This window comes from Flavobacterium sp. (assembly GCF_044341265.1).
Taxonomy (GTDB): Bacteria; Bacteroidota; Bacteroidia; order Flavobacteriales; family Flavobacteriaceae; genus Flavobacterium.
In genome coordinates this window covers 57672-115039 of the sequence record NZ_JBIISA010000005.1, presented here as the reverse complement: position 1 = coordinate 115039, position 57368 = coordinate 57672, and the positions used below count along the sequence as shown (strand labels likewise).

Annotated in this window: 62 protein-coding genes (2 of these 62 cut by a window edge); 38 read left to right on the top strand and 24 right to left on the bottom strand. The window is 30.0% G+C overall.

Annotation, left to right across the window (positions count from 1 at the left end):
- The 4 genes from ACIQ06_RS03825 to ACIQ06_RS03810 all read right to left on the bottom strand — a co-directional run.
- On the bottom strand, positions 1-148 hold the 5' portion of the coding sequence (locus ACIQ06_RS03825) for a fibronectin type III domain-containing protein (protein WP_396143957.1). 7757 nt of this gene lie to the left of the window's left edge; 148 of the gene's 7905 nt are visible here — the first part of the coding sequence; the start codon lies at positions 146-148; the stop codon falls past the left edge of the window.
- A gap of 75 nt (positions 149-223) precedes the next feature.
- A complete protein-coding gene (locus tag ACIQ06_RS03820; RefSeq protein WP_396143956.1) occupies positions 224-1117 on the bottom strand; it encodes a hypothetical protein in 894 nt (297 codons plus the stop codon).
- Between the two features lie 5 nt (positions 1118-1122).
- Complete coding sequence (gene kdsA, locus ACIQ06_RS03815) at positions 1123-1941, bottom strand: 3-deoxy-8-phosphooctulonate synthase (protein ID WP_396143955.1); 819 nt, start codon at positions 1939-1941, stop codon at positions 1123-1125.
- A 100-nt stretch (positions 1942-2041) separates the two neighbouring features.
- Positions 2042-2500, bottom strand: coding sequence for a 2-dehydro-3-deoxyphosphooctonate aldolase (locus tag ACIQ06_RS03810; protein ID WP_396143954.1), 459 nt, complete (start codon positions 2498-2500; stop codon positions 2042-2044).
- A 94-nt stretch (positions 2501-2594) separates the two neighbouring features.
- Between ACIQ06_RS03810 and ACIQ06_RS03805 the strand changes: the two genes are divergently transcribed.
- Positions 2595-3155, top strand: a complete 561-nt coding sequence (locus tag ACIQ06_RS03805; RefSeq protein ID WP_396143953.1) for a YeeE/YedE family protein — start codon at positions 2595-2597, stop codon at positions 3153-3155.
- Between the two features lie 6 nt (positions 3156-3161).
- Positions 3162-3575 carry a DUF6691 family protein gene (locus tag ACIQ06_RS03800; protein ID WP_396143952.1) on the top strand — a complete coding sequence of 138 codons (414 nt, stop codon included), beginning with the start codon at positions 3162-3164 and terminating at the stop codon, positions 3573-3575.
- On the opposite strand, the gene ACIQ06_RS03795 is transcribed toward ACIQ06_RS03800, so the two are convergent.
- From ACIQ06_RS03795 to ACIQ06_RS03785, 3 genes are all read right to left on the bottom strand, one after another.
- Positions 3572-3847 (bottom strand): ATP-dependent Clp protease adaptor ClpS, encoded by a 276-nt coding sequence (locus tag ACIQ06_RS03795; RefSeq protein ID WP_298302138.1) that lies wholly within the window; start codon positions 3845-3847, stop codon positions 3572-3574. The two genes, ACIQ06_RS03800 and ACIQ06_RS03795, sit on opposite strands and share 4 nt — an antisense overlap.
- 39 nt (positions 3848-3886) lie before the next feature.
- The gene (prmA, locus tag ACIQ06_RS03790) at positions 3887-4726 is read right to left on the bottom strand and encodes a 50S ribosomal protein L11 methyltransferase (RefSeq protein WP_396143951.1); all 840 of its coding nucleotides are present in this window, start codon (positions 4724-4726) and stop codon (positions 3887-3889) included.
- An 85-nt stretch (positions 4727-4811) separates the two neighbouring features.
- Positions 4812-5207 carry a hypothetical protein gene (locus ACIQ06_RS03785; protein ID WP_396143950.1) on the bottom strand — a complete coding sequence of 132 codons (396 nt, stop codon included), beginning with the start codon at positions 5205-5207 and terminating at the stop codon, positions 4812-4814.
- 167 nt (positions 5208-5374) lie between these two features.
- On the opposite strand from ACIQ06_RS03785, the gene ACIQ06_RS03780 reads away from it, so the two are divergent.
- From ACIQ06_RS03780 to ACIQ06_RS03750, 7 genes are all read left to right on the top strand, one after another.
- Positions 5375-7519, top strand: a complete 2145-nt coding sequence (locus tag ACIQ06_RS03780) for a carboxypeptidase-like regulatory domain-containing protein (RefSeq protein ID WP_396143949.1) — start codon at positions 5375-5377, stop codon at positions 7517-7519.
- A 142-nt stretch (positions 7520-7661) separates the two neighbouring features.
- Positions 7662-8288, top strand: a complete 627-nt coding sequence (locus ACIQ06_RS03775; protein WP_396143948.1) for a hypothetical protein — start codon at positions 7662-7664, stop codon at positions 8286-8288.
- A gap of 24 nt (positions 8289-8312) precedes the next feature.
- Positions 8313-9656 carry a 2TM domain-containing protein gene (locus ACIQ06_RS03770; protein ID WP_345092414.1) on the top strand — a complete coding sequence of 448 codons (1344 nt, stop codon included), beginning with the start codon at positions 8313-8315 and terminating at the stop codon, positions 9654-9656.
- The gene (locus ACIQ06_RS03765) at positions 9647-9961 is read left to right on the top strand and encodes a 2TM domain-containing protein (protein ID WP_396143947.1); all 315 of its coding nucleotides are present in this window, start codon (positions 9647-9649) and stop codon (positions 9959-9961) included. The genes ACIQ06_RS03770 and ACIQ06_RS03765 overlap by 10 nt, the downstream gene beginning before the upstream one ends.
- A 2-nt stretch (positions 9962-9963) precedes the next feature.
- Positions 9964-10278: a 2TM domain-containing protein gene (locus ACIQ06_RS03760; protein WP_298302121.1), complete on the top strand. Its 315-nt coding sequence runs from the start codon at positions 9964-9966 to the stop codon at positions 10276-10278.
- On the top strand, positions 10278-10934 hold the full coding sequence (locus ACIQ06_RS03755) for a hypothetical protein (protein WP_396143946.1): 657 nt from the start codon (positions 10278-10280) through the stop codon (positions 10932-10934). The genes ACIQ06_RS03760 and ACIQ06_RS03755 overlap by 1 nt, the downstream gene beginning before the upstream one ends.
- A 4-nt stretch (positions 10935-10938) precedes the next feature.
- Positions 10939-11694: a LytR/AlgR family response regulator transcription factor gene (locus tag ACIQ06_RS03750; RefSeq protein ID WP_396143945.1), complete on the top strand. Its 756-nt coding sequence runs from the start codon at positions 10939-10941 to the stop codon at positions 11692-11694.
- Between the two features lie 49 nt (positions 11695-11743).
- Here the strand turns inward: ACIQ06_RS03750 and ACIQ06_RS03745 are convergent, their stop codons facing one another.
- The 6 genes from ACIQ06_RS03745 to ACIQ06_RS03720 all read right to left on the bottom strand — a co-directional run bounded on the left by ACIQ06_RS03745 (position 11744) and on the right by ACIQ06_RS03720 (position 16488).
- Positions 11744-11926 (bottom strand): CsbD family protein, encoded by a 183-nt coding sequence (locus ACIQ06_RS03745; protein ID WP_298302715.1) that lies wholly within the window; start codon positions 11924-11926, stop codon positions 11744-11746.
- A gap of 93 nt (positions 11927-12019) precedes the next feature.
- Entirely contained in the window at positions 12020-12790 is a 771-nt protein-coding gene (locus ACIQ06_RS03740) for a CDP-alcohol phosphatidyltransferase family protein (protein ID WP_396143944.1), read from the bottom strand.
- Between the two features lie 42 nt (positions 12791-12832).
- Positions 12833-13321 carry a hypothetical protein gene (locus tag ACIQ06_RS03735; RefSeq protein ID WP_396143943.1) on the bottom strand — a complete coding sequence of 163 codons (489 nt, stop codon included), beginning with the start codon at positions 13319-13321 and terminating at the stop codon, positions 12833-12835.
- Positions 13321-14340, bottom strand: a complete 1020-nt coding sequence (locus ACIQ06_RS03730) for a COX15/CtaA family protein (RefSeq protein WP_396143942.1) — start codon at positions 14338-14340, stop codon at positions 13321-13323. The genes ACIQ06_RS03735 and ACIQ06_RS03730 overlap by 1 nt, the downstream gene beginning before the upstream one ends.
- Before the next feature lie 68 nt (positions 14341-14408).
- Positions 14409-15836: a CCA tRNA nucleotidyltransferase gene (locus ACIQ06_RS03725; RefSeq protein ID WP_396143941.1), complete on the bottom strand. Its 1428-nt coding sequence runs from the start codon at positions 15834-15836 to the stop codon at positions 14409-14411.
- 55 nt (positions 15837-15891) lie between these two features.
- Complete coding sequence (locus tag ACIQ06_RS03720) at positions 15892-16488, bottom strand: L-threonylcarbamoyladenylate synthase (protein WP_396143940.1); 597 nt, start codon at positions 16486-16488, stop codon at positions 15892-15894.
- Positions 16489-16659: 171 nt separating this feature from the next.
- Between ACIQ06_RS03720 and ACIQ06_RS03715 the strand changes: the two genes are divergently transcribed.
- Genes ACIQ06_RS03715 through ACIQ06_RS03690 form a run of 6 tightly spaced genes read left to right on the top strand, consistent with a single transcriptional unit; the run spans position 16660 to position 22295 of the window.
- Entirely contained in the window at positions 16660-17448 is a 789-nt protein-coding gene (locus ACIQ06_RS03715) for an NAD-dependent epimerase/dehydratase family protein (protein WP_396143939.1), read from the top strand.
- Positions 17441-18241, top strand: a complete 801-nt coding sequence (locus tag ACIQ06_RS03710) for a glycosyltransferase family 2 protein (protein WP_396143938.1) — start codon at positions 17441-17443, stop codon at positions 18239-18241. Before ACIQ06_RS03715 ends, ACIQ06_RS03710 begins: the two co-directional genes overlap by 8 nt.
- A 2-nt stretch (positions 18242-18243) precedes the next feature.
- A complete protein-coding gene (locus ACIQ06_RS03705) occupies positions 18244-19407 on the top strand; it encodes a DegT/DnrJ/EryC1/StrS family aminotransferase (RefSeq protein ID WP_396143937.1) in 1164 nt (387 codons plus the stop codon).
- 12 nt (positions 19408-19419) lie between these two features.
- A complete protein-coding gene (gmd, locus tag ACIQ06_RS03700) occupies positions 19420-20511 on the top strand; it encodes a GDP-mannose 4,6-dehydratase (RefSeq protein WP_396143936.1) in 1092 nt (363 codons plus the stop codon).
- 6 nt (positions 20512-20517) lie between these two features.
- Positions 20518-21447, top strand: a complete 930-nt coding sequence (locus ACIQ06_RS03695) for a GDP-L-fucose synthase family protein (protein WP_396143935.1) — start codon at positions 20518-20520, stop codon at positions 21445-21447.
- Between the two features lie 5 nt (positions 21448-21452).
- A complete protein-coding gene (locus ACIQ06_RS03690) occupies positions 21453-22295 on the top strand; it encodes a glycosyltransferase family 2 protein (protein WP_396143934.1) in 843 nt (280 codons plus the stop codon).
- On the opposite strand, the gene ACIQ06_RS03685 is transcribed toward ACIQ06_RS03690, so the two are convergent.
- From ACIQ06_RS03685 to ACIQ06_RS03670, 4 genes are read right to left on the bottom strand one after another with little or no spacing between them, the layout of a single operon-like run.
- On the bottom strand, positions 22292-23488 hold the full coding sequence (locus ACIQ06_RS03685) for a glycosyltransferase family 4 protein (protein ID WP_396143933.1): 1197 nt from the start codon (positions 23486-23488) through the stop codon (positions 22292-22294). The two genes, ACIQ06_RS03690 and ACIQ06_RS03685, sit on opposite strands and share 4 nt — an antisense overlap.
- A 10-nt stretch (positions 23489-23498) precedes the next feature.
- Complete coding sequence (locus tag ACIQ06_RS03680) at positions 23499-24449, bottom strand: lipopolysaccharide core biosynthesis protein rfaS (RefSeq protein ID WP_396143932.1); 951 nt, start codon at positions 24447-24449, stop codon at positions 23499-23501.
- Complete coding sequence (locus tag ACIQ06_RS03675) at positions 24446-25366, bottom strand: glycosyltransferase family 2 protein (RefSeq protein WP_396143931.1); 921 nt, start codon at positions 25364-25366, stop codon at positions 24446-24448. Before ACIQ06_RS03675 ends, ACIQ06_RS03680 begins: the two co-directional genes overlap by 4 nt.
- Before the next feature lie 14 nt (positions 25367-25380).
- On the bottom strand, positions 25381-26148 hold the full coding sequence (locus tag ACIQ06_RS03670) for a glycosyltransferase family 2 protein (RefSeq protein ID WP_396143930.1): 768 nt from the start codon (positions 26146-26148) through the stop codon (positions 25381-25383).
- 66 nt (positions 26149-26214) lie between these two features.
- Between ACIQ06_RS03670 and ACIQ06_RS03665 the strand changes: the two genes are divergently transcribed.
- Positions 26215-26928, top strand: coding sequence for a polysaccharide deacetylase family protein (locus tag ACIQ06_RS03665; protein WP_396143929.1), 714 nt, complete (start codon positions 26215-26217; stop codon positions 26926-26928).
- A 3-nt stretch (positions 26929-26931) separates the two neighbouring features.
- Here ACIQ06_RS03665 and ACIQ06_RS03660 read toward each other — a convergent pair whose 3' ends face one another.
- On the bottom strand, positions 26932-27669 hold the full coding sequence (locus ACIQ06_RS03660) for a glycosyltransferase family 2 protein (RefSeq protein WP_396143928.1): 738 nt from the start codon (positions 27667-27669) through the stop codon (positions 26932-26934).
- 57 nt (positions 27670-27726) lie between these two features.
- Between ACIQ06_RS03660 and ACIQ06_RS03655 the strand changes: the two genes are divergently transcribed.
- The 3 genes from ACIQ06_RS03655 (at position 27727) to ACIQ06_RS03645 (ending at position 30269) form a co-directional block, all read left to right on the top strand.
- Positions 27727-28404, top strand: coding sequence for a glycosyltransferase (locus ACIQ06_RS03655; protein ID WP_396143927.1), 678 nt, complete (start codon positions 27727-27729; stop codon positions 28402-28404).
- A 98-nt stretch (positions 28405-28502) separates the two neighbouring features.
- Complete coding sequence (locus ACIQ06_RS03650; protein WP_298302659.1) at positions 28503-29312, top strand: glycosyltransferase family 2 protein; 810 nt, start codon at positions 28503-28505, stop codon at positions 29310-29312.
- Positions 29313-29324: 12 nt separating this feature from the next.
- On the top strand, positions 29325-30269 hold the full coding sequence (locus tag ACIQ06_RS03645; protein WP_396143926.1) for an NAD-dependent epimerase/dehydratase family protein: 945 nt from the start codon (positions 29325-29327) through the stop codon (positions 30267-30269).
- Here ACIQ06_RS03645 and ACIQ06_RS03640 read toward each other — a convergent pair whose 3' ends face one another.
- Positions 30270-31328, bottom strand: coding sequence for a glycosyltransferase family 9 protein (locus ACIQ06_RS03640; RefSeq protein ID WP_396143925.1), 1059 nt, complete (start codon positions 31326-31328; stop codon positions 30270-30272).
- A gap of 98 nt (positions 31329-31426) precedes the next feature.
- On the opposite strand from ACIQ06_RS03640, the gene ACIQ06_RS03635 reads away from it, so the two are divergent.
- Positions 31427-32182, top strand: coding sequence for a lipopolysaccharide kinase InaA family protein (locus tag ACIQ06_RS03635; protein WP_396143924.1), 756 nt, complete (start codon positions 31427-31429; stop codon positions 32180-32182).
- A 47-nt stretch (positions 32183-32229) separates the two neighbouring features.
- Here ACIQ06_RS03635 and ACIQ06_RS03630 read toward each other — a convergent pair whose 3' ends face one another.
- Together ACIQ06_RS03630 and ACIQ06_RS03625 are read right to left on the bottom strand one after the other, a co-directional pair.
- Positions 32230-33045 (bottom strand): 2,3,4,5-tetrahydropyridine-2,6-dicarboxylate N-succinyltransferase, encoded by an 816-nt coding sequence (locus ACIQ06_RS03630; RefSeq protein WP_396143923.1) that lies wholly within the window; start codon positions 33043-33045, stop codon positions 32230-32232.
- 65 nt (positions 33046-33110) lie between these two features.
- Positions 33111-33998: a hypothetical protein gene (locus tag ACIQ06_RS03625; protein WP_396143922.1), complete on the bottom strand. Its 888-nt coding sequence runs from the start codon at positions 33996-33998 to the stop codon at positions 33111-33113.
- A gap of 127 nt (positions 33999-34125) precedes the next feature.
- Here ACIQ06_RS03625 and ACIQ06_RS03620 point away from each other — a divergent pair, with 127 nt between their 5' ends.
- The 8 genes from ACIQ06_RS03620 to ACIQ06_RS03585 all read left to right on the top strand — a co-directional run bounded on the left by ACIQ06_RS03620 (position 34126) and on the right by ACIQ06_RS03585 (position 40726).
- Complete coding sequence (locus ACIQ06_RS03620) at positions 34126-34704, top strand: META domain-containing protein (RefSeq protein ID WP_396143921.1); 579 nt, start codon at positions 34126-34128, stop codon at positions 34702-34704.
- A gap of 120 nt (positions 34705-34824) precedes the next feature.
- The gene (gene ruvX / locus ACIQ06_RS03615; RefSeq protein WP_396143920.1) at positions 34825-35244 is read left to right on the top strand and encodes a Holliday junction resolvase RuvX; all 420 of its coding nucleotides are present in this window, start codon (positions 34825-34827) and stop codon (positions 35242-35244) included.
- 39 nt (positions 35245-35283) lie between these two features.
- Positions 35284-36762: a malate:quinone oxidoreductase gene (locus tag ACIQ06_RS03610; protein ID WP_396143919.1), complete on the top strand. Its 1479-nt coding sequence runs from the start codon at positions 35284-35286 to the stop codon at positions 36760-36762.
- A gap of 73 nt (positions 36763-36835) precedes the next feature.
- Positions 36836-37423, top strand: a complete 588-nt coding sequence (gene def / locus ACIQ06_RS03605) for a peptide deformylase (protein WP_396143918.1) — start codon at positions 36836-36838, stop codon at positions 37421-37423.
- A 104-nt stretch (positions 37424-37527) separates the two neighbouring features.
- Positions 37528-38046, top strand: coding sequence for a DUF5606 domain-containing protein (locus ACIQ06_RS03600; protein ID WP_396143917.1), 519 nt, complete (start codon positions 37528-37530; stop codon positions 38044-38046).
- Between the two features lie 79 nt (positions 38047-38125).
- Entirely contained in the window at positions 38126-38899 is a 774-nt protein-coding gene (gene mazG / locus ACIQ06_RS03595; RefSeq protein WP_396143916.1) for a nucleoside triphosphate pyrophosphohydrolase, read from the top strand.
- 74 nt (positions 38900-38973) lie between these two features.
- Positions 38974-40422, top strand: a complete 1449-nt coding sequence (locus ACIQ06_RS03590) for an APC family permease (protein WP_396143915.1) — start codon at positions 38974-38976, stop codon at positions 40420-40422.
- A gap of 1 nt (position 40423) precedes the next feature.
- Positions 40424-40726, top strand: coding sequence for an antibiotic biosynthesis monooxygenase family protein (locus ACIQ06_RS03585; protein WP_396143914.1), 303 nt, complete (start codon positions 40424-40426; stop codon positions 40724-40726).
- A gap of 2 nt (positions 40727-40728) precedes the next feature.
- Here the strand turns inward: ACIQ06_RS03585 and ACIQ06_RS03580 are convergent, their stop codons facing one another.
- A complete protein-coding gene (locus ACIQ06_RS03580; protein WP_396143913.1) occupies positions 40729-41412 on the bottom strand; it encodes a Crp/Fnr family transcriptional regulator in 684 nt (227 codons plus the stop codon).
- 106 nt (positions 41413-41518) lie between these two features.
- On the opposite strand from ACIQ06_RS03580, the gene ACIQ06_RS03575 reads away from it, so the two are divergent.
- From ACIQ06_RS03575 to ACIQ06_RS03530, 10 genes are all read left to right on the top strand, one after another.
- Positions 41519-43894, top strand: coding sequence for a heavy metal translocating P-type ATPase (locus ACIQ06_RS03575; RefSeq protein WP_396143912.1), 2376 nt, complete (start codon positions 41519-41521; stop codon positions 43892-43894).
- A 117-nt stretch (positions 43895-44011) separates the two neighbouring features.
- Positions 44012-44206 carry a cbb3-type cytochrome oxidase assembly protein CcoS gene (ccoS, locus tag ACIQ06_RS03570; RefSeq protein ID WP_396143911.1) on the top strand — a complete coding sequence of 65 codons (195 nt, stop codon included), beginning with the start codon at positions 44012-44014 and terminating at the stop codon, positions 44204-44206.
- A gap of 2 nt (positions 44207-44208) precedes the next feature.
- The gene (gene ccoN / locus ACIQ06_RS03565) at positions 44209-46401 is read left to right on the top strand and encodes a cytochrome-c oxidase, cbb3-type subunit I (protein WP_396143910.1); all 2193 of its coding nucleotides are present in this window, start codon (positions 44209-44211) and stop codon (positions 46399-46401) included.
- Between the two features lie 193 nt (positions 46402-46594).
- Positions 46595-47551 (top strand): cbb3-type cytochrome c oxidase N-terminal domain-containing protein, encoded by a 957-nt coding sequence (locus ACIQ06_RS03560; protein WP_396143909.1) that lies wholly within the window; start codon positions 46595-46597, stop codon positions 47549-47551.
- A 90-nt stretch (positions 47552-47641) separates the two neighbouring features.
- Positions 47642-49060, top strand: a complete 1419-nt coding sequence (ccoG, locus tag ACIQ06_RS03555) for a cytochrome c oxidase accessory protein CcoG (RefSeq protein WP_396143908.1) — start codon at positions 47642-47644, stop codon at positions 49058-49060.
- 34 nt (positions 49061-49094) lie between these two features.
- Positions 49095-49541 (top strand): FixH family protein, encoded by a 447-nt coding sequence (locus ACIQ06_RS03550; protein ID WP_396143907.1) that lies wholly within the window; start codon positions 49095-49097, stop codon positions 49539-49541.
- Positions 49542-49549: 8 nt separating this feature from the next.
- A complete protein-coding gene (locus ACIQ06_RS03545) occupies positions 49550-50254 on the top strand; it encodes a sulfite exporter TauE/SafE family protein (protein WP_396143906.1) in 705 nt (234 codons plus the stop codon).
- A gap of 20 nt (positions 50255-50274) precedes the next feature.
- The gene (locus ACIQ06_RS03540; RefSeq protein ID WP_298302603.1) at positions 50275-50505 is read left to right on the top strand and encodes a YdcH family protein; all 231 of its coding nucleotides are present in this window, start codon (positions 50275-50277) and stop codon (positions 50503-50505) included.
- Between the two features lie 191 nt (positions 50506-50696).
- Entirely contained in the window at positions 50697-51839 is a 1143-nt protein-coding gene (locus ACIQ06_RS03535) for a hypothetical protein (protein WP_396143905.1), read from the top strand.
- On the top strand, positions 51799-54165 hold the full coding sequence (locus ACIQ06_RS03530; RefSeq protein WP_396143904.1) for a hypothetical protein: 2367 nt from the start codon (positions 51799-51801) through the stop codon (positions 54163-54165). The genes ACIQ06_RS03535 and ACIQ06_RS03530 overlap by 41 nt, the downstream gene beginning before the upstream one ends.
- Positions 54166-54230: 65 nt before the next feature.
- Here ACIQ06_RS03530 and hemN read toward each other — a convergent pair whose 3' ends face one another.
- Both hemN and ACIQ06_RS03520 read right to left on the bottom strand, forming a co-directional pair.
- On the bottom strand, positions 54231-55595 hold the full coding sequence (gene hemN / locus ACIQ06_RS03525; protein ID WP_396143903.1) for an oxygen-independent coproporphyrinogen III oxidase: 1365 nt from the start codon (positions 55593-55595) through the stop codon (positions 54231-54233).
- Positions 55596-55986: 391 nt separating this feature from the next.
- Positions 55987-57368, bottom strand: partial view of a DUF349 domain-containing protein gene (locus tag ACIQ06_RS03520; protein WP_396143902.1) — the 3' portion only. Its footprint extends 784 nt past the window's final position; the window shows 1382 of its 2166 coding nt (coding positions 785-2166); the start codon falls outside the window, past its right edge; the stop codon is at positions 55987-55989.

Here is a 57368-nt window from a genome sequence, read left to right as displayed (position 1 = left end):
TTCCTAATGTCCATGGTGAAGAAGCTGTTGGAAGAGGAACATCTGGTCCAGTTGTTCCTTCAAAACCTTCAACACCTGGGGTTGGAAATTGGGAATATCCAACAATTGAGAAAAATAATGTCAGAATTAATAAAATAATTTTTTTCATAAAAAATATAAATTGATTGGTTTGTTGTTTAATAGATAATTACCAAAAATATAAAAAAAATATAAAATATTTAATTTAAATTTTGAAAATTCCTCCAAATGCTATAATTCTTTGTAAAAAAAGAAAGTGTTGACTTGCTTTATCGGAATTTTCATTAGTTGTTTTAATATCATTCATGTCAATGTATCCTGCTTTTAACTCAGTTTGAACGAAAAAGTATTTAAAAAAAGTAAAATTCAATCCAACTTTTGCAGAAATTCCATAACCAGAAACGTGAAAATCATCATAACGTTGTTTTCCTAGTACTCTAGAATTTGTTTTTGGATATAACAATCCTAAGCCAATTCCTTCAGTTAAGTTTAATTGAAATTTATCGGTATTTGAAATTTTAAAAACCTTTGAAATATCATCAACTCTGCAAAATTCTGAATTGATATAATTCAGTCCGTCGGTATGCTCAAATGTTAGGAATGGTGGAGTTGGTGAAGTATCTAATCCGGTGTAATTGTCAAAAAAATTAACAGGAGAGTTATTGTATGTTCCATTGTATATTGAACCACTTTCAGTTGAAGGTAAATTAATATTTCCTGAAACATTTGCTATTTGGCGTTGTCTCATTACATATTTCATGTGATCTAATCCAACGGAAATATTATAATGGTCATTTATGAAGTAACCCATTCTAAAATTTGTTTGTGGAATGGTAATAGATCCTGGTTTTATATAATCGATGTGCCAACCTTTTGGTTTATCATCTGCTACAGCATCATGAATTGTGAAATCATAGTTTTGTCCTGTAAAATGAATATCAGATTTGGTATAGCTTTCTCTGTTTCCTCCCCAAAAAAAGTAAAATTTACCTTTGTTATGACTTGTGAATTTTTCAGATTTTGATTTTTCTTGTGCTATTGAAAATTGTGAAAAAATAGCCAACACAATAACTATTTTACCTTTTAAATTAAAAAACATTTATTTTAGAATTGATTTACAGTTTTACGAATTGCTACTAGTTTAGTCATAAGATCTTCAAAGTAATTTAAGTGAAGCATATTGGCTCCATCACTTTTTGCATTTGCTGGATCAAAATGAGTTTCAATAAAAATTCCATCTACTCCAACTGCTATTCCAGCTTTGGCAACTGTTTCAATCATATCTGGTCTTCCTCCAGTTACTCCAGCAGTTTGATTGGGTTGTTGAAGTGAATGTGTTACATCTAAAACAGTAGTTGCATATTGTTGCATGGTTGGAATACCTCTGTAATCAACAATCATATCTTGGTACCCAAACATAGTTCCTCTATCAGTTACCATTACATTTTCGTTATGACAATCCAATACTTTTTGTACGGCATGTTTCATGCTTTCTGGACTCATGAATTGTCCTTTTTTTAAGTTGACCGTTTTTCCAGTTTTTGCAGCAGCTACAACCAAGTCGGTTTGTCTTACTAAGAAAGCTGGAATTTGTAAAACATCTACATATTCTGCAGCCATTGCAGCGTCTTCATTTGTATGAATATCTGTTACAGTCGGAACATGAAAAGTTTCAGAAACTTTACGAAGAATTTTTAATGCTTTTTCATCTCCAATACCAGAAAAGCTATCAATTCTTGAACGATTGGCTTTTTTGAATGAACCTTTAAAGACATAAGGAATTTCTAATTTATCTGTTATTGTAATTAGTTTTTCAGCAATTTTCATAGCCATTTCTTCTCCTTCAATAGCACAAGGACCGGCTAATAAAAAGAAATTACCACTTTCAATATGCTTGATTTGTGGAATATTGTTAATGTTCATATTGTATGATTTTGAAGTGCAAATATAATAAGAAAAAACCTTCTAACTTGTTAATTAGAAGGTTTTCTATTAGCTTATATGTTCAGAAAAGGTAAAGTGTTTAGGATTGAATTTTTATACTAAATCCTTTTGGACAGAGCACTTTTCCTTTCTCATATATATTAAGGTAAAGGATTATTTTTTTTTCGGTTCCTTCAAATGAAATTTGATATATATCTAATGTACCTGCTCCAACTGCACTTTTTTTAGTTGGAAATGGACAACAAGTATCTACTTTTTCATAGCTAATTTTTTCACCATTTGGACCACTTATTGCATTAAAAAAGTACTCTACATTTTTAGGAGAATATTTTTCATTTTCAAAGCCAAGATTTATAGGATAATCCATGTCATATCCATATTTTCCGTCTTTATCATATTCTGTAAGCACAAATTGCTTGTTTTTAATAGGAGGTTTGATAGCAGAATTATCAATATTTTGTATAGTTGATTTAATGCTTCCGCAGGAAGACAGCATTAATATTGAGGTAAATAGGAGGAATACAATTTTGCTTTTCATTTTAACGACAAATTAGGAGTATGATATTTTTATTCAAATTTCACAAATAATAATCAAAAATCAAACCATATAGTTATTTTTGTAAAAAAAAGCGATGGAATTTATTACAAATACTTGGCATTGGTCAATTTCAGGTTTTCTTATTGGATTGGTTATGCTCTCACTTATCTATTTTGGAAAAGTTTTTGGCATGTCATCTAATTTGAGAAGCCTATGTTCAATGACAGGAATTGGTAAAAAAGTCCCATTTTTTGATTGGGATTGGAAATCACAACGTTGGAACTTAGTTGTTGTTGCAGGGACCATGTTAGGAGGATATGTAGCAACACATTTTTTAAGCTCCGATTCTAATGTTGCCATTAATGAAATAACTATTCAAAAATTACAAAACATTGGGATTGAAGCTCCAAATTCAAAGTTATTGCCAGATTCATTATTTGGAAATAATGTATTTGAATCTCCAAAAATGATATTATTTCTTTTGATTGGAGGTTTACTTATAGGCTTTGGTTCAAGATATGCTGGCGGATGTACCTCTGGTCATGCCATTTCAGGATTGAGTAATTTTCAGATTCCATCTCTAAAAGCAGTTATTGGCTTTTTTGTTGGAGGACTTATAATGGTCAATTTTATTTTTCCTTTAATTTTTAAATAGTTAATTATGAATTTAATAAAATACTTACTAGTAGGTTTTATCTTTGGTGTTGTGTTAACTAAAGCAGAGGCCGTTTCATGGTATAGAATTTATGAGATGTTTCAATTTGATTCTTTTCATATGTATGGAATCATTATGACAGCTATTGCCACTGGAGTTCTAGGTATACAAATAATAAAGCGAAAAAAACTAAATGATATTAAAGGACTTCCAATTGAAATTCTTGATAAAGAAAAAGGAACTTTTCGTTATTGGATTGGAGGATTGATTTTTGGATTGGGATGGGCTATGGTAGGAGCATGTCCTGGACCAATATTTATATTAATTGGCGCAGGTTTTATCTCAGTTGGATTTGTATTAATTGGTGCTTTATTAGGTACTTTCTTTTACGGATTGATAAAAGATAAATTACCACATTAAATTATTTCTGCACTTAAACCAGCTTCAAGTAATTGTGTACATTGAGGTTTCAATTCATTAAAAGCTCCAGTTTTTACAGTACATTGTCCTTTGTAATGAACCAATATAGCACATTGTTCAGCTTGTTCTGAAGTGTGTTCGCATACTCTGATAAGTGTATCAATAACATGATCGAAAGTATTTACATCATCATTGTAAAGTACTATTTCATTGTTAACTCCAACCAATTCCTGAACGGATACTTCTTCTTGTGTTTTTTCTATCGTACTCATAACTATCTATTCTATTTGAAGATTTAGCAAAAAGTAAATTTAATTATTTTTTAAATATTTTAATGAAACCCAATTGTTTCTTTCAAATTTTTTAACATAGGTTAAACCTTTTTCTGTGCAAGATGCATCTATATAAGGAATGTCTTCGTTGTAAAATCCGCTTAAAAGCAGTATACCACTTTTATTTAAACAATCAACATAAGTCTGCATATCGTTTAATAGGATATTTCTGTTAATATTGGCAATTATTAAATCATAACTTTTACCTTTTAATAGTTCAGCATCACCTTCATAAACAGTTATTTCATTGCAATTATTGCGTTCAGCATTTTCTATTGAATTTAAATAACACCAATTGTCAATGTCAATTGCATCAATTGGTTTAGCACCTTTCATTTCTGCTAAAATAGCTAAAATAGCAGTTCCGCAACCCATGTCAAGTGTTTTTAAACCTGTAACATCTGTTTCCAATAAATGTTGAATCATCATGTGAGTAGTTTCATGATGTCCTGTTCCGAAACTCATTTTAGGTTCAATAATTATATCAAATTCAGCTTCTGTTTTTTTATGAAATGGAGCTCTAACATGACATTTTCCATCAACATCAATTGGCTCAAAATTCTTTTCCCATTCTTCATTCCAATTCACCTGATCTATTTCCTCTATAAAGTAAGAAATTTTAAATTCATCAGAACCTAAAATATAAATATCTTCAAGAACATCTTCCGTCCAAAGGTCTTTTTGAATAAATGCACTAAAGCCTGTTTCAGTTTCAATAAAACTTTCAAATGGTTTTTCACCCAATTCGGCAATTAATATTTCTGATCCTAGTTCTTTTGGTTCAATAGTAAAATGATATCCTAAGTAGATATTTGACATGATATTTTTTTTGCAAAGGTAGTAATGAATTTTGGATAGAAATTGTTTTTCAAAAAAAAACCTAGCACTTGGCTAGGTTAATTATTTATTTTTTTGGTTCATATAAACTAAGTAATCGGTCATATGTCTCATTTAATTTTTGGAAAGACTTCATAATTTCAACATCAGATGCTTTTGTTCTAACAAGTTCTGCAACTAACTTAGTTTGTCTTTTTAAAACTACAATTGCTTCATCAGCTTTAGGATTTCTTAAATCTTGTGGCATAGTGTTAACATCTAACGCTTCCGCTTTTTCAACTAAATATTCATAAGAATTTTTTATTGGTCCAAAATTTCCTTCACCAGCTGGTTCAAATGTTTTAACTAATAATTCTTGAAAATCATTAAGTTGTGGCCATTTTGAAGCTACTGATTGAGCTGAAACAGTATTAATTGCAAAGAAAAATGCAATTGCGAATAAAGATTTTATTAATTTCATCATTGTAATATTTAAATGTTATGCAATAATAATAATTTTTTTTAAACAACCGAGTTAAATTTTATAAAATTAAATCTACAATTCATCACTAATTTTCAACATTTCAGTTACTTTTAGTTTTTGTATTCATATAGTTGCTGCAACTTTGCTTCATCAAATTACAAACAATCATGAAAACAATTATTACATTTTTAATTTTATTTATTTCATCATTTGGGATTTCTCAAACCAAAATTTCTGGTAAAGTTGTAGATGAAAAAAGCAATCCTATAGCTGGAGCTAATATTTACATTGATGGAACATACGATGGTGCAACTTCAAATGAAATTGGTGAATTTACTTTTAGTACATCTGAAAAAGGCAATAAAATTCTTGTAATTTCATTTCTTACCTATGAAACTTTAAAAACTACAATTGAAATTGAAACCTACCAAAATAAAACTTTCAAACTAAAAGAAAGTATCAATACGTTGGATGAAGTTGTTATTAATGCAGGAACTTTTGAAGCAGGTGACAAAGCTAAAAATACGGTTTTAAAACCATTAGATATTGTGACAACTGCTGGTTCTAATGGCGATATTGTTTCGGCTTTACAAACTTTACCAGGAACTCAAACGGTGGGTGAAAGCGGACGATTGTTTGTTCGTGGTGGTGAAGCCGATGAAACGCAAACTTATGTTGACGGAATTCGTGTGGCACAACCTTTTGGTTCGACAACCCAAAATTTACCAACACGCGGACGATTTTCACCTTTTCTTTTTAGTGGGATTTCGTTTTCAACTGGAGGTTATTCTGCCGAATATGGTGAAGCTTTATCAAGTGTATTGTTATTAAACACAACTGATATGGCAACCGAAAATAAAACCGATATTTCATTTATGACAGTAGGTTTAGGTGTAGCAAATACTCAAAAATGGAAAAAAAGTTCACTTACATTTAATACTGCTTACATTGATTTAGCTCCATATCAAGTGGCGATTCCTCAGAATGTTGATTGGAATAAAGCTTTTCAATCACTTTCTGGAGAAATTGTTTATCGCTATGAATTGGAACGAGGTTTATTTAAACTTTACACAGCTTTTGACGCATCACGATTTGATTTGAATCAAGAAAGTATTAATTCTGTTGCTAAAACTAGAGTCGATTTGAAAAACAATAATCTTTATGTAAATGCATCTTACAAAGGAAATTTTGGATCAAATTGGCAACTTACAACTGGTTTGAGTTATGGTTTAGGAAACAATAAAATTGGCTTGGATAACCAAAGAATAGAGAATACCGAACACGCATCACATTTAAAATTAAAAATTAAAAAACCAATTTCAGATAGAATCAAATTGTCTTTTGGTGCGGATTATTTTATAACAAAATTTGATGAAAAATATTCATTTATTACAAATCAAACAGGTTATAATTCTAATATTTTCGCTGGATATACTGAAGCCGATATTTTCTTTTCTAAAAAGTTAGCAATGAAAGTTGGTGTGAGAGCTGTAAATAATGATTTATTGAATGAAACTTCCATTTCTCCTCGAACATCATTGGCTTATAAAGTTAGTAAATCAAGTCAGTTTTCTGTTGCTTATGGCGAATTCGAACAAGCTCCAAGACAAGATTATTTGAAATTCACTTCAGATTTTAAAAACGAAAGAGCTTCTCATTACATTTTGAATTATCAATTTAGCAAAGATAAACGTACTTTTAGAAGTGAAATTTACTTTAAAGATTACAATAATTTGGTGAAATTTGATACTCAAATAGCACAATACAATTCTAATTTTAATAATAACGGATTTGGATTTGCAAAAGGATTAGATGTTTTTTGGAGAGACAATAAATCAATTAAAAATTTAGAATATTGGGTTTCATATTCTTACATCGATACTAAAAGAGATTATAGAAATTATGAAGCCGAAGTTACTCCAAGTTTTGTAGCTAAAAACAATTTTTCGATAGTAACTAAATATTGGATAAACGATTGGAAGTCAAGTGTAGGTTTATCTTATAGTTTCAATTCAGGACGACCTTATGATAATCCAAATGAAATGAGTTTTATGAACGGAAAAACTAAAAGTTATAATAATGTTAGTTTGAGTTGGGCTTATTTGTTAAGTCAGCAAAAGATATTATTCATTTCAATTAGCAATGTTTTAGGAACTCAAAATGTCTTTGGATATGACTATGCTAACTCACCTGATTCAAATGGCGTTTTTCAAAGAAAGGAAATAATTCCAACAGCAGATAGATTTTTCTTCGTTGGATTCTTTTGGACCATCAGCGATAATAAAAAGGACAATCAATTGGATAATTTATAGTTTACAATTCATCCCAAAAAATCAACATTTCAGTAAGTATAAATTTCACAGCACATACAAACAGAATACTTTTACATCAGAATTAAGAACAAGAGTTTTAATCATCAATAAAAAATCAATAACAATTTAAAATTTAGAAATCATGACAAAAGTTATCACAACATTAGTAGTATTTTTAGCAACAGTTTTAACTGTAAATGCACAACAGTATGAGCAAGGAATGGGAAAAGCATTCGCAACTTGGAGAACAGGAAACGCAACAGAAGCATCAGCTTTATTTGAAAGAATTGCATCGGTTGAAAAAACAAATTGGTTACCAAATTATTATGTAGCTTTAGTAAACACAACAGAAGCTTTCAATCCAGCAAATGCTAAAAACGCAACAGCTTTAATTAATAAAGCACAAACTGCTTTGGATGCAGCAGAATTAATTTCTCCGAACAATGCAGAAATTCTAATTATGCAAGCTATGATAAACACAGCTTGGATTGTTCAAGATCCAATGACTAACGGAATGAAACTTTCAGCTCCAACCATTGAATTATATGAAAGAGCATTAAAATTAGCTCCAGAAAATCCAAGAGCTGTTTTCGGAAAGGCAGATTTTGAAATCGGTGGAGCTCAATATTGGGGAACAGATACCAAACCAATGTGTGAGCAAGTTGCAAAATCTATCGAATTATTTGCTAAATTTAAACCAGAAACAGAATTTCATCCAACTTGGGGTTTAGATAGAGCTCAAGAGACATTGAAAAACTGCGGAAAATAATTTCAAAAATAAAATCTTAAGAAGATGATAACCAAATTAATCAAAGAATTACCAAGAGCAATTTTTATTTCTATAAGCATCTTTTTAGTTCTATTAATCATAAGATTCTTATCAGGAGTTCGAATTGAATTCAACTCAAGTTTATTAATCAATTTTGGTTATACAACTTTATACGGTTTCATGTTGTACTATGCGAATGCTATTTTATTCATGAAACTCGATGAGATTTTTAGCAAAGAAAGGTTCAATAGAAAAAGAATTCTAATTGGTTTTATAGGTTCATTTATTATTTCAGTTGGAGTAATCTTTTTGTTGAGAATTTTTGAAGATGTAATTATTGAAGGAAGTTCATTAGCTTTATTTTTTGAAAAAGAAAAGTTTAGTAATTATCTAGTTACCATCATAATAACATTTATTGTAACACTTGCTTTTCATGCATTTTACTTTTACAAAGCTTACCAAGAAAGTCGCCTAAAAGAACAAAAAATAATCGCCGGAACTGCGAATGCTAAATTTGAAAGCTTAAAGAATCAAATTGATCCTCATTTTCTTTTTAATAGTTTGAATGTTTTAAGTTCATTGATAGAAGAAAATCCTGAAAATGCACAACAGTTTACCACTTCATTGTCTAAGATTTATCGCTACGTTTTAGAACAAAAGGATAAAGAATTAGTTACCGTTTCAGAAGAATTAGCTTTCGCAAAAACGTATATGAAGTTATTAAAAATGCGTTTCGAAAACAGCATCACTTTTGAACTTCCAACTGATTTTGAAAATCCTGATGCAAAAGTGGTTCCGTTGTCATTGCAATTATTATTAGAAAACACGATTAAACATAATGTGGTTAGCGAAAACAAACCACTTCATATTAAAATTTATATAAAAGATAATTTTTTAGTAGTAGAAAATAACCTGCAAAAGAAAGAAGTTTTACAAGATAGAAAAGGTGTAGGACTTCAAAATATAGTAAGTCGTTATGCTATTCTTTCAGAACGAAAAGTCTTAATTGACGAAACTAAAGAAACGTTTGCAGTATATCTACCTATTTTAACAAAACAAATAAGTATCATGGAAACAACAAATACATTTAACGAAAACACTTCTTACTTGAGAGCAAAAGAACGTGTAGAAAAAATAAAAGGATTTTATGGAAATTTAGCATCTTATTGTGTGGTAATTCCAATATTAATCATCATAAATTTAAACTCACCGCACAATTTTCAATGGTTTTGGTTCCCAATGTTGGGTTGGGGTTTAGGAGTACTATTCCATGCTTTTGAAACTTTTGGATATGGAAAATCTTGGGAAGAGAAAAAGATTCAAGAAATATTGAATAAACAAAATAATACTAACAACAAATGGAAGTAATTATGAATACTAATCAAGATTTTGAGAACTATCAAAAAGCAAAAAAGCAAGTTGAAGAAATCAAAGGATTTTATTCGCATTTAACATTTTACATAATTTTTAATGCAATAATAATTTTTATCAATTTAAAATATTCACCTAATCATCTTTGGTTTTTTTGGACAACTTTCAGTTGGGGAATTGGATTATTTTTTCATGCGTTAAAAGTCTTTAATTGGTTTCCTTTTTTTGGAAAAAGTTGGGAAGAAAAAAAGATGCAACAGTTTATAGAAGAAGAAAAGAACAAACAAAATAAATACGAATAATTATGACACCAGAAGAGCAAATGCAATACGAAAGAGCACTTAAACGTGTCAAAAAGATTAAAGGTTTTTATACGCATTTATTGGTTTATGTGGTTATAAATTTGATGATTGTGATAATTAATATCCAAAATCTCAAAACCGGTGAAAGTTATTTTAAATTGGAAAATTTCTTCACGGCTTTCTTTTGGGGAATTGGTTTAGTAGCTCACGGATTATCAACTTTTGGAGGTGAAATTTTCTTCGGAAGCGATTGGGAAGAAAAGAAAATTAAAGAGTTGATGGAGAAGGAGAAGAGCGAACAACAAAAATGGGACTAATGATAAATTCGGAACTTATTTTTAAAATTTTACTTGTAATTCACATCATTGCAGGAATCATTGGTTTGATTACCGGAACTATCAATATTACTAGAAAAAAAGGAGATAAGTTGCATAAAAATGTTGGTTTGTTTTTTCTTTATGGGATGTTGATTAACGGTTTTGCAGGTTTATTAATGACTTTAATACATAGTAATCCATTCTTGTTTATTGTTGGAATTTTTTCAATTTACATGGCAGCTACAGGACAACGATATCTTTCTTTAAAAGGATTGTTGAAAGGTGAAAAGGCCAAAAATATAGATTGGATTTTAAGTGCAATAATGTTACTTTTCGGAATTGGATTTGTGATATATGGAATCTTAATATTGTTTTCATGTAATAATTTCGGAATAGTATTATTGGTCTTCGGATTCATCAGTATTTCAATGGTTTATCAAGATTTTAAAAATTATAAAGGTCAAAATTCAATAAAAAACTTTTGGTTGTTAGTTCACATTCAGCGAATGATAGGTAGCTATATTGCTGCTGCAACAGCTTTTTTAGTAGTCAATAATACTTTTTTACCAGCAGTTGTTGCTTGGCTTTTACCAACTGTATTACTAGTTCCATTAATTATTAAATGGTCAAATAAATATAAAATCGTTTCAAAATAAGAATATGAACATAATTATTATAGAAGACGAAAAACCTGCTGCAAGATTGTTGCAACGCAAGGTTGAAAAATTAGGATTGCAAGTCGATCAAATGCTTCATTCTGTTGAAGAATCTATCAATTGGTTTAACAATAATCCACATCCAGATTTGATATTTTTGGATATTCAATTGTCTGATGGTTTATCGTTTGAAATATTCGAAAATATTGACATAAAAAGCGCTGTGATTTTCACAACTGCTTACGATGAATATGCTCTGCGAGCTTTTAAATTAAACAGTATTGATTATCTTCTAAAACCAATTGACGAAGAAGATTTGGAAACTGCTGTAAACAAATTTAAAGCAAGAAATACAGCAACTCCCAATTTGTCATTGGATTTTGAAATGATAAAAAAAATGTTGGTGAACCCAATTGATAGAGAATATAAAAAGCGATTCACTATTAAAATGGGACAACAACTTAAAATGATAACTATTGATGAAGTAGAATGTTTTTATAGTGAAAACAAAGGAACTTATCTTCATACTTTTGATGGACGTGACTACTTATTAGATACTACTTTAGAAAGTTTAGAAAACGAATTAGATCCAAAGGATTTTTATCGAGTTTCAAGAAAATTTATCATTCCGTTAAAAGGAATTAAGGAAATTCAAATGCACAGCAACTCACGATTAAAAGTAATTTTACCAACTTACAAAGACGATGAAGTAATTGTTGCTAGAGAAAAAGTAAGTGATTTTAAAACTTGGTTGGGATAAAAAAAAGCCATCAATAATTAGTTATTTGATGGCTTTTTTTGTGAATAATTTATTCAAATAATGATTTGATTTCCTTTTCGGTTTTACCTAATTTTTCTTTTAGTTTTCCCCACATTTCTTGTTCTTTTCCTTCTTCATATAACAAATCATCATCAGTTAATTCTGCAAATTTTTGTTTCATTTTTCCTTTTAATTGTTCCCAATTACCTTTAATTTCTTTTGAATTCGGCATAATGATTTTTTTTAAATTAATAATTTTTATCTATTCAAATTTCAGAAATTAAATTTCAAAATTGTTTTACATTTCCAGATAAAAGTTACATAATTACTTTATTACGACTTTGCGAATTGCAATTAAAAAAAACACTAGTAAAGTATAAATAATAAAAAAAGGTACAATAAATTCAATCCAACCCAAAGGTAACATAACGGCAATAATTAGCAATTGAAATCCCAATCCATAAAGAGATAGTAAGGTCATGAACCAATTAGGAAACGTTTTTACTTTGTAAGCATCTTTATCTAAAAAGTGAATTATTTTATCAAAAGCGCCATAGACTATAGTATAAATTCCAAATAAAATATCAACTGATTTTTGCGTTTCTCCTGGCAAAGCTTTCGGTGATTTATATTCAAATACTTTGCTGGTAGAATCACCACCAACTGATTTATTTCTTAAAATCACATAGTAATAATTATACAACGTTCCTTGAAGTTGAATTCCGATAAAAGCTAGTAAACAAAACCAAATAGTTGTCTTTGATACATAACAAATAGCCATAAGAATCAAGAAATTCAGAATAATATCAAATACACTATCTAAATATCTTCCCACATAAGAAGGTGTGTTTTTAAGTCGAGCCAATTCGCCATCGGCAGCATCAATTCCAGATTTGAGAACAATAAAAAATGCAGCCCAAAAATACTGTTGTGTAACTATACAATAAATCGCAATTAAACCCGATATTCCAAATAAAATGGTAACGTGAATAGGAGTGAAGCGTGTACTTTTTAATTGATTAGCAAGGAATTTTCCGAATGGTCTTCCGTAATCTGATAAGTCAAGAAATTTATCTTGAGCTGTAAGTTTTGACATTTAAAGTTTCTAAATAGAACTGCGACAATATAGTCTGTAAATTTATTTTGGTAATGGAATCGCAACAAACCACATCATTGACATTGCGATTATTCCACCTATTATTCCAACAATAGTTATTAATTTTATAGTATTTTCTGATGGATTATCGTTTACATTTCCAAAGCTATTAACTCTAATAATTCCTGGATGATTTTCTAAAAATTTTGCTCCGTTTTTAAAGAAAATAAATCTAATTAATAATATCCAAATTGCTATTATAGAAAAGTGAAATAATAAAACCATCGGATTCATTTTAGACGGTTGAAAGTAATCAAATACAGATTCTGTAAGTCCAAAAGTATTTCCAATTCCAATAATAATCCATGGAATGGAACCATAAATTAAAAAGTTTTTAAAGATAATTTTATAACCATTCTCTTTCTCAGGACTTTCTTCTATAAATTCAGAGGCTTTTTTTCTTAAAAGATAAGCATTAAAAAAGTTTACTAAAATGAATAAAATCCAAATGTATTGAGTTAAATGTTTCATTATTTACTTAGTCTATGTAAGGTGTAAGTCATAGTTGCCAACAAAATAAAAGCCATTATTTGATGTGTTAAACCTAACCACATTGGAACACCTAATAATAAGGTTAAAACACCTAATGTAAATTGCAAAAACACTATAAAAGCCAATAGATTTAATCCATTTTTCTGTTGCGTTGAAACTGCAAATTTCTTACTTTGAAAATATAAAAATAAAATTAATCCAACAACAACATAAGCCAAAGTTCTGTGCACAAATTGAACGCCACTTTTACCTTCAGTTAATCGCAATAGCCAAGAATCTTTTTCTAAAATAATACTTTCGTGGAAAAATTTCCCATCACTCATCAATGGCCAATGGTTGTGAATTAATCCGGCATTCAATCCTGCTACAAATCCACCATAAATGATTTGGATTACAAGAAAAACGATGGCAATTCGAGCGTATTTTCTTAAAGTTGTGTTGACTTCTTTTTTATCAGGATAGATTAAATCTAACGCAACCCAAAGTGTGTAGGCAAAAGTTATAAATGCAAAAGTTAAGTGTAAAGCTAATCTAAAATGACTCACATCAGGATTATCGATCAAACCACTTTTCACCATAAACCAACCTAAAAATCCTTGAAATGCACCCATTCCTAGAAGGACGATACATTTTTTAATGGTTTCAGAATCTAATTTCTTTTTGATTAAAAAGTAAACAAATGGAATGATGAAAACCAATCCAATTATTCTTCCAATAAAGCGGTGAAACCATTCCCAGAAATAAATAAATTTATAATCAGAAAGTTGAAAATCGTTATGAATATTGATTTTTTGATATTCAGGAAATTTCTTGTATTCATCAAATGCTGCTTGCCATTTTTCTTCTGTCAAAGGAGGAAAAGTGTCTGTTACCAAATGCCAATCGGTCATTGAAAGTCCAGAATTGGTCAAACGTGTAATTCCACCAACAGTAACCATGATAAAGAGTAAGATACAACCTGAAAGTAGCCAATAAATGACTGATTTGTTATTCTTCATTTGAGAAGTAATTTTTATGCAAAATTATTTTTAATCCTTTGATTAACTCATTTAACAAAAGTTAATCTTTACTTATTATTTTCTACTTTTTTCAACCCTAATTTTTCTGCTCTTTTTAGAACAAAATCGTAAGCTGCTTGATATTCATTCGGAATTTTTCCGTCCAAAATAGCTTCTTTTACGGACTCTTTCAACATTCCTATTTCTTTTGAAGGCTTTAGATTGAATAGTTCCATGATTTCTTCACCAGAAATTGGCGGTTGAAATTGACGCACATGATCGCGTTCTTCAACTTCAATTATTTTTTTGCGAACGATATCAAAATTATTATGGTATTTTTTGAACTTCGTTGGATTTTTAGTTGTGATATCAGCTTCACAAAGTGTCATCAAATGATCTACATCTTCACCAGCATCAAAAACTAAACGTCTTACAGCAGAATCAGTTACAATATCTTCAGCCAAAACAATTGGTCGTGAACTCAACATAACCATTTTCTGAACAAACTTCATTTTTTGATTCAATGGCATGTGCAATCTTTCAAAGATTTTTTTCACCATTTTTCCACCAAGAAATTCGTGTCCGTGGAATGTCCAACCTTGTTTTTTATTGAATTTTTTTGTTGGAGCTTTTCCAATATCATGCAACAAAGCAGCCCAACGTAACCAAACATCATCAGTATTCGGACAAATATTATCAACAACTTCTAAGGTGTGATAAAAGTTATTTTTATGCGTATGACCTTCAATTTCTTCTACATTATTCAACGCTGTTAATTCAGGTAAAATAATGTCTAAAAGTCCTGTTTTATATAAATGTAAAAAACCAATTGATGGTTTATCAGTAGAAAGAATTTTGTTTAACTCATCCACAATGCGTTCTCCAGAAATAATATTGATTCGCTCCTTATTTCGTTCAATTGCAGTTAATGATTCTTCTTCAATTTCAAAGTTTAATTGCGTTGCAAAACGAATACCACGTAGCATTCGCAGAGGATCGTCTGAATAAGTAATATCTGGATTTAAAGGCGTTTTTATGATTTTATTTTCTAAATCAGATAAGCCATTGAATGGATCAACCAATTCACCATAATTTCTTTCATTCAAAGAAAAAGCCAATGCATTTATGGTAAAATCACGTCGGTTTTGGTCGTCTTCCAATGTTCCATTTTCTACAATTGGATTTCTGCTGTCTTGATTGTAGCTTTCTTTTCTTGCACCAACAAATTCAATATCAATCTCTTTGTAACGAAGCATTGCTGTTCCGTAATTTTTAAAAACTTGAACTTTAGGTTTGTTAGGCAATAATTCTGAAACTTTCAAAGCCAAGTCAATTCCCGAACCTACAGCAACAATATCAATATCTTTTTTAAAATCCCTTTGAAGTAAAAAATCACGAACAAAACCGCCAATAACATAACTATCAACATTAAGTTCTTGGCTTGCCTGTGCAATTATTTTAAAAATAGGATTATTAAGTGCTTTTGTGTAATTCATTGTATTGATTTCAATTTCAGTTTAATTAACTGAAAACTGTGACTGCGATTGAAAACTATTTACGAATAATTTTAACCTGATTATCTAGTGAAAGTTTTATTATCGTTGATGGATTTTTACAAACTTTATCGCGGTGCAAATTTACTACATAGTCAACACCTTTAATAATTTCGGGACTAATTTCTTTAAATGTTTTGGGAGTAACATTTCCAGAAACATTTGCCGATGTTGAAACTAGTGGTCGTTTCATGCGTTCCATTAATTTAAAACAAAATGGTTCTTTCACTAGTCTAACTCCAAGTGTTTTATCCTCTGCTATGATATTTGAAGCCACATTTCTAGGATTATCAAGAATTAATGTAGTTGCTTTTTGCTTTTCTAATTCACCATCAGTTGGGTTGGATAAATCCCAAATTTCCCAAGCTAAATCAGGAATTGCTGAAAAAACATTATACATCATTTTTTCACCATTCATGAGTACAATCATGCTTTTTGAATCGTCTCGCTGTTTTAAATCATAAATTTTCTTAACAGCTTCTTCATTAGAAGCATCACAACCAATTCCCCAAACAGTATCTGTTGGATAAAGAATGATGCCACCATTTTTAATGACTTCGTATGCGTTGTGAACTTCAGTGTTAATATCACTCATAAACCTTTGTTTTCTTTATCGCAAAGATATAACTTTACTATTTAATTTTCGAAACTGCTTTATTTTCTCGAATCGTTAGTTTTTTTTGGTAAATAAATTATCTTTGTTCTTGGAAAAAACATCATTATAAAGATGTATTTTTCTTATTGATATTTTAAAATTCGCATCTTAATGATAGGTATTACGGGCTCTACAGGTGTTTTAGGCAGCATCATTTGTGATAAACTAGAAAAACAAAATATAGCTTTTTCTAGATTTACTGCAGATATCCGAGATGACAACGCTGTGTTGAATTGGGTTCGCGATAATGAGTTAAATTATATTATTCATTTGGCTTCTAAAGTTGCCGTTTCTGATGTTGAGAACAATATTGACGAAGCTTATGATATTAATATTTCGGGTACAATAAATCTTATTAAGGCAGTAAAAAAGTACAATAAACCAATAGGTTTTTTTTATGCCAGTACAAGCCACGTTTATGCCAGTTCAGCATCTGCAATTAAGGAAACCGATGCTATTAGCCCAATTAATTCATATGGACTTACAAAATGGATGTCAGAATTAATTCTTAATGATTTTAAAAAAAAATATTCAAATATTAATTTGTGTATAGGAAGGATTTTTAGTTTTTATCACCAATCGCAAAGACCTCCTTTCTTGTACCCCAATTTAATAAAACGATTTGAAGAGGAAGATTTATCAATGCCATTCAAATTATTTGGAGCTAATTCAACTAGAGATTTTTTAAATGCCGAAGAAGTTTGCGATATTATTATCAAATTGGTTCTTGGTAATTGTGAAGGAACAATTAATATTGCCTCGGGTACATCGATAAAGATTATTGATTTCGCACAAAAAATAGCACCTCAAAAAATGAATTTTGATTACGATGCTACTGAAACTATAAATCATTTAAATGCCGATATTTCATTATTAAATTCTATTATAAAAAATGACTAACAAACAAGTTTCAATAGTAATACCAACATTTAATAGAGCTGATTATCTAGTTGAATGTATTGACTCGTGCTTAGCTCAAACACAGGCGTGTGAGATAATTGTGTGCGATCATGGTAGTACTGACAATACACCAGAAGTTGTAAAAAAGTATGGTGACAGAATAAAGTATGTTAGAAGAACATTAGATTCTGGAGTTCATTTTTGTTGGATGGATGGAATTTTGCATTGTTCTAATGATTTAATCCACATAAATTATGATGATGATTGGATAAAGCCTAATTTTATCGAAGATTGTGTTAAATTATTTGACGAAAATGTAGGTTTTGTTTTCTCAAATGCAACGGTTTATTATGAAAATCAAAAAGAATACAGTGATAATTTATTCAAATTAAATGATACTTCTGGAGTTTTTCCGGTAAAGAATTTTTTAAAATTTAGTACTAGCAATATGGTTTCACCAGGTGCTGCTATTTTTAGAAAAAAACAACTTTTGGACAACTTGTTCGTTGGAAAAGTTCCTTTTACTCAAAATGAATATCATGGCGTTGGACCCGATATTTTATTTTCAATAATGAGTTGTATTGAGTATCCATCCTATGGTTTTGTTAACGAGCCATTAGCAATATTTAGAGCCCATGATAAATCAATCACTATTGATGCCTTGTCGGATTCATCAAAACAGATAAAAATTAAGAACGCATACAATGATGCTAGAGTGTATTTTTATTTATCTAAAATAATTAAAAATTGCAATTTGTTTTCATTGATAAAAAAAATTAAAATTAAAAAATAGAAATGATAAGATTAGCAGAAAATACCATAACTCAAGAGGAATTAGTAGCCTTAAGTCAATGGATTCCGAGTGCGCCACAATTAACAAAAGGACCATTAGTTGTTGAATTTGAAAAACAATTTGCTGCTTACACTGGTACTAAACATTGTGTAATGGTAAATAGTGGTTCATCAGCCAATTTACTAATGGCTTATTCTTTACTTGAAGGAAATTATCTAAAAAACAAAAAGGTAGTGGTGCCAGCAATAAGTTGGATTACAACTCTTTCTCCTTTTTTACAATTTGGATTTGATGTTATACTATGTGATAGTGATAAAAAAAGTTTAGGTTTAGATGTTGCTAAACTTGAAGAGCTTTTCATCAAAGAAAAACCAGCTTTGTTAATTATTGTGCATGTACTTGCACATCTTAACGATATGGATGCCATTACCAAATTATGTCAAAAATATGATGTATTATTAATTGAAGATGCTTGCGAAGCTTTGGGTACAACTAATATTGACGGAAGAAAAGCTGGGAATTTATCTATAGCAGGCTCATTTTCATTTTATTATGGACATCATATTTCTACTATTGAAGGCGGTGCAGTTACCACTAATGATACAAAACTATACAATTTAATGTTGTCAATTCGTTCTCACGGTTGGTCAAGAGATGTCGATAGTAATTTTAAAAACGAATGGAAAGAAACCTTTAATATTGATGAAGTTAGAGAATTTTATACTTTTTACTATCCGGGATTTAATTTACGTTCAACAGATTTAAATGCCTTTTTAGGAATAAGTCAACTTGCTAAAATGGAAGAAATTACAAAAGTAAGAGAAGAAAATTTTAAATTATACAAAAAGTATTTGGGTGACAAATTTTGGAGCCAAGAAAGTCATTACAATCAGTTATCGAGTTTTGCTTTCGGAACAATTGTAGAAAATAGAGTGGAGGTTTTTAACCATTTAAAGAAAAACGATATTGAAGTTAGACCTTTAATTTGTGGCTCCATGGGAAAACAACCGTTCTGGATTAAACGATTTGGCTACACACCACTTGAAGTTGCTGATATCGTTCATGATTATGGACTATACTTACCAAATCATCTTTACATCAACGAAGAAAAAATTAAATTTGTAACAGAAAAATTTATGGAAGTTGCAATTCCTAAGTTTTTTTAAAATATAAACAAAATGAAAGTAGCATTAATTACAGGAATTACGGGACAAGATGGAGCTTATTTAGCCGAACTGTTATTGTCAAAAGGATATATGGTACACGGAGTAAAAAGAAGAAGTTCTTTGTTTAATACACAAAGAATTGATCATCTTTATGAAGATCCGCACATTGATAATCAAAAATTTAAATTGCATTATGGTGATTTAAGTGATTCTACTAACTTGATCAGAATCATTCAAGAAACCCAGCCCGATGAAATTTATAATTTAGGTGCAATGAGTCACGTAAAAGTAAGTTTTGATGTGCCAGAATATACTGCAAATACTGATGGAATCGGTACATTGAGAATTTTAGATGCAGTTAGATTACTTGGATTAATTAAAAAAACAAGAATTTATCAAGCGTCAACATCTGAGTTATATGGTTTAGTTCAAGAAGTTCCACAAAAGGAAACAACGCCATTTTATCCACGTTCACCGTATGCTGTAGCAAAAATGTATGCTTATTGGATTACAGTAAATTACAGAGAAGCTTACGACATGTATGCTTGTAATGGTATTCTTTTTAATCACGAAAGTCCGTTAAGAGGAGAAACATTTGTTACTAGAAAAATTACTAGAGGTGTTGCTCAAATGGCAATGGGAATGCAAGAAACTCTTTATATGGGAAATATTGACTCACAAAGAGATTGGGGTCATGCTAAAGACTATGTTGAGGCAATGTGGTTGATGTTACAACAAGATAAGCCAGAAGATTTTGTAATATCTACAGGTGTTACCACTCCAGTTAGAGAGTTTATCAGAATGGCTTTTAGAGAAGTAGGAGTAGAGCTTGAATTCAATGGCAAAGGTATTGATGAAAAAGGAATTGTGATTTCGACTTCTAATCCTGATTATCAGTTTAAAATTGGACAAGTAGTTTTACAAATTGATCCAACTTATTTTAGACCAACAGAAGTAGATTTGCTTATTGGTGATAATACTAAAGCCAAAACTAAATTAGGATGGACTCCAAAATATACACTAGATATGTTGGTGAAGGAAATGGTTCAGGCTGATTTAGAGATTTTTAAAAAAGAAAAATATTTATTGAATTTCAAAGGATAATAATTAATGAATCATAATTCAAAAATATTTGTAGCTGGTCATCGCGGAATGGTTGGAAGTGCCATTTTAAATGATTTAAAAAGTAAAGGTTATACTAATATTATAACCAGAACTTCAAGTGAGCTTAATTTAATTGATCAAGATAAAGTAGCTGCGTTTTTTGAATCTGAAAAACCTGAATATGTTTTTTTAGCTGCTGCCAAAGTAGGCGGAATTGTTGCAAATAACACTTATAGAGCTGATTTTATATATGAAAACATACTCATTCAAAGTAATGTGATTCATCACAGTTATAAATCAGGAGTTAAGAAACTATTATTTTTAGGATCGACTTGTATCTATCCTAAACTTGCACCGCAACCTTTAAAAGAAGATTATCTTTTGACAGGACTTTTAGAAGAAACCAATGAACCTTATGCTATTGCAAAAATATCGGGTATAAAAATGTGTGATGCTTACAGATACCAATATGGTTGTAATTTTATTTCAGTAATGCCAACAAATCTTTATGGATTTAATGATAATTATGATTTAGAAAATTCACACGTTTTACCTGCTTTGATTAGAAAATTCCACGAAGCTAAAATCAACAACTCTGATAATGTTGTGGTTTGGGGAACAGGAACTCCTTTGAGAGAATTTCTTCATGCAACTGATATGGCTAATGCTTGTGTATATCTTATGGAACATTACAATGAAAAAGGCTTTGTTAACATTGGAACTGGTGTCGAGATTTCTATTAAAGATTTAGCTTATCTGATTAAAGACATTGTAGGATTTGATGGTGATATTGTTTTTGATGAATCGAAACCAAATGGGACTCCAAGAAAGCTGACCGATATTACCAAACTTACTAATTTAGGTTGGAAATATTCTATTGAATTAAGAGATGGAATCACCAAAGTATATAACGATAAGTTTTTGGCTGTAAAATAAAAGCAATGACTAAAATATCTATTATTACTATTAATTACAACGACTTAGTTGGTTTAGAAAAAACTTTTAATAGTGTTGATAGTCAATCAAATACAGACTTTGAATACATCGTTATTGATGGCGGAAGTACTGACGGAAGTAAAGAATTTCTTGAGCAAAATTCAGATAAATTAGCTTATTGGATTTCAGAAAAAGATTCTGGTGTTTATAACGCTATGAACAAAGGAATTAAAGCTGCCAAAGGAGATTATGTTATGTTTCTAAACAGTAGAGATTTCTTAATAGATACTACCATAATCGATAAGGTAATAAAGGATTTAGATGGTTCTACAGCTATTTATTATGGAAATCTTATTTATAGCTTAAATGGAGTGAATACACAATTGTGGTCACCTCCAGATACTTTATCTTTTACTTATTTTTTGAGTGATTCATTACCACATCCAGCGAGTTTTATCAAACGAGAATTGTTCGAAACTCATTTTTATTATTCTGAACATTTTAAAATTGTATCCGATTGGGAGTTTTTCATTTACAGCATTTGTAAAATGAATGTATCCTATAAACATTTAGATTATGTTATTTCAAATTTTGATAATAGCGGAATGTCGAGTGTAAAGGAAAATCTAATTAAAATTGAGGCAGAAAAACAACAAGTTTTCGAAACACATTTTCCGTTACTACTCGACGATATTAAAGTTTTGAAAGATGGAAATTCGCAACGATTCAAGCAATATCAAGCTATAAAAAGTAATAAATTTAAATTTACCTTACTAAAAGGATTGATGAGTTTGTTGCTTTTGTTTCAACCTAAAGTAAAAATGAAAAGGTACATCACTAAAATCTAATTTTTAAATTCTGTAATGACTTTTTCATAATAGTTGATGGTTTCTTCAATCATTTTTTCTTGACTAAAACGTTCCATAATTGACTTTCTGGCATTTGATTTTATTCTATTTGCTTCATCGGTGTCAGAAAATGTTTTCAGTACAACATCACAAAAGTCATCAATACTATCTACAATATATCCATTAGTTTCGGATGTAATTATTTCATTAAAAGAAGGAATATTTGAAGCAATTACAACTTTGTTCAGCGCCATTGCTTCGCATAAAGCCAATCCAAAGGTTTCACCTGTGGAAGGAAAAATAACCACTTCTGCTTGAGCTAATGAAGAGATTAAATCTTTGGTTTTTTGAAATCCATAAAATGTCACTTTGTCTTCAAGTTTGTGCTCTTTAATTATTTTTTGAAGTGCTATTTTATGATTTTGATTCTCGGTTCCAATAAAATGCAGACTTGTATTTGGTTCTGATTGAATGGTTTTAATCAAAATTTGTACCGCAATATCAGCTCCTTTTTCATAGGCAACAGTTCCAAAATAAAATATTGATTTCGGAATTATTACTTGGTTTTCAGCTGTTTTATAAACAGTTGTTTCAATGCCATTATAGATACGTTTGAAATTTTTTATACCAAATAAATCGCGATTCATTTGTTCTGAAAACTCCGAAATAGAAATAATATTTTTGGCTTTCTTAAACGCTAATTCCTCACAATGTTTTTTGCCAACTTCAATTCCTTTGTAGTTAAAATAATGTTCTAAAACCGAAAAAGATCCGTGGCATCTAACTACGATAGGGAAAGAAGTTTCTAAGTATAGATAAAGTCCTTCGAAATCGTGAGTTTCGAGAATGTCAATATTTAAATTATTGTTTTTTATGAAATGGGAAACTATTTTAGAAATATCTTTTTTTTCATATTCATGAATTTTGAAATGCAACCATTGCAAAAGAGGACTTTTTTTTGATAAAGATCTAAAAAAATTAACAATTGGATTTCTTCTAAAAATGTTTTTTTTGAAACATACAGTAACACCATTATCAATAAAACTAACCGAAGATTTATTAACACCAAGCACATAAACTTGATGTTGTTTTTTAACCAATTCTCGTGCTAAATTAGCCATAAAACTTCCAGTTCCTCCACAAGTAGGTAATTTATCGTGCTTGTATTCTCTAGTTAAAAGTAAAATGGTCATTTTTTTCTGGTTATTTAATTTCAAAAATTGTTTTCACCCAATTTTTTAGACTATATTTTTCAAAGATTTCAGTTGATAGTTCTTCATAAGGTGAATCAAAAAATGATTCAGGAATATATTCGGTATCATTTTTCCAAATAAAAATGTTATTGGCATTATAAAAATCGTAGTTTATAATATCTTCGTTAGTAGTTATCAATTTTTTTCCTTTTCCCATAGCGTCAAATACCCTAAAAGTAAGTCCTTTTTGAATCGTCTTCTGAACATCTAAGATGATTTTAGAATCGTCATAAATTTTTTCGCTTTCTTCAAATGGAATCGCATTTCTAATGAATTCAATACTATTAGATGGATGAATTTTCGCAGCATTTTCATTTTTGGTTTGTAAAAATATTTTAGCTGTTTTGCCAAGTTTCTCAACAGAATTGAGTATCTTTTTAATTAATTCAATTCGTTCATCAAGCGTTCCAATAAAGAAAACATCGTTTTTGGGAGCAGGATTTCTTTCAGTATTAAAATAAAAATTTGTTAATTTTTTTAGCTGATATTTTTCAACATCTTTAGGTTCAAAACTGTATTTTACATCAAAAAATGGCAGTGTTCTTTCATATCTCGGAATATTATCAAAGCTATCCCAAAAATAAACTACTCTCTTTTTAGCTCGTTCGGTAACGTATTGCAATTCATCGTTAAGTAAAAAATCAGGACAAATCACAAACAAAAAATCAAAATAATCATCTTCAGTAATAGAGCTAATTCGTTCTTTACTAGCCCATATTTTTTTCAAATTTTTCTTTAAAAAAGTTTTGGCTAAGAAGTTCTGAATTTTTTGAAATGAATTTTTGTACTTATAATCTTCAAAAATTATTGACTTTAATTCACATGAGGTTTGATTCAGAATTTCTTTCTGTATAACCTTATAAATTCCGAAATAATCGGGACACAAAAAAAGTACTTTCATTCAACAATTTTTTGTTTGGTTTTCAATGATTTAGAAAGTGGCGCACCAGCCAAAAGTACTTTCAATAAATACCAATATTTAGGCTTGAAAAGCGTACTGAAAATGTAATTTATTCTTAAGTAATTCAATAAAAACCAATAATTTAAATAGCCATAATGCTTTCTAATAATATAAAGAAGTGAAATTTTTAGTTCGGTTTTAATTGTGATACTTTGTGGGGTACTTGCACCGTGATAGTGAACATATTGAGCTTCAGGAATTAGAAAACACGATTTTCCTATTTTTTCTAATCGCATACACAAATCGGTTTCTTCATAATAAAGAAATAGATTAGTATCAAATCCTCCAACTTCATTGAAATCTTTAGTTCTTGTGAACATGAAACTTCCTTGAACATAGTTTACTTTCTGAGGATTAGTATATTCAAATTTTCTTTTAGGATATTTTTTCGGATTTACTTTTTCTAGAAAATCTCTACCAAAAAGTTCTTTAGAAATGGAGGCAAAATGATCAAAAGCAACCATTCTTTTTCCAGTTTCTGTAAACGATTGACCGCCAACCATTGCAATAGAATTGTCTTTTTCAATAGCTGTTTTTAAGATTGAAAAGCAGTCGTTCAAAAACAAAGTATCATTGTTTACAAAAGCAACATATTTGGCATTTGCATATTGATAACCAGCCATATTTCCGGCTCCAAAGCCTGTATTGATTTTGCTTCTAACAAGTTGTAAGTTTTTGAAAGAATGTGATTTGCAAAATTCTTCTAATAGTTTATAGTCAGCAATTTGCGAGCAATTATCAACAACTATAATTTGATAATTCAAATTTGTAGCTGTTTTTTCCACAATACTATCAATGCACTCTTGTGTAAGTTTGCTCGAATTGTAATTTATTATTATTGCTGCTATATCAAACATTTAGTGACGTTTTATTATTCAATTTTTCTGTATAACATCCAAAGTTGTAGATACCTTTTGAATACCGAAAAGGCATGAACATAAGCTAAAATAAAACCTTCCTTACCATCAAGAATTCCTAAACGGAAAAAATACTGCCATAAAAAACGATATAATGGTCTGAAGATAAAATGATAAGCATTTGGCTTTCTTTTTTTGTTGTATAGATTTTCTGCTTGCAGTTTACTATATAAATTTAGCTTATCGTTGTAGTTATCAAAATTTTTATAACTAAAGTGATTCAGTTTATTTTTAAGAATACCAATTGTGCCATTCGCTTTAACTTCTTCATGAACCAAGCCATTATATTGACAGAAATTTTTATTAAAAAGACGCACCGCTTTATCGCTTTGCCATCCACCAAAATGGATGTGCCTTCCCATAAAAAAGAAATTTCGTTTCACAAAAAAGGCTACATCTTGTCCAGGATTAGCAACAATTTCTTGAATTTCATTTTCTAATTCTTTTGTAATAATTTCATCTAAATCAAAAAACACAATCCAATCGTTCTTCGCTTGATTGATGGCGTAATTTCTTTGTTCAGAAAAGTTAGTAAATTTACGCTCAATAACTTTTACACCCATATTTTTTGCAATTTCTATAGTGGCATCGCTACTTATAGAATCTACAAAAATGATTTCATCTGCAAAAGATAAGCTTTCAACATATCTTTTTACGTTAACTTCTTCATTAAAAGTAATGGCTAAGGCAGTTATTTTGGGTATAGCGTTATTTTCAGACATATAAATAGATGAAATATGACACAAATATAATATTTTTACACCAATAGTATTTTCAAAATTATATTTGTGTCAAAATTACCCATTTTAATGTATCATAATATTACCCCAAATGACGATTTAAGTTTGGGTTTGACGCTGTCTACAAGTAAGTTTGAAGAACAATTAGACTATTTAAATAAAAATAATTACACTTCATTATTTGTGTCTGAATTGGAACAAATGAAGTCTATTTCATCAAAATCTGTTGTAATAACTTTTGATGATGTTACCGAGAATCAATTGTTGTATGCCTTGCCATTGTTGAGAAAATATAATGTAAAAGCTACTTTTTTTATTCCATTTTCATACATAGGTAAAACAGATTTATGGAATAATGGTTCGGAGAAAATAATGACAATTGACCAATTAAAATCATTGGATTCTTCAATTATAGAGTTAGGACATCATTCTTTTTATCACAGAAAATATTCAGATTTATCAGAGCAAGAAGTTGAGACCGATTTGGATAAAAGTTTTGATTTAATTGCTAAAAACAACTTAAATGTTTATCCATCATTAGCTTATCCTTATGGTAATTATCCTAAAAAAGAACTAAAAAAGGATGTGTTTTTTACGATTTTAGAAAAAAAAGGAATAAAAATGGCTTTCAGAATAGGAAATAGAGTAAATTCTTTTCCTTTCAAAAGTAAATTTGAAATACAACGAATTGACATTAAAGGTCAAGACACTTTGTTAAAATTTAAATGGAAACTAAAAATTGGAAAACTTAGTTTGTTTTAATCTTTATTTGATGTCTTTCTCAATAAGCATCATTTTTACATACCTTGAGAAAACACCATAAGCATTGATACTTGCCAAAGCTAAACCAGGAACTCCATCAAGAAAACCTCTTTTCAAAATATAGGAGGAGAAAAAGCGGTATAAAGGTTTGAAAAATAAATGAAAAATAGTTACTTTTTTGCCTTTTTTGAGCGAAGTATTGGCTTGAAACCAAGAGTAGGAATCTTTCTTTTTTATTAAATGAAATAAACCTTTGTAGGTATAGTGAATCATGAAGTTTTTTAAGCTGCCGATGCTTCCATCAACATGTAATTTTTCATGAACGTCACCAGTGAATTTTATATTTTTATTCTTAACTAATCTTACTACTTTGTCAACTTTATGATAAAGAAAACGATTCATATAAAAATGAGGAAAACTCAATTTATATCCAGAATGTTGGTTCTTTTCAATAGTGGAAACAATTTCGTTTTTAAGTTTTTGAGAAACACGTTCGTCAGCATCTATAAAAAGTATCCAATCTCCTGTAGCATATGATATGGCATGATTTTTTTGATTGGAAAAATTATCAAATTTGCGTTCTAAAACCTTGCATCCATATTCAAGCGCTCTTTCTTTGGTTCCATCTTCACTAAAGGAATCAATCACTATAATTTCACTAGCAAATTCCACTGACTTTAGAGCATCGTCTATGTAGTCAATTTCATTGTAAGTAGGAATAATAACCGAAAGAGTGGGCATTAATTTTGCTTTTTTGTAAGTACAAATTTAATAAAATTAGGTTACCTTTGCCGAATTATGCAAAAGAATATTTCAGTAATAGTAGTAGCTAACGATAATTTCGAGTCACTTGAAAAAGTAATTTGGAGTTACAATACTCAAGCTTTTAGAAATTTCGAAATGATAATAGTAAATCAAAATTCTGATGAAACTATTTCAAAATCAATTACATCCATTCAAAAAGAAGTTTTTTTTCCAATAGTTTTATTGAACTTTGACAAAGAAAATAATGGTGATGATTGTGTGAAAAAAGCTATCGAAATAGCGTCTACAAATTATATTTTAATTACTAATTCTGATTGTTTAGCAAGACCAGATTTTGTAGAACAACATATTAAAAATAGAGTAGAAGGTTATTTTTTAAATGGTGTTTCTTACTCAATAAATGCATTGGTTTCTGATAAAATATCGCAAGAAATAATTTATTCTTCCAAGTGTTTTCAAATGTCTTGGTTAAAATCAAAGAGAATTGGTTTTTTTAGAAGTTTTATGATTTCTTATAGCGGTTTGTTTAGTACATTTTTGGATGTTATTTTTTCTAAAAATGATATTTCAAGTGACAATCTATCTGGTTGGAAGTCAGATTTTATCCAAATTAATAGTTTTACTAATTTGAAAATTAATAATTTGAAGGAAATTGATTTAAAGCAAAAAAATATTAAGAGTAGAGCAATACTTTTAAAATTACAAAATTAATAAATGCAGCATTTTTGATAGAGGTAATTTTCAATATAATATTCTCTATCTTTGATAAATAAAAAGAATTTCAATTCAAAAATATTTTGGATAACAATATGAAAATAACAGTTATAATAAGTACCTACAACGCAGAAGAATGGCTTGAAAAAGTACTAATTGGATATAGTGTTCAAACATATAAAGATTTTGATATCATTATTGCTGATGATGGTTCGAGACCTTCTACAAAAGAATTGATTGATTCTTATGCTAAAGATTATCCAGTGCCAATTAGACATTTATGGCATGAAGATTTAGGATACAGAAGACAAGAAATTCTAAATGTAGCTATTGTTGAAGCCAATCATGATTATATTTTAATGACTGATGGCGATTGTATTCCGAGACAAGATTTTGTTGAAGTTCATGCAAAATTAGCTGAGAAAGGTAAATTCTTATCTGGAGGTTATTGCAAATTACCAATGACAACTAGTAAGGCAATTTCTAAAGATGATATTGTTTCTGGAAGATGTTTTAATGTAAGTTGGTTAAAATCTATTGATAAATTAGGTTTTTCAAATACATTAAAATTAGGAGCTAATAGCTTGATAGGTAAATTTTTAGATATTATTTCGCCAACCAATCCTTCGTTTAATAATTGTAATTCATCAGGTTTTAAAGCCGATATGATTGCCATTAATGGATATGATGAACGAATGAAATATGGTGGTCCAGATAGAGAATTTGGTGAGCGTTTAGAAAATTATGGTGTAAAAGGTAAACAGATTAGACATAAAGCTATAGTTTTGCATTTAGATCATGCTAGAGGTTACAAAACACCAGAATCTTTAGCAGCAAATTTAGCCATAAGAAAAGAAGTTAGAGATAAAAAGATAGTTTGGACTAACTTTGGAATAAAAAAATAACAGTTTTACACCATGCGAATATTAGTTACCGGAGCAGCAGGTTTTATTGGTTCACACTTATGTGAAAAGTTAGCTTCGTTGCATCATGAAGTAGTTGGAATTGATAATTTCAATAACTACTACGATGTAAAACTAAAAGAATTAAACGCATCTGATTTGGAAAAAGTTGGTGTAAAAATTTTTAGATTAGATTTGAACGATGATTTAAAATCGGTTTTCGAAACTCCTTTTGATTACATCTATCATTTGGCAGCACAACCAGGAATCTCTTCTGATACTTCGTTAAATGATTATGTGACAAATAATATTTTTGCTACACAAAACTTACTTGAAAGTGTTTTAAAGTATAATGCTGATTTAAGGTTGTTTGTAAATATTTCTACATCATCTGTTTATGGTTCTGTTGCTACAGTAGATGAAGAAGTAACTCCAAAACCAATTTCATTTTACGGAACTACAAAACTGGCTGCAGAACAACTAGTTTTAGGTTTGGAAAGAACTAACAAACTTAAAGCTTGCTCAATTCGTTTGTATTCTGTTTATGGACCAAGAGAGCGTCCAGAGAAATTATATACTAAATTAATTGATAATCTGCATAATAACCAACCATTTCCATTATTTGAAGGAAGTGTGAAACACGAAAGAAGTTTTACATTTGTTGGAGATATTGTTGATGGATTGGCTTCAATTATTGGTAACGAATCTGTTGTTAATGGCGAAATTATTAATCTTGGTACCGATGTGGTTAATACAACTCAAGAAGGAATTACTATCGTTGAAGAGATAATGAATAAAAAACTGTTGATTGATCATCAACCAGCACGTAAAGGCGATCAACAAAAGACATCAGCTGTAATAAATAAAGCTATAAAGTTATTAAACTACAAACCAAAATCTACGCTAAAAGAAGGACTTCAAAAGCAAGTAGATTGGTATTTTGAAAAATTTGTAAAGTAATTACAAATTATTTTTTAGAAAAACTTCCAAATCGGGAATGATAATTTCAGGCGTCAATTGAAGATAAAATTCTCTTGGATTTTGTTCTATTTGTTTGCGCTCTTCATAAGTAAATCCCTCATATATTTCAGGTTTTTTATCTAACAAATGAATAGAATGATGTTTTATTCCATCTTCAAAACTTGCCCAATGTGCTTTGTTTACATAAGGTGAAAATATGGTAAAAGTTGGCTTTTGAAGCGCTTTTGCAATATGAACTGTTCCACCTTCATTGGCAACCAATACATCACATTGATTCATTAATTTGATAAAATCTCTAATACTTGGTGCATAGATATCCAAAATGATGTTTTGTTTGTATTGACACATTTCATAAATTGCTAAAGCATCTTTTTTCTGATGTGGCGAATAGTTAAATAGGAGGTAAGCATCATAATTTTTTGCTATGTAATCAATAATTGTTGCTACATATTCAAAAGGCATTGATTTTTGTGGCGTACTGCCTAAAACGCCTAACATGATTACTTTTTTATCACGATAATTTTTCAACCAATTTTCATTTTTTTCACTTTCAGAAAGAAATAATTTTGGTTCGTAATCAATTGGTTCAAAATCGCCTGCATATTCAATAAGATGAACACGATCTTCAATAGCTTTTCCGCAAAATTTTGTTGATGATTTTAAACCTTCTGTTGGATGAGTATAGTAGTTCCAATTGCCAAATCGTTTGCGGCTTTTGTGACCAATTGTTTGTTTGGCACCACTAAATTTACAAATTAATCGGCTTTGAGTTTTTGAATAAGGATCAAAAATAATATCGTATTTTTCTTTTCTAATTTCAAGAATGAACTTAAATAAGTTCTTTATTTTTTTAAGTTCTTTTTCTTTTATAGCTATGATTTTATCAATGTTCGGATTTTGTTCCAAAACACCAGTTGTAAAATCATAAGCCATAAAATGAACTTCACTATCAGGATATTTTCTTTTAAAATTATTTGCAATAACCGAGGCAATTAGTACGTCTCCAATTCGCTTATTTTGTATAATTAATATTTTCATCCCAAAGTGTTAAAATAAATATCGATTTAATAGAAAAACTATTTCTTGGTGCAAAGTACTATTTTTTATACTTTTAAACCAAAATATTAACTCCAACCGTGAAGATTATCCTTAATCCAAAATATAAAGAACAAGAAAAAGCTATAATTCAATTAGTTACAAGCTTTTTTGAAGAAGGAAATCTTATAGTAAAAGGTTCTCGAAATACTATCAAATCAAATTTTTTAGGTTCAGAAAAGGTAAATATCAAATTTTTTAAAAAACCAGGTATATTTAAATCGATTATTTATTCTTTTTTTAGAAGTACAAAAGCAAAGAGATCGTTTGATTATGCTAATTATTTAAAGGAGCATTCAATTTTAACTCCAGAGCCAATTGCTTACATAGAAGAGCGAAATACTATTGGTTTATTAGGAGATAGTTTTTATATCAGCCAGCAAATTGATTATGATTTTACCATAAGAGAGTTAATTCACAATCCGTTGTTTCCAAATAGAAATAGTATTTTGGAACAGTTTGCTGAATTTACTTTCAAAATGCATGAAGCAAATGTGAATTTTTTAGATCACTCACCAGGAAATACCTTAATTGTAGAAAAAGGAAATAATCAATTCGAGTTTTATCTAATTGATTTAAATCGAATGAAATTTGAAAAACTATCTATTGAAAAACGTATGGATAATTTCAAGAAAATGTGGTTGTCAAGAACAATGATTAAAGTAGTAGCCAAGAAATACGCCGAATTAATTGGTCAGCCAGAAGAGAAAATTCATGCTATTTTGCTTGAAAAGACGCTACAATTCAAAAGAAGAATTACAAAGAAAAAATACTTAAAAAGAAAACTAAAGAAATAAAAAAAATCCGAACGTAAATTCGGATTTTTTTATGATTATTTGATAGTTTAAACCGCTACATCATATTCTCTTAAAGCATCATTAAGCGATGTTTTTAAATCGGTTGAAGGTTTTCTTTTTCCGATGATTAGTGCACATGGAACTTGATATTCTCCAGCAGCAAATTTCTTAGTGTAACTACCAGGAATTACAACAGAACGAGCTGGAACAAATCCTTTATATTCAACAGGTTCATTTCCTGTAACGTCAATTATTTTGGTTGAAGCCGTTAAGCAAACATTGGCTCCAAGAACAGCTTCTTTTTCTACTCGAACACCTTCAACAACAATGCATCTTGAACCAATAAATGCTCCATCCTCAATAATTACTGGAGCAGCTTGTAGTGGCTCTAAAACACCACCAATTCCAACACCACCAGATAAATGAACGTCTTTACCAATTTGTGCACAACTTCCTACTGTTGCCCATGTGTCAACCATTGTTCCTTCATCTACATAAGCACCAATGTTTACATAACTTGGCATTAAAATTACTCCTTTAGAAATGTAAGCACCATATCTTGCAACTGCAGGTGGAACTACACGAATACCTTTTTCAGCATAACCTGTTTTCAATAACATTTTATCATGATATTCGAAGATACCAACCTCATGTGTTTCCATTTTTTGAATTGGAAAATACATAACTACAGCTTTTTTTACCCATTCGTTTACTTGCCAACCGTTTTCTGTTGGTTCTGCAACTCTTAGTTTGCCACTATCAAGAAGAAAAATTACTTCTTTGATAGTGTTTATTGTAGTTTCTTCTTTTAATAATTCTCGGTTATCCCAAGCTTTTTCTATTGTAGATTGTATGTTTTGCATAGTGATTAATTTGTCACAAATATAGTTCAATATCGATAAATTTTCTAATTAAAATGATTGAAAAATTATAATTTATAGTCTAAAATTTTCCATTTTCTACCTTTTTGAATTTTGTGAAATTGTTTCTTCCAAAACGACATTTTTTTATAAGCTCTTTTTTCAGAAGATAAATATTCCGGATTTATTTTGTCAATTTCTACAATCATTTCTTCAAATGATTTTGATTTGTTGTATTCAAAAAAATGACTTAAAACACCTCTAAATTCTTTAAAGTACCAATAATGGTGAATATGATTCTTGGACTCAAGAGGTTTCGTTTTCCTTTGAAAAAAATAATTGAATGAAATTTGTTCCATCACAAAAAGTTGATTTTTAGAATATAGTACATCAACTAATTCTTCAACCAATTTAAGTTGACTTGAGTAACTAGAATTAAATCCAATAACACCAGCATTCCAAACCGTAAAATCGGAATCAATTTTTATAGTTTCATTTAATGATGGAATCTTAAATTCACTTTCGTTTTTCAAAAAAGCTTTCATTTTCCTAGCAATTCCACCTTTGTTATCAATTAATTTGCCTTCGCATTTATCAAAATAAATAGCATTAGAATTGATGTTTTCAAAGATTTCAGAACAGTTTTTTGTGAAGTAAGTATCAGAATCTAGATAAAGAAAATTACCTTCATATTTTGATACTACATCTTCGATTACTTTAACTTTTACTCTGTGAACAAAATTATGTTTGCCTTTCCAATTTGTTATTTCATCATCAGAAAGTTGAATATATGTAATGGATTGTGGTAATTTGTTTTTAAAAAAATCTGTAGAATCTGAATAAATAATTATTTGATTTTCATCTGCTTTATGAAATTTAAAGTAGGATAATATAGAGAACAAAAGTTCATTTTGATAAGCAATTCCTCCAAAAGCAAAATAGATAATGTAATTCATAAAAAAATCTAAAATAATTTTGCATCAAATTTAAGTAGTAAAATAGATTTTAAATCATTTAAATTAGGATAAGTTAATATTAAAGACTAACTTTATATATATAGTACTAATAGCTATAACATTTTTTATGAGAAAAATTTTTATTATTATTTCAGTGGTTTTTTTGAGTGTTACAAGTTGTCAAAATAAAGAAAAGACAGAAACTGCAACCGAAAACGACACAATTGTAAATCAAGACGCTACTATGGTAGTAAAAGATACTGTTGTTGTAGACACAACTAAAGTTGATTCATCAGATGTTGAATTATTGAACAAGATGTCTACAAAAACAACAATAAAAACGACAGATCCTTCTAAAGGTAAGTTTGCTTTAGCAGAAACTAAATGGAAGTTGGTAGAATTAAATGGTAAAGCAGTAAAAAGCACTACTAACAAAGACTATTTCATCAATTTAGATTCTAAATCTGGAAAGTTTGCAGCTTATGCAGGTTGTAACAATATAGCTGGAACTTTTGTAATGAAAGCCACAGGAAAATTGGCTTTTTCGAAAGTAATTGCTACCAGAATGGCTTGTCCAAATATGGAATTTGAAAGTAACTTCATCAAAACAATTGAAAAAACTGACAATTATATGATTGAAGGTAAAATGTTGCATTTTCATAAGTCAAAAGGAACAGCTTTAGCAAAATTTGAAGCAGTTAAATAGTTTGTTTTAAATTACAATTTATCAAAAGGTATTCTGTAAAGAGTGCCTTTTTTGTTTTATTTAATTTAGAAAAATTATTTTGACTAATTCAATATCCTATATTTGTATAAAATTTTTAAAATGCCAAGAATTCTAGCCATAGATTACGGAATAAAAAGAACAGGAATTGCCGTTACTGATGATTTTCAAATAATTGCATCAGGTTTAACTACAATTCCATCGGAAACCATTATAGCTTTTTTAAAAGAATATTTTGCTAAAGAAAAAGTTGAAAAAGTTATTGTTGGTGAACCCAAACAAATGAATGGCCAACCTTCAGAAAGTGCTCAAATTATTGAAAAATTTGTTGTCAAATTCAAATCAGAGTTTCCTCAAATGAAAATGGAACGTGTAGACGAGCGATTTACTTCCAAAATGGCTTTCCAAACTATGATTGATAGCGGATTAAAAAAGAAACAACGCCAAAACAAAGGTTTAGTAGACGAGATTGCTGCAACTATAATGCTTCAAGATTATTTACTACGATATAAAATTACTTAGAATTTTTTTAACTCGAAACTTGCAACTCGCAACAAAATTATGAATCAACCTGATGTAATTCTTATCGGAACTGGAATCATGAGTGCCACTTTGGGTGTTTTTCTAAAAGAATTGCAACCTGATATCACTATAGAAATTTATGAAAGATTGGATAAACCAGCTCAAGAAAGTTCCTCGGCTTGGAATAATGCAGGAACTGGTCATTCTGCTTTTTGCGAATTAAATTATACGCCTCAAAATGAAAATGGCATTATAGAGGTAAAAAAAGCCATCAAAATTGCAGAACAATTCGAAGTAACACGTCAGTTTTGGAGTTATTTGGTTGAGAATAATAAATTGTCAAATCCTGAAAATTTTATTCATTCCATACCACATTTGAGTTTTGTTTGGGGTAAAGAAAATGTTGAGTTTCTTCAAAGACGTCACCAAGCATTAATTCAAAACCCACTTTTTTCAGAAATGAAATTTAGTGCCGATTTGGAACAATTAAAATCGTGGATGCCTTTAGTAATACAAGATAGGAGTGAAGCTGAAGCTGTAGCAGCTACAAAAATGGATTTTGGAACTGATGTTGACTTTGGCGAATTGACAAAAAGAATGCTTGATTATTTGTCAAAACAAGATGGCGTTTCAGTTCATTATAATCATGAAGTAAAAAGAATAAAGAAAAAAGAAGATAAGATTTGGCGTTTGAAAATCAAGGATTTAAATTCAGATGAAAAAATAAAATCGGAAGCTAAATTTGTTTTTATTGGAGCAGGCGGAGCATCATTATTGCTTTTGCAAGAAGCCGATATACAAGAAGCTGAAGGTTATGGCGGATTTCCTGTTGGTGGACAATGGTTGAAATGTAATAATGAAGATGTAATACAAAAACATCATTCAAAAGTTTATGGAAAAGCATCTGTTGGTGCACCACCAATGTCGGTTCCACATTTAGATACACGAATTATTAATGGTAAAAAAGAACTTCTTTTCGGACCATTTGCAGGTTTTTCAACCAAGTTTTTGAAAAATGGTTCCTATTTAGATTTATTAGATTCTATTGAATTGGATAATATAAAACCAATGCTTTATGCAGGATGGAATAACATGCCTTTGACAAAATATTTGATAGAACAAGTAATGCAATCAGACGAAAATCGAATGGAAGCTTTACGCGAATATTTTCCAAATGCTGCAATGGATGATTGGGAATTACTCGATGCTGGTCAACGTGTTCAAGTCATCAAAAAAGACGAAAAAGAAGGCGGAACCTTAGAATTTGGTACAGAAATTATAACTTGCTCTGACGGAACTTTGGCGTGTTTACTTGGCGCATCACCAGGAGCTTCAACAGCTGTATCGGCAATGATTGATGTTTTAAATCGATGTTTTAAAGAAGAAATGAGTTCAATTGCTTGGCAAGAAAAATTAAAAAAAATGATTCCTTCATTTGGAAAACCTTTGAATGAAAACCCTGAATTATGCAAAGCAATTAGAGAAAAAACAAGCAAAACCTTGAAATTACAACACTAATTTATTTTTTTAATTACTTTTGCACTTTGGATTCAAAAAATCTAAAATCTAAAATCAGAAATCTAATATAAGAATGATATTACCAATAGTTGGCTACGGCGATCCAGTTTTAAGAAAAGTATGTGAAGATATCACTTCAGAACATCCAAATTTGCAAGAAATCATCGCAAATATGTATGATACTATGTATAATGCCTATGGTGTTGGTTTAGCTGCGCCACAAGTAGGTTTGCCAATTCGATTATTTGTAATTGACACCGAACCTTTTAGTGATAGTGAAGATTTAACGAAAGAAGAACAAGAACAATTAAAAGGATTCAAGCAGACATTCATCAACGCCAAAATGTTGAAAGAAGAAGGTGAAGAATGGGGTTTTAATGAAGGTTGTTTAAGTATTCCAGATGTTCGTGAAGATGTTTACCGAAACGAAACCATCACAATTGAATATTTTGATGAGAATTTTAACAAAAAAACAGAAGTTTATGATGGCTTGATTGCCAGAGTAATACAGCACGAATACGATCATATTGAAGGAATTTTATTTACGGATAAAATATCTACACTAAAACGTACGTTAATTAAAAAGAAATTACAAAATATCATGGATGGTAAAGCAAGACCAGATTATAAAATGAGATTTTGTAATAAAAAAGGAAGATAGTTTTAGATAACAGATTTTAGATTTCAGAAAAAAGAAATTTATTATTGCTATTGAAATTGAAGTTTTATAATATATTTGCCACCGCTTAAAATAATTTTTAGAAAATGAATGTAGAAAAAATATTAGCCATTTCAGGAAAACCAGGTTTATTCGAATTGAAAATTCAAACGCGTTCAGGTTTTGTTGCTGAGTCATTATTAGATGGAAAAAAGATTACAGTTGGAATGAAAAGTAATGTAAGTTTACTTTCTGAAATTTCAATGTACACACATACTGAAGAAAAACCTTTAGTTGAAATTTTACGTGCCATTGCAGTAAAAGAAAATGAAGGGCCAGCAATTTCTCACAAAGAAGATAATGCTAAATTGATTGCGTATTTTTCTCAAATTGTACCAGATTATGATGAAGATAGAGTATATCCATCAGATATCAAGAAAGTATTGAATTGGTACAATATGCTTCAAGGAAAAGGAATGGTTTCTAAAGAAGAACCAAAAGTAGAAAACGCTGAATCTGTTAAAGAACAAGTGGTTGAAGAAGTAACCCGAGGCAAAGCCGAACTGAGCGAAGCTAAAGCTAAAAAAGAAACTGCTGAAAAACCAAAAGCTAAAGCAAAAAAATAGTTAATTACTTTTTTATAAATACAAATCCTATTGCTCAAATTGTGTAATAGGATTTTTTATTTTTACAAAAATCAAAATCATGAATTCAAGACAACAACAACTCGATGCTTTCAATAGATTATTAGATATTATGGACGATTTGCGTGCCAAATGTCCTTGGGATAAAAAACAGACTATAGAAAGTCTTCGTCATTTAACCATTGAAGAAACTTACGAATTGGGTGATGCTATTCTTAATAATGACTTGCAAGAAGTTAAAAAAGAATTAGGTGATTTGTTGTTACATATTGTGTTCTATGCCAAAATAGGTAGTGAAACTAATGACTTTGATATGGCTGATGTTTGTAACGAAATTTGCGATAAGTTAATTCATCGTCATCCTCATATTTACGGCGATGTTGAAGTAGCCGATGAAGAAGAAGTAAAACAAAATTGGGAAAAACTCAAACTTAAAGAAGGAAAAAAATCAGTTTTAGAAGGAGTTCCAAAAGGTTTACCAGCATTAGTAAAAGCTTCTAGAATTCAGGATAAAGTGAAAGGCGTTGGATTTGACTGGGAAGAACCACATCAAGTTTGGGATAAAGTACAAGAAGAATTACAAGAACTTCAAGTAGAAATAGCTTCCGGAAATCAAGACAAAATTGAAGCCGAATTTGGAGACGTATTATTCTCAATGATAAACTATGCAAGATTCTTGAAAGTAAATCCTGAAGATGCTCTAGAACGTACTAATAAAAAATTCATTAAGCGTTTTCAATATCTTGAAAGTAAAGCATCTGAACTCGGAAAACCATTAATGGATATGACTTTAGCTGAGATGGATGTTTTTTGGAATGAAGCGAAGAAGTTGTAACTACAATATTTTATAATTCTTTTGATTATTTAAAAATACTTATATTTGAAAACTAACCAACCAAAAACTAACCAATGTCAGAAGTAAAACACGAATTAAAACGTTCCTTAGGATTAATTGATGCCACAAGTATTGTTGCAGGTTCCATGATTGGTTCTGGAATATTTATAGTTACAACACAAATGGCAAAAGATGTAGGTTCGGCTGCATGGATTTTGGTAATTTGGTTAGTCACTGGTTTACTTACAATGAGTGCAGCATTGAGTTATGGAGAACTTGCAGGAATGATGCCAAATGCTGGCGGACAATTTGTGTACATTCAACGTGCTTATGGGAAATTAGCTTCATTTCTATATGGTTGGACCGTTTTTACCGTTATTCAAACTGGCGTAATTGCTGCAGTTGCGGTTGCTTTTGCCAAGTATTCGGCAGTATTTTTTCCGGTTTTAGATACCGAACTTATAAAAATTGGCGATAGTTTCGTTTTTACCAATAAGCAAATTTTAGCCATGGCTAGTATATTATTATTAACTTACATAAATACTAGAGGAGTTAAAACAGGTAAATCAATTCAATTATTTTTTACTTCAACCAAATTGATTGCTCTTTTTGCATTAATTATTTTAGGATTGTATGTTGGCTTAAAAACGGATGTTTTATCCAACAATTTTGCAAATATGTGGGATGCCTCAAAAACCATAGTAAATCCAGACGGAAGTATTACTGTTACAAAATTAGTCGGAATTGGTTTAATAGGAGCAATGGGTGCTACAATTATAAATTCACTTTTTTCAAGTGATGCCTGGAACAATGTTACTTTTATTGCTGGCGAAATTAAAGATCCCAAAAAGAACATTCCACGAAGTTTGTTTTTAGGAACTTTAATTGTAACTATCATTTATATTTTAGCCAACGTAGCTTATTTGGCTTTACTTCCAATAAATGGAACTCCCGATTCAGGAAGTGTTTTAGGAAACGGAATCATGTTTGCCAGCGAAGATAGAGTAGGAACTGCTGCAGCCAATATGATTATGGGAAATATTGGTGTTTTTGTAATGGCTGGATTAATCATGATTTCAACTTTTGGATGTAATTCAGGATTAATTTTATCTGGAGGAAGATTGTTTTATGCTATGGCAAAAGACAACTTGTTTTTTAAAGCAGCAGGTGATTTAAACGATAAAGATGTTCCAGCAAGAGCACTTTGGTTACAATGTTTATGGGCTTGTATACTTTGTATTTCTGGTAAATATGGTGATTTACTTACTTATGCCACATTTGCATCACTTTTGTTTTATATTTTAACTATCTATGGAATTTTTATTTTAAGAAAAAAAGAACCTAATGCAGAGCGTCCTTATAAAGCATTTGGTTATCCAATAATTCCAATTTTGTATATTGTAGTTACTACTTTGATTTGTATCTCTTTATTGATTTATGATACTAAAAGTACTGGTTTAGGACTTTTTATTGTGGCATTAGGAATACCAGTATATTATTTGTTTTTGAATAAAGAGAAATAAAATGGATTTACCTTATTATGCCGTTATTTTCACATCAAAACGCACTTCAGTTGACGAAAATTATTCTGAAATGGCAGATAAGATGGTTGAATTAGCGCAGCTACAAGAAGGATTTCTTGGTATTGAATCTGCTAGAAACGAGATTGGTATTACAGTTTCTTATTGGAAAACATTAGAAGATATTAAGAATTGGAAACAAAATTTAGACCATCTTGATGCCCAAAAATTAGGCGTTTCAAAATGGTATGAAAATTATACAGTAAGAATAGCTTTGGTTGAAAAAGAATATAGTTTTGAAAAATAAACTTATTCAGACATTCTTTTCAACTTATTTCTGTCAACAATAGCGATTTTTTTACCAATTAATTCAATCAATCCAGTTTTGTTGAATTCAGAAAGTAATCTAATGCAACTTTCTGTTGCAGTTCCAATCATTCCTGCAAGTTCTTCTCTTGATAATTGAATGTGAAGCGAACCATCCTCATTTTTACCAAAAGTATCTTCAAGATGCAATAACGTTTCCGCTAAGCGTTCTTTTACACTTTTTTGTGCTAAAGAAACCATGTGATCATCGGCATCTTTCAAGTCTCCACAAATGGTTTTCATGACGTTCATAGAAAATTGATTGTTCTCATTGAAGAATTCCATAATTTCCTTTTTTGGAATAAAGCATACTTCCATATCTTCAAGTGCAACAGCACTTAAATTAGTAGGTTCTTCACTTATTAAGGAACGTTGACCTAATAATTCTCCGGGTTTTACCAATTTTACAATTTGATCTTTACCATTGGCACTCAACTTTGTAAGCTTGCAAACGCCATCTTTAATACAGAAAATACCATTAGTAGTTTCTCCTTCTTCAAAAATCGGTTCTCCTTTTTTAATAATGTAAGAGGTCTTACATTCTGCCATTTTAAGAAGTTCTTCTTTATTTAATGCCTTAAGCGAGCTAAATTGTCTAACGATACATTGTTCACATTTACTACTCATGGGAGATGTTTTAATTGGTTTACAAAATTACAAATTTGTATGACAAATATCATATTTTAATTCTCTTTTATGTGTGACTTTTGTTACAGGTAAAATGAGCAAATTTATGGACACAAAGAATTGTTTCCATTGTGGTAATGAAATTATAAAAAAAGACGAAGTTCTATTTGATGAAAAAAGTTTCTGTTGTAATGGTTGTAAGACTGTTTACGAGATTTTTAGTCAGAATGATATGTCTTGTTATTATGATTTTCAAGCATCTCCTGGTGCAACACCACTGGATATTAAAGGTAAATATGATTTTTTAGACAATGAAGAAATTGTTACTAAACTTCTCGAGTTTCAAGAGGATGCAACCGCTATTGTTTCACTCTACATTCCTCATATACACTGTAGTTCGTGTATTTGGATTTTGGAAAATCTACAAAAGCTTCAATCAGGAATAAGTACTTCTCAAGTTAATTTTGGTGAAAAGAAAGTTAGAATTAATTTCAATTCTGAAAAAACTTCGCTAAAGCAAATTGTAGAAATGTTGAGTTCTATTGGATATGAGCCATACATTTCTTTAGAAAATTTTGATGAAGGAAAAAAGAAAGTAGATCGAACCTTAATCTATAAAATAGGAGTAGCATTTTTCTGTTTCGGAAATATCATGCTACTATCGTTTCCCGAATATTTTGAAGTAGAAGAATTTTGGATTAATCAATATCGTGGGTTTTTCCGATGGTTGATTTTTGCACTTTCACTTCCTACATTCATTTATTCTGCTAGTGGATATTATGTTTCTGCTTGGAAAAGTATAAAATCAGGACTTTTAAATATCGATATTCCTATTGCTTTGGGAATTGTGGTAATGTTTATTCGAAGTACTGTCGATATTGTCTTTGATTACGGACAAGGTTTTTTTGATAGTATGTGTGGATTGATTTTCTTTATGTTACTCGGAAAATTATTTCAGATAAAAACTTACGATTTTCTTTCTTTTGAACGTGATTATAAATCCTATTTTCCAATTGCAGTTACTAGAGTTGCTTCTGATGGTAGCGAAGAATCGGTTCAAGTTTATGATATTGTAAAAGGAGACAGATTATTAATTAGAAATCAAGAATTACTTCCAGTTGACGGAATTTTAATTTCTCCTAATGCATCCATCGATTATAGTTTTGTGACAGGTGAAGCAGTTGCCATTGAAAAAAAATCAGGCGATAAAGTTTTTGCAGGAGGAAAGCAGTTAGGAAAAGTAATCGAAATGGAGGTACTTTTTTCTGTATCCAATAGTTATTTAACTCAATTATGGAGTAATGATGTTTTTCAAAAAAGAGTCGAGCAACAGCATAAAACCATTACCGATAAAATTAGTCGCTATTTCACACCTGCTTTGTTAGGATTGTCCATTGTGTCTTTTTTATATTGGGTTTTTATTGATGTTACCACAGCTTTTAATGTCTTTACAGCTATTCTAATTGTGGCTTGTCCATGTGCTTTAGCTTTAACAGCGCCATTTACAATGGGTAATGTTTTACGAATTCTCGGAAACAGAAAATTTTATTTAAAAAACGCATTAGTTGTAGAACAATTAGCAAAAGTTGATAGTATAGTTTTTGACAAAACAGGGACCATTACAACCAATGAAAAAACGGCAATTACCTATGAAGGTTCTGAATTGAATTCCGCGGAATTGCGATTGTTAAAAAACGTTTTACGAGGTTCTAATCATCCATTGAGCAGAAGATTGTACGATTTTATTCCCAATCAAGAAAAGTTGGATACTACAAGTTTCGAAGAAATAATCGGAAAAGGAATTTTTGCTGAAATCGAAGGGTTTAAAGTAAAATTAGGTTCGTCCCAGTTCTTAAAAACCATGACGGAAAACACCCATAAAAAAACCAAAGTACATGTCGAGTTTGATGAAGTTTACAAAGGAAGTTATGTCTTTAATAATCAATATAGAGATGGTTTGGAGCGATTATTTGAACAACTTTCTAAAAAATACAATCTAATAGTTTTATCAGGAGATAATGATGGTGAACGTAAAATTTTGGAAAAAATGTTGCCTTCTAATACTTCTTTGGTCTTTAATCAAAAGCCTGAACAAAAATTACAATACATAGAAAGTTTGCAAAAAGAAGGTAAAAATGTAATGATGATAGGTGATGGACTAAATGATGCAGGAGCTTTAGCACAAAGTAACATTGGAATCTCAATTTCAGAAAATGTAAATGTCTTTTCACCTGCCTGCGACGGAATTTTAGACGCATCTCAGTTCGATAAAATAGCTTTTTTTATGAATTATTCTAAAAATGCTATGAAGACAATTTACATGAGTTTTGGTTTGTCTTTATTGTATAATGCTGTAGGATTGAGTTATGCAGTTTCAGGAAATCTTTCTCCAATTGTTGCGGCTATTATTATGCCATTGAGTACAATAACTATTGTGAGTTTTGTTACAATAATGACCAATATATATGCAAGAAAAAGATAATTATATATAACTTTTGAGAATAGAAAGTCAATATTTTTAATGTAATAATTCAAGTATGATAAATATCATATTTTATAAATAATGGGTAAAGTAATTTTGTTAACACAAATTTAAGGTATGAGTGTCATTTATATATTAATCACAGTAAGTATTACAGTTGCTATATTTTTCTTGGTTGCTTTTATTAAAGCGGTTAAATCAGGACAGTATGACGATGATTATACACCATCAGTCAGAATGCTTTTTGACGATGAACTTCTCAAAGAAACTAACAAAAATCAAATACAAATAACAGACGAAAAACAATTATAATTATGGACAAACAACAATTTTATTACGACAACAAAATTGTAAGAAACTTTCTCTATGCCTCAATAGCATTTGGTGTCATTGGGATGTTAGTAGGGCTTTTAGTTGCTTTCTTATATTTATTTCCGCATTTAACTGATGGAATACCTTGGTTAAGTTATGGTAGATTAAGACCACTTCATACAAATGCAGTAATTTTTGCATTTGTTGGAAATGGTGTTTTTGCTGGATCTTATTATTCTATGCAAAGACTTTTAAAAGCGAGAATGTATAGTGATTTCCTGAGTAAGTTAAATTTTTGGGGTTGGCAACTTATCATATTAGGAGCTGCTATTACACTTCCATTGGGTTATACTTCTTCTAAAGAGTATGCAGAATTAGAATGGCCATTCGATATTGCAATAGCAATTGTTTGGGTTGCATATGGTATAAACATGATTGGAACCATTATTAAAAGAAGAGAAAGACATATTTACGTTGCTATTTGGTTTTATATTGCAACTTTCGTTGCTATTGCTTTATTGCATATTTTCAACAATTTAGAAATCCCAGTAAATTTTACAACATTAAAAAGTTATTCTGTTTATGCAGGTGTTCAAGATGCTCTAGTACAATGGTGGTATGGTCATAATGCTGTTGCATTTTTCTTAACAACTCCTATATTAGGTTTGATGTATTATTTTGTACCAAAAGCCGCAAACAGACCTGTCTATTCTTACAGACTATCCATTATTCACTTCTGGTCTTTAATCTTTATTTATATTTGGGCTGGACCTCACCATTTATTATATTCTACATTACCTGATTGGGCTCAAAATCTTGGAGTTGTATTTTCAGTTATGTTAATTGCTCCATCATGGGGAGGTATGATTAATGGTTTATTAACTTTAAGAGGTGTTTGGGATAAAGTTCGTACAGATGCTGTATTAAAATTCTATGTGGTAGCCATTACTGGTTATGGTATGTCAACTTTTGAAGGGCCTATGTTGTCTCTAAAAAATGTTAATGCTATTGCTCACTTTACAGATTGGATCGTAGCTCACGTTCACGTAGGTACATTAGCTTGGAATGGTTTTATGACTTTTGGTATGGTATATTGGTTAATTCCAAGATTAACGAAAACTACATTATTTTCAGATAAACTTGCTAATTTCCATTTTTGGATTGGTACTTTAGGTATTATTCTTTACACTCTACCAATGTATGTTGCAGGTTTCACGCAAGCTTCTATGTGGAAACAATTTAATCCAGATGGAACACTAGTTTATGGTAACTTCCTTGAAACTGTAACTCAAATTATGCCAATGTATTGGATGAGAGCCATTGGAGGAACTTTATATTTAATTGGCCTATTAGTTTTAGTATATAATATTATCCAAACTGTTAGACAAGGTTCTCCTGTAGAAAATGAATTAGCAGAAGCACCAGCTCTTGTTAGAATTAGTCCAAGACAGATGAAAGGTGAAGGATGGCATGCTTGGTTAGAAAGAAAACCTGTACAATTTACATTGTTAACAACTTTAGCTGTAGCTGTTGGTGGTATTGTTCAAATTGTTCCAATGTTGGTAGTTAAATCTAATATTCCTACAATTGCTGCAGTAAAACCTTATTCACCACTAGAACTTCAAGGTAGAGACCTATACATAAGAGAGGGTTGTAACAACTGTCACTCTCAAATGATTCGTCCTTTCCGTTCAGAAGTAGAGAGATATGGAGATTATTCTAAATCAGGAGAATATGTTTATGATCACCCATTTCTTTGGGGTTCTAAAAGAACAGGACCAGACTTGCATAGAGTTGGAGCAAAATATAATGATAACTGGCACTTTAATCATATGTGGGATCCAAGAAGTACTTCACCTGGTTCTATAATGCCAGGATATAAATGGATGTATGATAACAAAGCAATGGATAATTCTTTGATTGAAGATAAAATGAAAGTTATGGTAACTTTAGGTGTTCCTTATTCAGATAGTGATATCAAAAATGCCTTAAAAAGTATTGACGAACAATCGTCTAAGATTGAGAAAAATCTTTATAACGATCCTGATTTTGTGAAGTCATATGAAGATAGTAAGAAAAATGCTGCTGTAAAAGGAGAAGTTTTTGTTCCAATGAAAGATAGAGAAATTGTTGCTTTAATTGCTTATTTGCAAAGATTAGGAACTGACGTAAAAGTTAAAAACAATAACAATTAATTACTATGTTAAAGTTTGTAAAACATAATATGGAGACAATAGATGGGGTTGCAATATATCCCATCATTTCACTGTCAATTTTCTTTGTTGTATTCGTTTCTTTCTTTATATGGGCTATGACTTATAAAAAAGATGAAATTAAGGAATTGAGTGAATTACCACTAAACGATTAATAATTTATAAAAATTTTAAAATGAAAAAATTAATCCCATCATACGTTAGAGTTCCTTTAATTTTTGCTGTAGTTTTTGCTGCATTGGAATTCTTTATTGATTCAGGTGATCAGCCTGCATTTATAAAATACCCTATGGTATCATTATTCTTGGCAGTATTTATGTTTTTATTAATTGCAATTGAAATTGTAGTTAGTGCTGTTGATAAAGTTACTTATCATTTATTGACAGATGAACAGAAAAAACAATTAGAAGATGTCCAAAAAATACCATTTACTGAAGGTGAGTTTTACCAAGGTTTATTGAGAAAATTAACACGTTCTAAAGATATTGAACAAGAATCTGATGTATTGTTAGACCATGATTACGATGGCATTCGTGAATTAGATAATGTTTTACCTCCTTGGTGGGTAAATTTATTCTACGCTTGTGTAATTTTTGCTATTGTTTACCTTGTTCGTTTTCATGTTGTTGGTGACTACGATCAGAAACAAGAATTTGAAACAGAAATGGAAGTTGCTAAAGCTGATATAGAAAAGTTTAAAGAAACATCTCCTGATGTTTTCGATATGGAGAAAGTTACTCAATTAACAGATGCTGCCAGTTTAGCAAAAGGAAAGGAAATTTTCACTAATGTTTGTGTTGCATGTCATAGAGCTGATGGTGGAGGTCAAATAGGACCAAATCTAACAGATGAGTATTGGATATTAGGTGGCGGTATCAAAAATGTTTTTCACACATTAATGGAAGGTGGTAGAGAAGGTAAAGGAATGGTAGCATGGAAAACTAGTATGAAACCTGCAGATTTGCAAAAAGTTGCAAGTTATGTTTTAAGTCTTCAAGGTTCTAAACCTAAAGATCCTAAACCAACAGAACCCGAAGCAAAAAAATATGTTGAAGAAAACACTACTAAAGATGCTAAAGCTCCAGTTGCTGATAGTACTAAAGTAGATACTAAAGCAGTAGCTGTTAAATAAATCTAATAAAAAGGTTTTGAGCATAATCTCAAAACCTTTTAATCTTAGGGTTGTCAAAATGCAATTGATTTAACCAAAAATAAAAATAAAATGTCAAAATTGCCAGACGATAGTTTCAGAGATACAATCTCTACTATTGATGAAGAAGGAAAAAGATCCTACATATTTCCCAAAAAACCAGTAGGAAAGTTTTATGATAAAAGAAAGTTACTAAGTTATTTTTTGTTAGCTTTTTTATTGAGTGCTCCATTTATTAAAATAAATGGTAATCAGTTTATGATGTTCAATGTGCTTGAAAGGAGATTTAATATTTTTAGTTTTCCCTTTTGGCCTCAAGATTTCCATCTTTTTGTTATTTCTATGATAACGGGAGTTGTTGGTTTAGCTCTTTTTACAGTTGTTTTTGGAAGAATATTTTGTGGTTGGTTTTGTCCTCAAACTATTTTTATGGAAATGGTTTTTAGAAGAATTGAATATTTAATTGATGGTGATAGAGCACAACAAATAAGATTAGCAAAACAAGATTGGGATGCTGAAAAAATAAGAAAGAGAGTAACTAAATGGATTGTCTTTTTTATAATTTCTTTCATTATTGCTAATGTATTTTTGGCATATTTGATAGGTAGTGATAAGTTGATTGAATTTATTAAAGAAGGACCAACAAATAACATAAGTACACTTATTGCTTTATTAATCTTTACTGGTGTTTTCTATTTTATTTATGCATGGTTTAGAGAACAGGTTTGTATAATAGCCTGCCCATATGGTAGAATGCAAGGTGTTCTTTTAGATAATAAGTCGATAAATGTTGCTTATGACCACGTAAGAGGCGAAGGTGAAACAGGTAGAGCTAAATTTAATAAAAATGAAGATAGAGCTGCTTTAGGAAAAGGTGATTGTATCGATTGTAAAGTTTGTGTTCATGTTTGTCCAACAGGAATTGATATAAGAAATGGTACTCAATTAGAATGTATTAATTGTACTGCTTGTATCGATGAATGTGATACGATTATGGAGAAAGTTGGTTTGCCAAAAGGGCTCATAAGATATGCTAGCGAGGATGAAATCGTAAAGAAAGAGAAGTTCAAACTTACTACAAGAATGAAAGGTTATATTGCAGTTTTAGCTATATTAACTGGAGTTTTGGTAGGTATGTTATTTCTTAGAAATGATGTAGAGGCAACAATTCTTCATTTACCTGGGCAATTGTTTCAGCATAAAGGAGAAAAGCTAAGTAATGTTTACACTTATAAAGTGGTTAATAAGACTGAGCATGGTTTTGATAATGTAACCTTCAAATTGATTGATCCCAAAGGAGAAATTAAATTGGTTGGTTCTCCTTCGTTTAAAGTTCCTAGACAAGGTTTAGCTCAAGGTACTTTATTTATTGAAATTCATCCAGCATTTTTGTCAGGTGATAAAACAGAATTGAAAATAGAAGTGTATAATGATAAAAAACTGATAGAAACAACAACAACCAATTTTATTGGTCCAAGGAATTTCAACTAGAAATAAGATTATAATTATTTAAATAAAAAAGGTTATGAAAATCAATTGGGGAACAGGAATAGTAATTGCATTTGCACTTTTTATGAGTTTCATTTTATTCTTTGTTTTCAAAGTGCAATCTGATAGTAAATATGACAACGAATTAGTGGTTGAAAAATACTATTTGAAAGAACAAACATTTGAAAAAGAAATGGAAAAAGAGCAAAATGCTCACGATATGTCTGAAGCAGTTAAAATCACTACTTCTGAAAATGGAATAATGATAGCATTTCCTGATGGATTTGATATCTCTAAAATAAATGGAAAAGTGTCCTTATACAGACCGTCAAACAAAAAATTAGATTTTGAGGTTCCTATCTCACTATCTAGTCCACATTTGCTCATACCTAAAAGTAATTTGGTTGGCGGTCGTTGGGACATTTCTATAGATTGGTCTTATGAAGGCAAAGAATTCTTAAGTAAAGAAACTATTTTATATTAACAAGCGTCATGCTTTACTCAGCTCTCATATTCGGTTTGATTAGTAGTTTGCACTGTATTGGTATGTGCGGTCCAATTGCTATGATGTTGCCTGTAGACAGGAGCAATCCAACAAAAAAAGTAATTCAAATAATGCTTTATCATTTGGGTAGATTGTCTGCCTATGCATCATTAGGACTTATTTTCGGAATATTGGGTAAAGGATTTTATATGGCTGGTATCCAACAACACATATCAATAATTGTTGGAGTTTTAATGATTGTAATTGTATTAATTCCTGAGCGAGTGTTCATGAAATATAATTTTTCTAAACCAGTTTATAAGTTAATATCTAATGTAAAAACAAGTTTGGGAAACCAATTTAAAAGAAAATCTCCGGATGCTCTTTTTACCATTGGATTATTAAACGGATTTCTCCCATGCGGATTGGTTTATGCTGCTCTCTTTGGAGCCATAGCCATGCAAAATGTAACTTTAGGTGTAACCTATATGTTACTTTATGGATTGGGAACCATACCAATGATGAGTGCTGTAGTTTATATATCTAATTTCTTATCTATTCCAATACGAAGTAAAATGCAAAAGTTAATTCCTGTTGTTACAGTTATTATCGGAACGCTCTTTATTTTAAGAGGATTAGGATTAGATATTGCCTATATATCTCCAAGTAACATGAATTTGTTTGTGCAAGCAAATGCAAATTGTCATAATTAATTAACTAAATGCAAACTATTATGGAAAGACATGATTTAATCCACGAGTTTCCTGAATATCAGGATAAAATCCACCAATTAAAAGTTGAAGATACTCATTTCAGAAAAATATTCGATGAATATCACGAATTAGAACATAGAATTCACAATATCAATACTGGTGAAGAAATTGTAATAGATGAGTATGCTCATGAGTTAAAAGCAAAGTTACTACATCTTAAAGACGAGATTTATTCTCACCTTAATAGATAGTAATTTTTATTTTGGGTTTTAAAGAAAAGCACGCTGTAAGGCGTGCTTTTTGATTTTGTAATATTGTACAAACATTTTAAAAATCTACTTACAATCAAAGCTAAAATAACTTTCATAATTACTAACTTTTTAATTAGTAAAATATACTAGTTTTATACTAATTTCGTTATCGATTTAATACCAATATTTCAATGTATAAAAAACTCCTTTTTCCGCTAGTTGCGTTGTTATTTTTATCTTGCGAAAGTAAAAAGAAGCATGAAGTCATTAAGTCTTTTTGCTATTGGAAAACCGATAGTTATTTTGGTCAAGAAGAAGATACTCTTGCCAAACAAATGAATCTAAAACACATGTACGTTCGCTTTTTTGACGTCGATTGGAATCCATATGCAGAAGAAGCCCAACCTGTAGCAACCGTTTATAATATTCGAATTACTGATGGTTTAAATATTACACCAAGTATATTTATTACTAATGATGTACTTTTAAATTCGTCAAAGCCTCAATTGGATATTTTATCTGAACGAATGGCAATTCGCATTAAAAAAATCATTGATAAATATCAAACTGAAAAAGCGAGTGCTTTAGCATACAAAATTGCAGATGCAGATTATGAAAGACAAAAAGGAAATGCTTTTCAATCTAGATTAAGCACAGATTCCATAATAATAGCGGAAAAGCCAAAATTCGAAAGAGACATTCAAGAACTTCTTTTTGATTGCGATTGGACCGAATCATCTAAAGAGAATTATTTTTATTTGTTAGAAAAATTGAAATCAAAATTTTCTAATTATAAAATTGCTTCAACCATTCGACTTTGGCAATATAAATATTATGAAAAAGCAGGAATTCCTCCAGTGGATAAAGGGCTTTTAATGTGTTACAACATGACAAATCCAACCGAATATAAAACCAAAAATTCCATTGGAACAAGTGATGAATTAGCAGATTACATCACTCACGATAAGTATCCATTAGAATTAGATATTGCTTTACCGTTATTTAGTTGGTCGGTTTTATTTAGAGGTGGCAAATTTAAAGGTGTTATTTCCGATTATCAAGAATTTGAAAAAAGTCCAACAATTTTCAAGAAAACAGACGACAATAAATACACTTTGCAAGATGACATTCAAATAGGAAATTTCTACGCAAGAAATGGTGATGAAATAAAAATTGAAAAAATTTCAGATGAAGAAATTGACGAAATGATTGATATAATTACAGAAAAAGTAAAAATTTCAAACACTACCAAAGTTACCTTCTTTTCATTCGATAAAAAATACATAAACGATTATGGAGTTCAAAATATATCCAAGTATTATGAAAGTTTTTAGTGCTTTTTTTCTGTTATTTAGTATTCAAATTTTTGCTTGTGGATGGAGCGAGACTCCCGAAACAACTCGTTTAGCATTATTTCGTGCAGAACGAATTAATAATATTAAGTTAAGACCATTTTGCTATTCTGCCGATTATTATATGTCGGTAAAAGAAGGGAAAAATGCCGATCAAATTAGAAATTGTAAAGAATGGCAAGCCAAACTTGGTAACCAAATTTCTATTGATGACATCTACGAAATTCTTTATAATACTGAATCGGAAAAGTTTGAAAATGCTTCTAAATCTAAAGTTTTACAAAATGTATTTAAAGACAATTCCTTTATTGAAGCATTGGTTTTACCAAAGAATAAATTGTTTTTCGAATATATTTCATTAGCTAAAAAGATTGAATACAACAATTTAGGCGGAAATAAATGGGAATCTTGGGATGAAATTCAAACCAATTATTATGACGAAACTCCTAAAGCAAAAGCTGTAATTTCAAATTTCAAAAATAAATTAAAATCTACCAAAGATGCTTTTCTTATTAAAAGATATGCGTTTTTATTGTTGCGATATGATTTTTATAACAACGGAACTTCTAAAGAAATTGAAGAGTTGTATCAAAAATATTTTACTTCTAAAGACAATTCTATTTTAAATCCTTGGGCAATGCATTATTTTGCTATGTCTATAGAAGATAAAGCGTTACGTAATTATTATTTAAGCAAAGTTTTTGTTTCTTGTGATGAAAAAGCGTTTGCAGTAATGCTAAATTTTGATGATAAAATTATTGAGGAAACATTGAAATATGCTAAAAGCGATTTTGAAAAAGGAATAATTTGGGCATTAAAATGCATGAGAAATCCATCACCAGCTTTAAAAGACTTGAAGGAAATTCAACAATTAATTCCTCAAAGTGAATATTTTAGTTTTCTTGTTGGAAGAGAAATCAACAAATTAGAAGATTGGATTTTTACACCAAAATATACCGAAAATTCTCCATCAGTGGTTTTTGAAACTCAAGATTGGTATACCGATTATGAAAAAGCCAAAAAAGAAAACGAAATTAATGATTATGCTTACTTAAATGAGTTGAAAGCATATCTGATAGAGATTCAATCTCAAGCTATTGGTGAGCAAAAAGATTTTTACAATACAGCCATTGCACAATTATGTTTTATAAACGACGAAATTGATTTGGGTAAGCAATATTCTAATAAAATTTCATCTAATGCGAATGCTAGTATTCTACTTCAAAAGCATATTCAATTGGCTTTAATTGCTTTGAAACAAGGAAATATCTCTGATGAAAAAACGAAACAAATTCTATTCGAAAGTTTCAATGCTATTGAAGATATTGTAGAAAATGATGCGACACTTTTTAAAAGTATGTATTCTCTATATCGAATTGCAAGTAAACAATATTTAGATAAAAAAGATGCCGCAACTGCTGGTTTGTTGTTTTTAAAATCAGAAAATAAGAAGACATATTCAGATAATTTTGGTGGATATTATAGCTATTATGAAGACCAATACTACTATTATTACATAGGTTATTTCGAGCGTTTTGCAAAAGAAAAAGATATTGATAACCTGATAGCATTAATTCAAAAAGAAGACAAAACTCCTTTTGAAAAGTACATTTGTTCGGGCACGATATTTCAAGACATAAATGCTTACAAAGATGTTAAAGGAACGCTTGCTTTTAGAAATAATAATTTAGAATTAGCTCAAAAAACCTTTGCTGAAATTCCGAAAGAGTTCTATGAAAAAACCTATGAATTTAAATACTATTTAAATGAAAATCCATTTATTCCAAAGGTTTTAGTTTATGGAACTGAGGAAAGAAAATATGATTATAAATTTGACAAAGCCAATTTTGTTGCAACTTTAATTAAGTTAAAAAAACAAAATACAGCCGAAAGTAATTTAAAATTAGCTCATGCTTATTACAATGTGTCTTCTGTTGGAAACGCTTGGATGATGACAGCTTATGGATTGTCTTCGGGTGAATATAGTTTTGCAGATTATGTTTTTGGTGGCAATAGAGTAGATAAAGAAGTAACATTTCAAAATGGGAATTTCTATAGTCTTGAAATGGCAAGACAATACTATCAAAAAGCATTGCAGTTAGCTAAAAATAAAGAGATAAAAGCAATGGCAAGTTTAATGATTTTTGAATGTGATTTAACCAAACATTATTCTTTCGCAAAGCCTTATGAAGAAAATCCGAAACCATTTATTGCAGGAATTGAAATTAAAAACTTTCTAACAATTTATAAGAATACCAAAACGTATCAACAATATAATTGTCCATTGTTAGAGCAGTTTATAAAGTAATTTGCAAAAAAAATAAGGGAATTAAAAAATACTTTTAATTCCCTTATTTCATTATCAGTTGATACTTATACCGTCATTGAAAACAATTCTGTCTGCGGTAGATTTCGTTTTAATCGCAAGTCAAATGCCATGCAAATGTTTCTCACAAATGGTTTTCCTTTTTCGGTAACTTGTATTGATTGACTTGATATTTTCACCAAACCATCGTTTTCCATTTCGTGAAGTTGGTTGATGATTTCAGGTAATTCAGGGAAAAAGTCGCTATCATTTTTCCATGAAGTTTCAAATTGACACATCAAGTTTAGAATGTGTTTTCTAATAATTAAATCTTCATCTGTTAGAATATGTCCACGAAAAACTGGCAATTCATTAGCATCTAATCTTTTGTAAAAGTCTTCAATAGTTTTTTCATTTTGTGCAAAACTATACCAACTATCGCTTATAGAAGAAACACCAAGTCCAATCATCAATTGTGTTTTGGATGATGTGTACCCCATAAAATTACGATGCAAATTTCCCTTTTGAAAAGAATCATACATACTATCAGTTTCTAAAGCAAAATGATCCATCCCAATTTCATGATAATTATTTTGAGATAATCGATTTTTTCCTGCTTCATAAAGTTGACGTTTTTCATCATCTTTAGGCAAATCTTCACCTTTAAATCCGCGTTGTCCGTTACCTTTTATCCAAGGCACATGAGCATAACTATAAAATGCCAATCTATCTGGTGAAAGCGATTTTGTTTTATCAATCGTATCAATTACATCATTCAATGTTTGAAATGGTAGTCCAAATATTAAATCGTGACCAATTGAAGTGTAGCCAATTTCTTTTGCCCAAAAAGTAACCTTCGCCACATTATGAAATGGTTGAATTCTATGAATAGCCGTTTGAACTTTACTAGAATAATCTTGAACACCAAAGCTCACTCTTCTAAATCCTAAATCATAAAGTGATTGTAAATGTCTTCTTGTGGTGTTATTTGGATGGCCTTCAAAGCTAAATTCGTGTTCTTTGGCTTTGATAGCACGTGTAAAAATTCCATTGATTAAAGCTTCTAAATTTTCTGGTGAGAAGAAAGTAGGTGTTCCGCCACCAAGATGAATTTCTTTGATAATGGGTTTATTTGGTAATAAATCGCAATACAAATTCCATTCTTTTAAAACAGCTAAAATATACGGATTTTCAACTTCGTGATTCTTTGTTATTCGTTTGTTGCATCCACAAAAGGTGCACATGCTTTCACAAAATGGCAAATGAATATATAAACTAATACCTTCTGAAGCATTAGATTCGTTGAATGATTTTATAAAAGTATTTTTCCATTGTTCCAATGAAAATAAATTTTCTTCCCAATAGGGAACCGTAGGATAACTTGTATATCTTGGTCCAGGAACATTATATTTTTGAATTAAGGAAATTGACATGATGGAATACTTTAAGTTTCAAAAGTAACCTGAGTTCTGTTATAAAAAAATGATAATTGTCATATGAGAAAGAACAGAAAATAGAAATGATAAGAGAGATTTTATTTTGTGTAAAAAGAGAAATAAAAAAAACTACCTAAGTAGTTTTTTAATTTTATGATTAACAGTTATTCAGCTCGTGTACCATTTCGTTGGTTATAGACGGAAAGTTGGAAAATCTCTATATTCTAAATGCTGTTGCGCCAACTTGGCAAATCATAATTGAAGTTTTAAATTTCAATTATCAAAGTTAATTTAAGAATTGAAAACATATTTTACATTATAAATTGTGATTGTTGTAAATTAAAATTAAGCTATAAAAAAAGCTCACCGTTTAAAGTGAGCTTTCGTTTTATTTATTCAAATTTCTAATTTGTTTTAATTTGTCTTTCCAAGAAATTAATTCTTCTTTATGTCTTTCAATTGTTTTTCTAACTTCAGTTACAATTGAATTTTCTTTCTTAGCATTCTTAGTGTTTTGGAAGAACTGAATGTTGTTTTCTAATTGGAAAATTTCATGTTGAACTTCATCAATTTTTCTCATGATGAAGATTTTTTCATTATCTAATTTTCTACTGTCTTCAGAACCTGAAATGTTGTCCAAACGATTAGCAAAACGCAATTGCTCACTTTCTTTTTTGCTTGAACTTAATTTTTCAAACAAAGCATCTAGAATTTTATTGAATTTTCCTTCTACATGTCTTCTGTTGAAAGGAACTCTTCCAATAGATTTCCAAGCTTCAATATGTGCTTTTATTGCATCCAAATCGGTTTTATGATCACCAACTAATTCAAATGAACGCAACGTTTCTAAATATTCTTTTTTCTTTTCAAAAGCAGCAACTTCTTCAGCATTTTCTTCTTTTTTACTGTCTTTCAAACGTTCAAAATAATGGTTACAAGCCGCTTTAAATTCATCCCAAAGTTTATCAGAAAACTTTCTTGGCACGTGTCCAACCTGTTTCCAATCTTCTTGAATTTGCTTCATTAAAGGCGTTGTAGCAGCAAAATCTTCACTTTCTTTCAATTCATTTGCTCTATCTACAAGTGCTTGTTTTTTGCTTAAATTATCGTTTTGATCTTTCTTAATGTCTTTGTAAAATGAATTTTTCAAAACATTAAAATCACGAACTGTAGTTTTAAATCTTGCCCAAGTAGCTTCATTAACTTCACTAGGAACTTTTCCTGTAGCAAAGAATTGATTTCTCAAAGCTTCGACTTTTACAATTTGGTTCAACCAAGCTTGGTGCGAATCTACTTTCTCTTGTGCTAAAACTTCTAATTGCGCAATGATTTCGTTTTTCTTTTCAAGATTTTCGGTTTCTTTTGCTCTAAAACTTTCGTAAAAAGTTTCACGTTTGTCGTGCATTTGTTTGGTCAATTCACTGAATTGTTTCCATAATTCTTCACGATTTTCTCTAGAAACCGGACCGATATCTTCTTTCCAAATACGGTGTAAATCTTGTAATTCACGGAACGATTTGTTGATGTCAGTTTCATGAATTAATTCACCAACACGAGCTATAATTTTGTTTTTTAATTCTAAATTGTGTTTGAATTCTTGATCACGTGCATCTCTATCTAAGTGCAAGAAATCATAAAAATTCTCAATGTGGAAATGATAATTATTCCAAACGTGGTTGTATTTATCTTTTGGAATTGGTCCTGCATTTTTCCAACGTTCTCTAATATCATTTAACTGTTTTAGAGCATTGGCAATATTTCCTGTCGAAT

Coding starts and splice junctions, on each gene's coding strand:
- ACIQ06_RS03705 (WP_396143937.1), top strand. CDS start 18,244: ATGATAAGATTAGCAGAAAATACCATAACTCAAGAGGAATTAGTAGCC.
- ccoN (WP_396143910.1), top strand. CDS start 44,209: ATGGACAAACAACAATTTTATTACGACAACAAAATTGTAAGAAACTTT.
- ACIQ06_RS03640 (WP_396143925.1), bottom strand. CDS start 31,328: ATGAAAATATTAATTATACAAAATAAGCGAATTGGAGACGTACTAATT.
- ACIQ06_RS03770 (WP_345092414.1), top strand. CDS start 8,313: ATGATAACCAAATTAATCAAAGAATTACCAAGAGCAATTTTTATTTCT.
- hemN (WP_396143903.1), bottom strand. CDS start 55,595: ATGTCAATTTCCTTAATTCAAAAATATAATGTTCCTGGACCAAGATAT.
- ACIQ06_RS03670 (WP_396143930.1), bottom strand. CDS start 26,148: ATGTCTGAAAATAACGCTATACCCAAAATAACTGCCTTAGCCATTACT.
- ACIQ06_RS03810 (WP_396143954.1), bottom strand. CDS start 2,500: ATGAAAAGCAAAATTGTATTCCTCCTATTTACCTCAATATTAATGCTG.
- ACIQ06_RS03800 (WP_396143952.1), top strand. CDS start 3,162: ATGAATTTAATAAAATACTTACTAGTAGGTTTTATCTTTGGTGTTGTG.
- ACIQ06_RS03775 (WP_396143948.1), top strand. CDS start 7,662: ATGACAAAAGTTATCACAACATTAGTAGTATTTTTAGCAACAGTTTTA.
- ACIQ06_RS03755 (WP_396143946.1), top strand. CDS start 10,278: ATGATAAATTCGGAACTTATTTTTAAAATTTTACTTGTAATTCACATC.
- ACIQ06_RS03730 (WP_396143942.1), bottom strand. CDS start 14,340: ATGAAGAATAACAAATCAGTCATTTATTGGCTACTTTCAGGTTGTATC.
- ACIQ06_RS03625 (WP_396143922.1), bottom strand. CDS start 33,998: ATGAATTACATTATCTATTTTGCTTTTGGAGGAATTGCTTATCAAAAT.
- ccoG (WP_396143908.1), top strand. CDS start 47,642: ATGTCAAAATTGCCAGACGATAGTTTCAGAGATACAATCTCTACTATT.
- ACIQ06_RS03795 (WP_298302138.1), bottom strand. CDS start 3,847: ATGAGTACGATAGAAAAAACACAAGAAGAAGTATCCGTTCAGGAATTG.
- ACIQ06_RS03760 (WP_298302121.1), top strand. CDS start 9,964: ATGACACCAGAAGAGCAAATGCAATACGAAAGAGCACTTAAACGTGTC.
- ACIQ06_RS03725 (WP_396143941.1), bottom strand. CDS start 15,836: ATGAATTACACAAAAGCACTTAATAATCCTATTTTTAAAATAATTGCA.
- ACIQ06_RS03735 (WP_396143943.1), bottom strand. CDS start 13,321: ATGAAACATTTAACTCAATACATTTGGATTTTATTCATTTTAGTAAAC.
- mazG (WP_396143916.1), top strand. CDS start 38,126: ATGAATTCAAGACAACAACAACTCGATGCTTTCAATAGATTATTAGAT.
- ACIQ06_RS03535 (WP_396143905.1), top strand. CDS start 50,697: ATGTATAAAAAACTCCTTTTTCCGCTAGTTGCGTTGTTATTTTTATCT.
- ACIQ06_RS03695 (WP_396143935.1), top strand. CDS start 20,518: ATGAATCATAATTCAAAAATATTTGTAGCTGGTCATCGCGGAATGGTT.
- def (WP_396143918.1), top strand. CDS start 36,836: ATGATATTACCAATAGTTGGCTACGGCGATCCAGTTTTAAGAAAAGTA.
- ACIQ06_RS03620 (WP_396143921.1), top strand. CDS start 34,126: ATGAGAAAAATTTTTATTATTATTTCAGTGGTTTTTTTGAGTGTTACA.
- ACIQ06_RS03660 (WP_396143928.1), bottom strand. CDS start 27,669: ATGCCCACTCTTTCGGTTATTATTCCTACTTACAATGAAATTGACTAC.
- ACIQ06_RS03680 (WP_396143932.1), bottom strand. CDS start 24,449: ATGAAAGTACTTTTTTTGTGTCCCGATTATTTCGGAATTTATAAGGTT.
- ACIQ06_RS03780 (WP_396143949.1), top strand. CDS start 5,375: ATGAAAACAATTATTACATTTTTAATTTTATTTATTTCATCATTTGGG.
- ACIQ06_RS03590 (WP_396143915.1), top strand. CDS start 38,974: ATGTCAGAAGTAAAACACGAATTAAAACGTTCCTTAGGATTAATTGAT.
- ACIQ06_RS03740 (WP_396143944.1), bottom strand. CDS start 12,790: ATGTCAAAACTTACAGCTCAAGATAAATTTCTTGACTTATCAGATTAC.
- ACIQ06_RS03650 (WP_298302659.1), top strand. CDS start 28,503: ATGAAAATAACAGTTATAATAAGTACCTACAACGCAGAAGAATGGCTT.
- ccoS (WP_396143911.1), top strand. CDS start 44,012: ATGAGTGTCATTTATATATTAATCACAGTAAGTATTACAGTTGCTATA.
- ACIQ06_RS03690 (WP_396143934.1), top strand. CDS start 21,453: ATGACTAAAATATCTATTATTACTATTAATTACAACGACTTAGTTGGT.
- prmA (WP_396143951.1), bottom strand. CDS start 4,726: ATGTCAAATATCTACTTAGGATATCATTTTACTATTGAACCAAAAGAA.
- ACIQ06_RS03630 (WP_396143923.1), bottom strand. CDS start 33,045: ATGCAAAACATACAATCTACAATAGAAAAAGCTTGGGATAACCGAGAA.
- ACIQ06_RS03610 (WP_396143919.1), top strand. CDS start 35,284: ATGAATCAACCTGATGTAATTCTTATCGGAACTGGAATCATGAGTGCC.
- ACIQ06_RS03675 (WP_396143931.1), bottom strand. CDS start 25,366: ATGTTTGATATAGCAGCAATAATAATAAATTACAATTCGAGCAAACTT.
- ACIQ06_RS03805 (WP_396143953.1), top strand. CDS start 2,595: ATGGAATTTATTACAAATACTTGGCATTGGTCAATTTCAGGTTTTCTT.
- gmd (WP_396143936.1), top strand. CDS start 19,420: ATGAAAGTAGCATTAATTACAGGAATTACGGGACAAGATGGAGCTTAT.
- ACIQ06_RS03530 (WP_396143904.1), top strand. CDS start 51,799: ATGGAGTTCAAAATATATCCAAGTATTATGAAAGTTTTTAGTGCTTTT.
- ACIQ06_RS03600 (WP_396143917.1), top strand. CDS start 37,528: ATGAATGTAGAAAAAATATTAGCCATTTCAGGAAAACCAGGTTTATTC.
- ACIQ06_RS03580 (WP_396143913.1), bottom strand. CDS start 41,412: ATGAGTAGTAAATGTGAACAATGTATCGTTAGACAATTTAGCTCGCTT.
- ACIQ06_RS03685 (WP_396143933.1), bottom strand. CDS start 23,488: ATGACCATTTTACTTTTAACTAGAGAATACAAGCACGATAAATTACCT.
- ACIQ06_RS03785 (WP_396143950.1), bottom strand. CDS start 5,207: ATGATGAAATTAATAAAATCTTTATTCGCAATTGCATTTTTCTTTGCA.
- ACIQ06_RS03545 (WP_396143906.1), top strand. CDS start 49,550: ATGCTTTACTCAGCTCTCATATTCGGTTTGATTAGTAGTTTGCACTGT.
- ACIQ06_RS03645 (WP_396143926.1), top strand. CDS start 29,325: ATGCGAATATTAGTTACCGGAGCAGCAGGTTTTATTGGTTCACACTTA.
- ruvX (WP_396143920.1), top strand. CDS start 34,825: ATGCCAAGAATTCTAGCCATAGATTACGGAATAAAAAGAACAGGAATT.
- ACIQ06_RS03745 (WP_298302715.1), bottom strand. CDS start 11,926: ATGCCGAATTCAAAAGAAATTAAAGGTAATTGGGAACAATTAAAAGGA.
- ACIQ06_RS03655 (WP_396143927.1), top strand. CDS start 27,727: ATGCAAAAGAATATTTCAGTAATAGTAGTAGCTAACGATAATTTCGAG.
- ACIQ06_RS03550 (WP_396143907.1), top strand. CDS start 49,095: ATGAAAATCAATTGGGGAACAGGAATAGTAATTGCATTTGCACTTTTT.
- ACIQ06_RS03750 (WP_396143945.1), top strand. CDS start 10,939: ATGAACATAATTATTATAGAAGACGAAAAACCTGCTGCAAGATTGTTG.
- ACIQ06_RS03720 (WP_396143940.1), bottom strand. CDS start 16,488: ATGAGTGATATTAACACTGAAGTTCACAACGCATACGAAGTCATTAAA.
- ACIQ06_RS03820 (WP_396143956.1), bottom strand. CDS start 1,117: ATGTTTTTTAATTTAAAAGGTAAAATAGTTATTGTGTTGGCTATTTTT.
- kdsA (WP_396143955.1), bottom strand. CDS start 1,941: ATGAACATTAACAATATTCCACAAATCAAGCATATTGAAAGTGGTAAT.
- ACIQ06_RS03560 (WP_396143909.1), top strand. CDS start 46,595: ATGAAAAAATTAATCCCATCATACGTTAGAGTTCCTTTAATTTTTGCT.
- ACIQ06_RS03585 (WP_396143914.1), top strand. CDS start 40,424: ATGGATTTACCTTATTATGCCGTTATTTTCACATCAAAACGCACTTCA.
- ACIQ06_RS03715 (WP_396143939.1), top strand. CDS start 16,660: ATGATAGGTATTACGGGCTCTACAGGTGTTTTAGGCAGCATCATTTGT.
- ACIQ06_RS03575 (WP_396143912.1), top strand. CDS start 41,519: ATGGACACAAAGAATTGTTTCCATTGTGGTAATGAAATTATAAAAAAA.
- ACIQ06_RS03540 (WP_298302603.1), top strand. CDS start 50,275: ATGGAAAGACATGATTTAATCCACGAGTTTCCTGAATATCAGGATAAA.
- ACIQ06_RS03710 (WP_396143938.1), top strand. CDS start 17,441: ATGACTAACAAACAAGTTTCAATAGTAATACCAACATTTAATAGAGCT.
- ACIQ06_RS03765 (WP_396143947.1), top strand. CDS start 9,647: ATGGAAGTAATTATGAATACTAATCAAGATTTTGAGAACTATCAAAAA.